A 57,671-nucleotide genomic window follows, 5' to 3' on the forward strand; every position below is an offset into this window, starting at 1 on the left:
GGTGACAGAACGCTGCACTGATCAGCTACGACGACGAGGGGTTGTTTCGGTTGGAGGGTGTCCACTGAAACGGGGGAGGTCTAGAGTAGCCCCAGCGGTGGTAACGGTCACTGGCTTGCTCCCAGTCGAGGGGAAGGTCCACGAAGATCCGCAGCGTGACCGCCTTGCTGGCCGCGACGATCGCACACGGAACAGGCTGTTGCCCTCGTCGAGGACACTTGGGCGCGTGCTCATAGAGGTCCCGCCCTTCCTTGGCCGGCTTCTTGCGACCCTTGTCCTTCTTCTTCGTAGCGCTCGGCTCGGGCCAAGTCAGGGAGTGGCCGCAGTCGGCGCACAGATAGAAGCCACGTGCACCGTCATGGAGGTACGGGGCGCCGGTATCCTTCTGGATCTTGGTCGGCGGTTGCCACTCGTTCAGCCATCGCACCGTCTCGTTGTTCCGGAGCTCGGCAAACCACCCGGTGGGGAGCTGGAACCGCAGCATCGGCTGGCCATCGTGCTGGGGATGGGCTCGTACCCGAGCCGCCATGCTGTAGCGATCCTCCTCCTCCAGCACGGGGGTATCGTCCCGCCGCGCAACGAAGCCGCACCGTAGCGCTCCACGCGACGCCGGTAGTCCGAGAGCGTCTTGAGCCGCTGCTTGCGGGCCTCCTCTTGCTCCTGCCCCTTCTCCACGAGCTCGCCGTAGCGCTCAGCGATGACTCCCAGCGTCTTCTGACACGCGCGCACCGTGGACACCGAGCGCTTGAGCAGCGACACGAACGCCAGCACCTCACCGAATTGCCGACGACGGATTGCCTGTTTGAGGCGCGGCGCCACCAGGGCCAGGATCGATGCCTGGAGCGCGGAGAACACGGGATGGCTATCGGCGCTGAACTCCACCGGGTGCGGCACGACGTCGCGGTCCCTGAACATCGGCTCGTCGGTGCCGGGCTTCTTGATGTGGTGCTTGAGCCGCCGCACCACGTGTCGGCGATACCCATCCCCACGGATCCCCCGGCGACCGTCCACCAGGCTCGGGTCGAGCAGCTCGAGCAGCGAGGCAAAGTGCTCGTCGTAGCCGTCGTGCGGCGTGGCCGTGAGCAGCAATAGTCCGTCGCTCTGGCGGGCGAGCAGCTCGGCCAAGCGCCGGCGCCGAGAGTCCTCCCGATCGCCCGCACCGCCCAGACTGACGCAGTGGTGCGCCTCGTCGATGATCACGAGGTCCCAGCTCGCGCGCTCGAGGTCGAGCATGATCTTGTCCTGCTTGGCAAAGTCGATCGACAGCAGGCACAGGCTCATGTGGTCGAACGGGTTGGCGCCCAGCACGAGCTGACGCCGCTTCTCTTGCAGCGTGCTCCAGTCGCCGATCGCTTCGAAGCGAAGCCCGAAGCGCTGGCGCATCTCCGACTGCCACTGCACCAACAGCGGCCCGGCCGGCGATACGATCAGCACGCGATGCGCCCGGCGACGCGCGATGAGCTCGGCGATGATGAGCCCGGCCTCGACCGTCTTGCCGAGGCCCACGCCGTCGGCGAGCAGCAGGCGGGGCCGGCTCAGGGAAAGGACCCGCATCACTGGGACGATCTGGTAGGGCGCGATGTCGAGTCGCCCCGGCTGCACCGCTTGGAGCGCCGATGGACCGAGCGCCTGCTCGAGCAGGAATGCCCGGTGGTAGAGCAGCCACTCTTGCAGTGGCCCGGCGCGCTTGGGGTCGAGCGCCGTCACGATGGCGTCGACCTGCTCGAACGGCGAGAGCAAGTCGATCTCGCGGCCGCGGAGATCGCCCTGAGTGCACCGCAAGCGGTAGCGGAGCTGCTCGCCCGCCTGCTCGGCGTGGACGATCTCCCAAGTGAGCCCGCGGGCGCGAACTGGCGTGCCAGGTAGGAGGACGTCGCGAACGGGGACGCGGGTGGAGACGGCGGGGATGCTCATGAGCGGGGGCGGTGGTGCGAGGCTGGCCGAACGATCCCTGTGGCCCGCGGGAAGGCAGCTTCAGTGGAAGGCCAGGAAAGCAAATGGTGTGCGCCGTGTCCATGCCGCGAGGCTGGGTCTCCGTCGGGGGAGCTCCTCACGCAAGAAAGGGCGTTGAACGGGTGATCTCGGGGCCGTGCTGCCGTTGACTTGGAGGGGGTGGCGTGCTCCCGAAACGCGTGCCGCACCGTGCTGGACCCCGCTCCACTTCGAGGCGCACCGCCATTACCGCCGGAGCATGCTCCCTGCTGCCACTCGCGCGGCGACGAAAGACCATGGCCCGAAAGGTCCTATTCTTGCGCTTGGAGGTGCCGACAGGGGTACAGCGCGTCGTGAGTGCGATACCGCGCTCTGCTCGAAACGAGGTCCGTGCAGCCTTCCCGGCTGAGCTGGTAACCTCATCCCCTTTCGAACCCGTCGAGGTGACCCCGTGCTCCTTGCTCCCGGCGCAGTGCAGCTCCCGCTCTCGCATCTCTCCGTGCGGATTCCTTGGCACGACACCGACTGGACCGGTCGAGTCTGCGCTTCGCCAGCAGTCAACCACGCCTGCACCGTGCTGGCGAACGTCCTCGAGTCCAAGGACGCCGACGACGAGGAGTCCCTCGCCGGTCTCGCTTGGACGGACATCGAGGATCGCAAGCGTCTGCCTCCCTGCATCGGCGAGCGCGGTGGTTTCATGCGGCCCTCGCCGTTCGAATACTATCGGGAGCATGCCTACGCGAAGGGCTGGAAGCCTCCACGCTCGCACCGACACTTCGCGTCAACGGTCACGCGCATGCCCGCCTACAGCCTCGAGGCGGTGCCCTACCGTTGGATGACTCGGGACGAGTGTCAGCGCTATGCCGACGCGTGGGGGATCGAGTGGGACCCCGCGCTCGAGGAGCACGCCGATCAACTGATGAGCTGGGATCGCCCGACCGGGTGGCTCCAAGACCACCGCAACCAGCTCGCGTTCCTCGACACCTTCTTCTCTGCCATCGAGGCTGACCGCTCGCTCGTCTTCCTGTACGTCAAGGATCTGCCCCTGCTCGAGGAACGCCTGCCCGGCACCCGTGTATTGGTTGGCGCCGCGCGAGTCCGCGAGGTCGGACCGTGGCAGGAGTGGTCCTACAAGACAAGCATGGAGCGACCCCTGCGCTCGGTGTTGTGGGAGCGGCCCGTGCACCACTCGATCCGTCCCGACTTCGCCGACGGGTTCCTGCTGCCCTACCAGGCGCTGCTGCGCAGCCCCAAGCTCCACGGGCAAGACCTCAGCCGTTTCGTCGCCTTTGCGTCGGGTGACTACTTCGAGGAGTTCTCCTACGTCACTGCCCACGTGAGCCACGACGGTGCGATCGCGGCTCTCCTCGATCTCGCTCGTGTGGTGGACCTGCTCCCGGGACTGGTCGACGGCCCCTGGAACGCTGTTGCCAAGTGGATCTCCGATCGTATGGCGGATGCCTGGAAGCTCCGCGGCCCGTATCCCGGGCTCGGCTCGGCCCTGACCGCAGCCGGCATCGAGCGAGGCGCGCTCGTTGCTCACCGAGTGATCGCCTCGCTGGACGACCCGGCCTCCAACCCTTGGCCCGCGCTGGACACCGCCATCGAGCGCCCGGAGCAGGGGCCTGCGGCCGGGCTCGTCAAGCGCGTGGGCAAGAAGTGCTGGACTCGGCTCCAGAAGGACCAGACGCGCATGAAGCTCCTGCGGCTCCTGGCTCGTTTCCCCCTGACGGTGGAGCAGGCCACGCGGCTCTTTGACCGTGAGCAGCGGGCCGAGGCCGGCATCGAGGTCACCGACGACGCGCTGCTCGACAATCCCTACCTGCTCTACGAGCTCGATCGCGGGCGCTTCAGCTCGATCTCGCTGGGTACGATCGACCGAGGGCTGTTCCCACGGGATGCCGTCGTGGCCAAGTCACTCGCGGACGACCCGCTGCCCGAGCCCATCGACGAGGCCGCCGATGACCGTCGGGTCCGTGCGGCGGCGGTGCACGTGCTCGAGCAGGCCACGGACGAGGGACACACGCTACTCGACACGCGGACCCTCCGCGAGCACATCGGCAAGCTCTCGCTCGAGCCTCGCATCGAGCCCTCGGGGCCCTCCTGGGAGAACGCCGTGGATGAATTCGACCCCGTGCTCGTCGAGGCAGAGCTCGCTCTCGATGACGACGAAGGGCCTCGGTCGGGCTGGCAGCTCGCTCGGTTGAAGGCCGCGGGAGACATCATCCGAAGCGAGGTCGACGCTCGGCTCTCCGGCGACGAACTCGCGTTGGAGTGGGACTGGCGGGCGCGGATCGATCAGATCCTGGAGCGGGCCGATGATGATCCCGCCGAGCAGCAAGCGCGTGCCGAGAAGGCCGACGCACTGCGCGTGTTGGCGCGGTCACGCATCTCGGTGCTCGTAGGCCCGGCCGGCACCGGCAAGACCACCATGCTCGAGGCGCTGTGCAAGCACGAAGACGTCCAGGGGGGCGGCGTGCTCCTCTTGGCGCCCACGGGCAAGGCCAGGGTCCAACTCGCGAGCCGAGTCGGCGCGCAGGCGCAGACCCTGGCGCAGTTCCTCCGCCGTTCCAAGCGCTGGGACGCGGAACTCGGGTATCGGCTCGTTCCCAACGGTCGCCGGGAGACCGGGATTCGCACGGTGGTCGTGGACGAGGCGTCCATGCTCACGGAGATGATGCTCGCGTCGCTACTGGAGGCCCTCGGTGGGGTGGAACGCCTGATCTTCTGCGGCGACCATCGCCAGCTGCCTCCCATCGGCGAGGGACGTCCGTTCGCTGATCTCGTCCGGCACCTCCAGGAGCGCCGCGTTGGTTTCGCCGAGCTTCGCGTACGACGTCGGCAGCGATCGAAGGATGGCAAGCCGCGTGACGACTTGGCCGTGGCCCAGTGGTTCGTCACCGACGGTGTCCATGCTGCCAGCGACGAGGCGCTCGCTCGAGTCCTGGTGGGGAAGTCCGACGGCACGATCGTCTTCGAGTCATGGAAGGACGAGGACGAGCTGCACCAGAAGGTGGTCGAGCACGTCGATGCCCTCGGGGTTCCCGTTGGCGACGCCGATGCGCTCAAGCGCTCGCTCGGAGCGACCGGGACCTACAACGGCCACGTCGCCTTCGAGTTCGGTTCGGGGGGGAAGGGAGCTGAGGCTTGGCAGATGCTGTCGCCAGTTCGCAACCGCGAGGGCGGGATCGTGATGCTCAATGATCTCGTGCGAAGGACTTGGCGGCACGGCGACGCCATGCGCGCGCGTCGCTCGAAGAACCTACCCCCACCGATGGGGACCGACGAGATCCTGTTCCACGACAAGGTGATGTGCATCCAGAACCATGGGCGCACGGGCTGGCGGGTCGATGAGCGCGAGACCGTCAAGTTGGACGTGGCCAACGGCGAGATCGGCATGGTCACCCACTGGCAGGGCCGGAAGGGGTTGAAGGTCGAGTTCTCCACCCAGCCGGGATTGCAGTACACGTTCTGGGCCTCGGACCTCGACGGGACCGGTGAGCGGGGCCAAGAGCTGCTCGAGCTTGCCTACGCGGTCACGATCCACAAGGCCCAGGGCTCGCAGTTCGGCGTTACCTTCGTGGTCGTCCCGAACCCGTGCTTGCTCTTGAGTCCGGAGCTGCTCTACACGGCCCTCACCCGGCAGCAGCACCGCACCGTGGTGCTCGTGCAGGGGGACCCCTCGGAGCTGCGCAAGTATACGGGTCCCACGCGCTCGGCCACGGCTCGGCGACTGACGAACCTGTTCCGGGCCCCGGCTCCGCTCACCCTGGATGGTATCTTGCTCGACGCGGCCCACCTGCATCGAACCGGGAACGGCGAGATGGTCCGCTCGAAGTCCGAGGTGATCGTCGCCGACGTCTTCAAGCGTCTCGAGGTCCGCTACGAGTACGAGAAGGAGCTGGTCATGGCGGACGGCTCATGGCGGATCCCGGACTTCACGATCCCTCTTCCCGGGGGCCGGGTGGTGTACTGGGAGCACCTCGGGATGCTCCACGACGTCACCTACCGCGAGGACTGGGACCGCAAGCTCGCCTGGTACGCCAAGCACGGGATCCGGCCGTGGAAGGAGGGCGGGGGACCCCGTGGTGTGCTGGTGTGGTCTACCGAGGGGCAGGAGTCGAAGGGGATCGACTCGGAGGCGATCGAGGCGCTTGCACGGAGCGCGTTGGGGCTCGCTGGCTGAGGAGCCTACACGGCCGCGGTGAGCTCCCCACGAAGGCATGCTCCATCCCGATCGCTGCGCGTATCTCCGGAACATCGAGTACCACTGCGCCGCATGAGCTGCCATCGACGTTGTGGAGCGCGAGCGTCCGGGAAGCATACGCGGGGAAGGGACGCATGCCCGAGCATCGCGATAGTGGCGGCCCCGTGGATCCGTCCGCGTATTGGATGGTCTTCGTCCTCCCTCACGCTGATGTTCGGCACCCGGCCACTGCAAGCACCCCCATCCCGAGCTATCCTCCTTTCCGCCAACACCGCGTTACCCGGAAAGCACTCAGGTAACGCCATGACCGTCCGACGAAGCCATCGAGGCCGCTGGATGATCGACATCCAAATCACCATGCCCGACGGGTCCATCACCCGCATCCGCAAGGTCAGCCCCGTGCCGACCCGCCGCGGTGCGGAGAACTACGAGCGAGAGGTCCGCGCGGCCCTGCTCGAAGGGGCCCGCAGCAGCAAGGAGGACAACCAGCCCGTGGTGCCGACGCTCGCGTCGTTCGCCACGTTCTTCATCGACACCTACGCCACCACCAACAACCGACCCAGCACCGTCCGCGAGAAGCGGCGCACGCTCGGCCGGGGCATGCTCGCCCAGCTCGGGCGGCTACGCCTCGACCAGATCGGCCCCCGTCAGCTCGAAGCCTTCAAGGCCCGGCGCAAGAAGGACGGGGTCTCGAACAAGACGATCAACGAGGAGCTCGCCATTCTTTCGAAAATCCTCGGGTACGCCGAGGAGATCGGGGAGCTGACGACGCCACCTCCGAAGATCCGCCGCCTCAAGGTCCAAAAGCCGTCGTTCGACTTCCTCGATTTCGACGAAGCGATCCGGCTCGAGGACGCGGCGCAGCACGCCCCCGCCCCCTGGCGGGCGATGATCCCGTTCGCCCTTTGGAGCGGACTACGGATCGGCGAGCTGCGGGCCCTTCGTTGGGATGACCTCGACTTCGTCACGGGCGTGCTGCACGTCCGTCGCGCGGTCGATGACGTGGGCGACCTGCAGCCGCCCAAGAGCGGCCAGCCTCGGGTCGTCGACCTGCCCCAGAAGGCGGTCGACCTGCTCCGCGACCACCGGCACGGGCACGGCCTGTACGTGTTCTGCCGCCCAGACGGCTCGATGCTCGCGCGTTGGGACTGCGAGCCCCACTCGAGCGACCCCGAGGACGACAGCGCCCTCAACGAGGTCGCCCGCAAGGCCGGCCTTCGACGGATCGGCTGGCACACGCTGCGGCACACCTACGCGTCGCACTTGATGATGCGGGGCGCGAAGCCGGTCGAGGTCCAGGAGCTCCTCGGCCACGCGTCGCTGACGATGACGATGAGGTACACGCACCTCTCGCCAGGCGCCCGCCGGGCCGCAGCCAAGCTGCTCGACGCGGCACCACCACGGCACCATAGCGGCACCGGAAATCCGGACGACGAGTTTAATCCAATAAATTCATAAAGTTATCAGCGGAGGCGCACAGGAATCGAACCTGACCTCAGGGGGGTGGCGTGACTCGACGGGACGAGCACTTGGCCGCCACCACCCTGGATTCCTTCGGTTTTTGGCGCGGGCGGGGGAGGGCCGGGAGCGGCCCGGATCCTCGCTCGCGCGACAGATTGCCGGCAATGGTTGGGGGTCGTGGAAGGGGCCCGGAGGGCATGTAGGAGGGGGGCAGCGGGGGCCCGGAGGACCGTGCCGGAGCTCATTGCAGAGTCGTCGACGCGAGGGATGGGTCGGGAGCCTGCCGGTAAGGCGGATCTCCGACCCCTGGGCACCCAAGAGGCCACACAGAGCCGTTTCCGGCCCGCGGCGTCGACCCGAATCTACACGGGCATCGAGAAATTTCGCGAGACCGAGATCATTTTGGTCGGCGCTCCACATATCGGGAGCGATGCCAGAACTGAGGCTCGAGATCACGGGACCCGAGGCGGAGGAGATCGCCGCAGAGCTCGCGGCGCTACTCGCGGGGGCGTTGGGTCGGGCCGTCGTGCCCGAGCGGGCCGAGCCCGACTATGGGGCGCTGCTCCGCGAGCATGATGATCGCGGCTCCGACCCCGTCGCGGTCGCGACGTTGGTGCTCACGGTGCCGCCGGCCGTGGTGGCGATGATGGATGTCGTCACGCGCCTACGGGCGTGGGCGCGGACGCTGAAGGTCTCGCGAGCGCGCGTGACCTTGGCCGGCAAGTCGCTCGTGGAGGCGCTCGACGACGCGCTCAAGGAGGCCGAGGCGCGCGGCCTGCCGACGGTGGCCGGGGTGCACGGAACGAGCGAGTCCGACGCGGGCGGAGAGGGCGGTGAGCGATGCTGACGTACGAGCTGGCAGTGGAGACCGATCCGCAGACGAACGTGGTGCGGCTGCGTCTGGTGGATGGCGACGCAGCCCATCGCGGGAGCAAGCAGATCCGCCTCGAGGCGCACGAGGCGGCGAAGTGGGAGGGGCTGTTCGACACGCGGCAGTACGTCACGCGGTACCAGGGCTCGTTGCGTGACGAGCATGGCCACGTGTGGACGGCCGACGACCTGCTCGACGAGTTGGGGGCGTTCCTCGGGGAGATGGTGCTCGGGTCCGAGATCATGGCGGAGCTCTGCAAGGGAGGGATTCAACAGCGGACGCTCGTCGTGCGGGTTCCGGCCGCGGCCAACGACGTGCTGGCGGCTGCGTTCGCACGGGTCCCATGGGAGATAGCCAAGCCCAGCAAGGGCGAGCGGCCGCTGATGCAGCGCGGCGTTGTGGTGCGGGTGGCGACCGAGATGCCCGCGGAGCAGCCAAAGCCGACACAGGGCGTGGTGCGGGTATTGATCGTGCTCGCGGAAGCCCCGGGCTCGCGGCCGCTGGCAACGCGGCTCGAGCGGGAGGTGCTGCGACAGCTCTTCGAGGAGGAGATCCTCCCGCACCGTAACGTGGAGGTCGACGTGCTGTGCCACGGAGTCACGCGCGATGTGCTGCGTGAGCGCATCGCGTCGCGCAACGGGTACCACGTGGTGCACTGGAGCGGGCACGGGCACCACAACCTGCTCGAAATCATGGGTGACGACGGTGGCCGAACGACCATCAGCGGTGAGGCGCTGGTACAGCTGTTCGCGGATGCTGGTGGCTTCATCCCGCGGCTCTTCTTCTTGTCGGCATGCTTGTCGGGCACGCTGGTGGAGAAGGCCGACTGGGAAGCGCTCCGCCGGGCGCTGCGGGGCGAGGAGCCCGAGGCCAAGGCCGGAGAGAAGGGCGAGCGATCGCTCGGCGAGGCGCTCTCGCTGGACAACGCGCCGGGCTACACCGGCACGGCGCTCGCGCTCTTGCGTAGCGGCGTGCCGCAAGTCGTGGCCATGCGCTACAGCGTGGGCGACGACTATGCGCGCGAGCTCGCATGGTGGTTCTACAAGCGGCTCCTGGCCGACCCAGGCAAGCCGACCACGGAGCTCGCGCTGGCGCTCGCGCGGCGTGACGTCCTGGATCGGGGCTCGGCGCGGGCGAAGCGGACGCCGGTCGATCATGCCAACCCGCTGGTGTTCGGGCAGGCGGGCCGCTGGCTCGAGCCGAGTGAGCGGCGCAGCAAGCAGATGCAGCGGCTACGTCCCAAGCCGCAGCCGCTCTTGCCCAGCGGCGCACGGGAGCTCGAGCGTCCGCGATTCTTCGTGGGGCGCGGCAAGGTGCTCGGGCAGGTGAGCCGGGCGTGGCAGAAGGGTGGCGCCGGTGTGACGGTGGTGCATGGCATGGCGGGGCTCGGAAAGACCTCGATCGCGGGTGAAGCGGTGCACCTGTGGCACGAGCGGTTCAAGTGGGTGTTGGCGTTTCAGGCCAAGGGGATGGCGCTGACGGTGGAGGAATTCCTGCGGCAGGTGGATCTGCGGCTGTCGCTGGCGAGCGAGGCGTATCGCGAGAAGTGCGAGCAGTCGCCCTACGAGCGGGTGTACCTCGAGGTAGGGAGGCTCGTGGGCGAGGCGCGGTACGAGAAGATGGCAGAGAACCTGGTGGAGGCGCTGCGCGACGAGGCGGTGCTGCTGGTGCTCGACAACTTCGAGACCAACCTCGAGGACGTGCCGAGCGAGGGTGGGTATGCATGCAAGGATCCTCACTGGGATGCAATGCTGAGGGTGCTGGCGCGAGAGCTGCCGGGAACCGCGTCGCGGATCCTGGTGACCTCGCGACACCGGCTCGCGACGCTCGCCGAGGGTGGCCCGCACGAGACGGAGTGGATTTCGCTGGGGGCGCTGTCGGGGGAGGAGGCGGTGCTCTACGTGCGTAGCCACGAGCGGCTCTCGCCGCTCTTGGGCGACGAGGAAGGCTGTCGGTTGATCGAGCAATTGCTGCGGGTGAGCCGTGGGCACCCGTTGATCCTCGACCGACTCGCGGCGTTGGTCGGGGATCGCGAAGCGCTGAGCAAGGAGCTCGGGCGGCTCGAGCAGGAAGGGCTCGGCAAGCTGCCCGACCTGAGCGCGAGACTCACGAAGGAGGAGGCGGAGGCCGAGCGCGCGTACCTGGAGGACGTGGCGAAGGGGTCGGTGGACTTCTTGCTCGAGCGCGTGAGCGCGGGGGCGCGGCGGCTGTTGTGGGTGGTGACGCTGGCGTTCGAGGCGGTGAGCGAGGCGATGCTGGCGGAGGTGTGGGCCGGGCGGTCGGTGGAGCAAGCGGAGGTGCAGCCGTTGCTGCGCGAGCTGCACCAGGCCGGCTTGGTCACCCGCGAGGAGTCGATGCCTGCCAAGGGGGCCGACGGGGTAGCAAGCGCCAACGTCGTCTTCCACGAGCTCGTGCGCGAGCGCGTGGCCGCGTGGATGGTGCAACACCCTCACGAGCGAGGCCCGCGGACGGCCGAGCAGGTCTGGGTCGGCTACGGCCAGCGCTACGCGGCCGTGTTCGAGGGCCTGCTCGCGTCGGGCAAGCGCGAGGCGGCGGCCGAGGCCGGGCGCCGGGCGCTGGTGTACCTGGTGCGGGCCGGTGACTTCGAGGGCCTGGGGTCGTTTGCCAGCACGCTGGTCACGAGCACGCGGGACCCGACGCTGTTGGGGGCCGTCGTGGCCGAGCTTCGGGCCGTGGCCGAGCAGGTGCCCGCAGGACGGGCTCGCTGGAGCGTGCGCACCTACCTGGCCGACGCGTTGGACATGTCGGGGCGAGCCGACGAGGCGTTGCCGCTGTACGAGCAGGCGGCGGCCGAGGCCGAGCAGGCCGAGCACTGGAGCGACGTGGCCTGGGTCTGCGGCAACTGGGCCGGTGCGCTGGGGAACGTGGGCCAGCTCGACGCCTCGAAGGCCACCCACCTGCGCAGCGCGGAGGCCGAGCGCAAGGCCGGCCACCCGCTCGTGAACGTCGTCGCAAGCGAGCTGGAGGCGCTGCGCATCGACGTGAAGCAAGGCCACGCCGCGCAGGTGCTGGGGGACATCGAGGCCCGACTGGAGCAGGTGCGCGGCTGGTGGAAGGCCCATGCCGAGGGCAAGCCCGTCCCCGAGGCGCCCGACCGGGACTTCTTGGGTCGAGCGTTGGTGGGCGGCCTGGACATCGCTGAAGACGCCAACCGGGCCCTCGAACGGTGGCAGGGCTGCCTCGACCTGCTCGAGGAGACGGAGCGGACCAAGAGGGAACGGGGGGAGAGTCAGCACGAGCTGGCGTGCACGCGTTTCAACACGTACGGCCCGCTGCTGTCGTTGGGGCGGCTGGAGGAGGCCCAGCGCGTGCTGGAGGGCTGCCTGGTCGAGTTTCGCAAGGCCGGGGACGCGACGGGCGAGAGCACCGCCCTGTCCGCGCTCGCCGACCTCTGGAGTCACCGCGGAGACCTTCGGCAGGCGGCGGACCTGGAGCGCAACGCCCTCGCCGTCAGAAATCGCCTCCCCGACCCGGCAGGCCGAGCCATCTCGCACAACAACCTGGCCAACTACCTCGACCGCATGGGCCAAGCCGACGCGCCAGCCCATCGCCTCGCCGACCTCGTGTACGTGCTGGTATCTGGCCAGCACGAGGGCATTCCCACGACGTTGAACAACCTCGCCGTCGTCAAGCGCGAGGCCACCGCCGCCGGCCGCACCTACGACCTGCCCCGGCTCGCCGACACCCTCGCCCGCCCGGCGTTCGAGGCCCTGCACCGCTTCCTCACCACCCGCGAGGTCGACCTGCCCGCGCTCCAAGCCGCCATCGACCAGCTCGAAGCCCAGGCCACCCAAGCCGCCGCCGCACCTCCCGTCCCCAACTTCTCCGCCCTCCCCCCCGAGCTCCGCAGCCTCCTCGCCCCCATCTACCAAGCCGCCGTCGAAGGCCGCGACGTCGCCCCTCTCCTCGCGGAGCTCCGCAACGCCCTCGTCGAGGCCTCCCCCGAGCGAGCAGCGAAAATCGACGCCTTGCTCACCGCCGTCCGCGGCATGCTGCCCACCCCATCCACCCCCGCCAGCTGATCATGCTTTCCACCTCCCAGCCACGCCCGCGCGCCTTCTCCCCGCGGTATGCTCGCCTCGATGGTCGAGGCCTCCCCGCCGCCTACGCCTCGGGCCCAAGCTGCTGCGCTCTACGTACAGTACAGCGAAGAGCTGCTGGCGTTCTTCCGCGCTGCCTTGCCGATCGCCAAGGTCGACGCCAAGGACCTCCTCCAGCAGACCTTCGTCGAGCTGCTCGAGTGGCTCGCAGGCGATCCCGCCCGCACGATCACCTCCCCCCGCGGGCTGCTCTACAAGATCGCCCGCTGCCGCCTCTACGCCCATCGCGTCGCAGCCCAGCGCACGCTCTCGAGCGCCGACGTCGAGCCCACGACACCGGACGCTCATCGAGCCGCGTCGAGCACGATCGACGACGACCTCGAGTACCTCGCCTCGCTCCAAGAAGACCGCCGCGGCCTGCTCCGCGCGATGCGTCGGCTCGGCTCGCCGTCGTCCGACGATCATGCGGTCAGCGACCTCCAGCTCGCAGTCTACCTGCGCTTTTGGGCCGGGATGACCGAGACCGAGGTCGGCGAGGTGCTAGAGCACCCGCGCGCCACGATCGCGGGGCAGCTCCGCCGCGCCAAGGCCGAGCTGTCCTCGGTGCTCGCCGAGCTCGAGCGCCGCTCGCCGGGCTCCGCCGCCACCTCCACCACGCTGCTCGAGCGCTGGTGGCAGCAGATCGAGGCCCGCGCCGACGAGGTTGCGCTCACCGATCCCGATCCCGACGCCGCACCTCCCGACCCCGACTCCAACCCCTCGCGCTCGCCCGCCGATCCACACCCGTCCGCGTTACCGCGTACCTGACCCCGATCGCGAGCCCACGCCCATCACAGGAGACCACTGCTCATGCCCGACCGTGAGCTCCCCTCGCTGGGTCTGCCGCCCGAGGACCTCGAGTCGCGCCGCCTGCGGGCCGAGTGTGCGCGCGAGCTGTTCGGCGACGATGCGCCCGATCTCATGCGGCTCGGTCGCTTCACCCTCGTGTCCGAGCTCGGCACCGGCGGGCAAGGGGCCGTGTACGTGGCCGACGACCCCACGCTCGACCGCCGCGTGGCGCTCAAGCGGCTCACCGCGACCGGCCCGAAGCAAGCCGAGCAGCTCCGCCGCGAGGCGCAGGCGCTCGCCAAGATCACCCACCCCAACGTGGTCACCGTGTACGAGGTGGGCGAGGACGAGACCGGGCGCCCGTTCCTGGTGATGGAGCTCGTCGACGGCCAGCCGCTCCAGACGTGGCTGCGCCAGGCCCCCCGCTCCTGGACCGAGATCGTCGACGTGCTCGTTCCCATCGCCGAGGGCCTCGTCGCCATCCATGCGGCGGGCCTCGTGCACCGCGACGTCAAGCCGCACAACATCGTCATCACCCACGACGGCAAGGCCAAGCTCGTCGACCTCGGAATCGCGGCCAAGGACGCCGAGCCCCCCGCGGCCGTTCGCGAGCCGACCACCGCGCCCACGCCCACGCCCGGTACGGTGGGCTACATGGCGCCCGAGTGCTTCAGCGGGCGCGCCACGCCGCAGAGCGATCAGCTCTCGTTCTGCGTCACGCTCTACGAGGCCCTCCACGGCGTGCGACCGTCGTGGAGGCTCACCCGACCCGATGGATGGAAGCACGAGCGGCTCGACGCCCACGCGGCCACGCCCGCGAGCGACGGGCGCTCCGACACGGGGCCCGACGAGCCGCCCGATCCCAAGGCCGCGCTCGCTCGCCGCACGCCCCCTCCCAAGGCGCTCGTCCGCGTGCTCGGCCGCGGCCTGCAGCACGACCCCGCGCAGCGCCACGCCGACATGGACGCGCTGGTGAAGGCGCTGCTGCGGGTGCGTCGGCGCCGTGGCACGTGGCCCTTGCTCGCGCTCGCGGGCCTCGTGGCCGTGGGCACGGCGCTCGTGGTGCACGGGGCCTCGACCGACCCTTGCGACGATCCCCGGCCTGCCCAGCACCTGTGGGACCACGACGCGCGCGAGGCGATGCGAGCCGCGTTCGTGGCCACCGGATCGCCGCAGGCCGAGCCCACCTTCGTCGCCGTCGAGCACATGCTCGACGACGCCACCCTCGCGCTCGACCGGCGCTTCGCCGATGTGTGTGCCACGGGCGTGGAGCCAACCGCACGGCAGCTCGCGCTCGCCGAGCTGCACACCCACCACGCCACGCTCCGCACGGTGATGGGCTCGCTCGCCCACGTCGACGCGCCGGCGCTGCCCGAGGTGCCGATTCGCCTCGCACCGCTGCTCGACCGCATGCACGATCCCGGCCCACGTGACGCCTGCGAGGCGACCGACGCTGCGCTCGCACCCACGGCCGAGCTCGAGGCGATCGAAGCCTCAATGCAAGAGGCCGTGGCCCGCGGCATCGCAGGGGACTACGACGCCGCGCTCGCAGGCGCCGAATCAGCGCTGTCGCTCGCCCAGGGCGAAGCGCTCGCCCCCTTGCGCGCGCGCCTTCACCTGCAGCGCGGGCGGCTGGCCCTCGATGCGCAGCGACTCGACGAAGCCGTACGAGAGCTCGACACGGCGCGCTCGCAGGCCGAGACACTCGGCTGCGACGGTCTCGGATCGGAGGCGCTGTCGCTGTGGGCCAAGGCTCGGATCCTCGACTCCACGGGAGCGCTCGACGAGGCCACGCAGGCCGTTCGCGTGGCGCTCGAAAAGCTCGACCGGCTCGGCATCGACGGCTCGCGCCGCGCCGAGGCACTCAACAGCCAGGGCCTGGTGCTGCACCGCAAGCACGACGACGAGGCCGCGGTGGCGAGCTATCGCGAGGCGCTGGCGATCCGCGAGGCGCTCGATCCACCCGCGATGCTCGACATGGCTCTCACCACGCTCAACCTCGGGGCCGCGCTCTCGGACTTGGGGCAGACACGGGCTGCCATCGCCACTCTCGAACGCGCGCGCACGCTGTTGGAGTCGGCGCTTTGGCCCGACCATCCAAGCCTCTACAAGGCGCACGCCAACCTGAGCCACGCCTACCTCGCAGCCGGGGACCTTCCCGCGGCCCAGCGCTCGCTCGAGCGGGCGCTCGTGCTGGCGGAGGCCGGGTTCGGCCCCGACAGCCCCAAGCTCGCCAACCTGCACGTGGCGATGGCGCGCGTGCTCGACTACCAACACGAATTCGAGGCCGCCATCGATCACGCGACCCAGGCCGACGCGATCATGGTCCGCGCCGGTGGTCCCGACGACGCCCGACGCGTGGTCACGCTCGAGGCAATTGGACAGGCTCTCACCGACGCCGGACAGCCCGGGCAGGCCGTGCCTCCGTTCGAGCAAGCGCTCGCCCTCCAGGCCAAGTCCGGCCAAGCGAGCGCGGTCGATCTCGCGATCGGTCGAGGCAAGCTCGCCCAGGCCCACGCCGGGGCCGGGCAGCACGACCGAGCACGGCTGCTATTCGAAGAGGCGCAGCGGCCGTTCGACGTCGATCCTTCGCTGCGCGAGGACTCCTACTACCCCGAGCTCCTGCTGGGCTGGGGCGAGACGCTCGTGGCCCTCGGGCGCCGCGACGACGCAGTGGTCCCACTTCGCGAAGCCATCGCGCGCTGGAGCGAGCGCGACGACAACCCCGAACGGCTCGCCCACGCACGCTGGGCGCTCGCACGGGCTTCATGTGCCACCGACCGCGAGCATGCGCTCGCCGAGGCTCGCACTGCGCTCGACCACTTCACCGCCGGTGAAGTCGAAGGCGCCTCGCGGATGCGAGAAGAGATTTCGAGTTGGATCGATCGAGGCTGCGCGTCGGGCTGACGGCAGCGAAGCAAACGAAGAACGATGACCCGCCGTGAACGACGGCGAGGTTGGAGAGGACGTGTGAGACGATGAAGACGGTAGAGATCAAGGTAGTGGTCGAGAACGGCAAGGCGGAGATCGATTCGGTCACGGGGGCGACCTCGGACGAATTCGGGTGGCACGTGCTCGTGAAGAAATCGGAGAGCGAGACGGCCGTGTTTCGCGTGCTGGGGGCCGATTCGGCGAGCCATGCGGCGCTCGTGGAGGTGTGGTCGTATTCCCCGCCCAATGATCCCCATGCGACCCCCGTGGCCTTCAAGCGAGATCCAGAGACGGGCACGCTGGTCTGCTTCTACACGGAGCCGCTGCTCTACGGCGCGGACTTTCGCATCGAGGTCGAGACCTCGGCCAATGCCAACCCGGTGCCGCGCGGGGGCGGACACTTCCGCGTGCTCGACGAGGGTGGAGGTCTACCGTGAGCGAGGCGATCGACCCTCCGGGCGCAACGGTGCTGCGCCTGCGCACCAAGGAAGGGGCGCCCTCGCGCGGCCACGCCTTGCTCATCGGGTGCCCGTTCGCGGGCCTGGGCGGTGTGGCCGAGTGCCTCGTGCTCGTGGAGGGCTGGCTCCGCGAGCACGGCTACGAGGCCGCAGGACCGTCCGTTCGCTCGACCAAGCAGGGCATCCTGAGCGAGCTCGAGCGGCTGCGTGCCGACGTTCGGCGAGGCGATCAGGCGCTCGTGTACTACGCGGGCCATGGTCATCAAGAGCTGCCCGACGTCGACGATCACGATGCTCCCGTGGCGATGCTCTTGCCGATGGACGCCGATGAGCCCGCTCCGCAGGGCGGGCCGATCCCCGCGGATCTGCTCGTGGAGCAGCTACGGGGGATCGCCCGCGCCTGCGGGGCGGATCTGCGAGAGCCGTTCGCGGGGTCCGGTGCGGGCGAGCGCTCGCCGAGCATGACGATCGTCCTCGAGTGCTGTCACGCGGCTGGGATGATGGACGCGTGGCCGATCGACGAGGCCAAGCGAGCGAAGCTCCTCCAAAGTGCGAGGCGGAGGATCACCGGGGTCGATCGGGGTGGGTTCGATCCCGAAGCCGGCGTGCTGTGGGTGCTTGCCACCGGGCGCGGTGAGATCGCCCGAGGCTCGCGCAGCCGCACCGTGGGGCTCATGACCCGAGCCGTGACGACGGAACTCGCGAAACACCCGGGCGAGCCGTGGTGGGCGGTGATGGATCGCGTGCGGGCGACATGGACCGACAGCACGCAATCACCCGGGCTCGTCGGCGCGGAGGCGCTGGTGCCCCTGACGAGCGAGCGGATCGAGCGGCCCGAGGATTGGCTGCCGTGCGTGCGAGATCAAGACGCAGCCCCTTGGCTGGTCGAGCTGGCCCATGTACTGGGGTGGGGCGAGGGAGAGTCGGTGATGCTGACGCCGTTGCTCGCGGCCCCCGCCGTGGTCCATGGAACGCTCGAGAGCGGAGCGGCCGGGCTCGAGGTGAGGATGGACGACGGCAGTGCGCTCGCGGGCGGGCGCTTCGCGTGGGCCAGCCGAAGCGCCGCCGCGAGCACGGCGCTCGTGGAGCTGTGGGGCAGCAACGCGCTCTTGCGTGGTGACGTGGCCAGCGCGATCGAGGGTTCGGTGGCCGAGGCGCGCGACCTCGGCTCGGGCATGCGTACAACCCCGAAGGAAGGCTGCGTGGGGCTGGAGGTGAGCACGAGAGGGGTGATCGTTCGCGACCGCCTTGGGGATGCGGTGGCCTGCACGTCGCTGACGGATGCCTCGACGTGGCTGCGGTGGATAGGCCGGCTCGCAGCGCTCGAACGCTGGCTCGCCGTGGGCACCACGACCAAGGGCTGGCCTGCGAATGCGTTCGCGCTGTGCTGGGGCACGTGGAGCTCGAGCGGAGCACGCGAGGCGTGGACCGACAGCGTGCCCGACCTCCGCGCGGGGGTGCCGGTGTGGATCGATCTCGAGGCCGGCACGACCTGTGTCCCGGCCTACGTGGGAGTGTTCCGCATCAAGGCGAATCGCGATGTAGAGCTGCTCACGCCCCACGTGCCCGGAGGCTTGCCTGCGACCGGCCGGTATCCCCTGACCAAGCTCGGACGAGACGAAGCGCTGCGCTTCGAGTGGCTGGGCTGCGCCGGAAACGAGCGCACCGAGCAACTCGTGGTGATGGTGAGCGACCGCCCACTGCCGTTCACCACCATGGCTCGAACTGACTCCGTGGGGGGAACGGGCTGGGACGCGGACCGCGTCGAGCAACGAAGGCCGGCGAGGGTATGGATGCGAGCGATGACCTATCTCCTGCGTCGGTAGGCGAGCGCCGTGCGGCGTCATGATGAGAGCCAGGCCCACGCGGCGGCGACCAGTGCGAGCACGAGCGCGATGGCGTAGCCGCGATGGGTCTTGGCGAGTGCGGAAGATGGTTGCGCGAGCGCGTGAGCGGCTCGTCGGGTGGCCTGGGCTTCGAGCTGGTCGATGGCGGCTTGGAGCGCGGGCAGGTCGACCTCGCGGGTGGTGAGGAAGCGGTGCAGGGCCTCGAACGCCGGGCGGGCGAGGGTGTCGGCGAGCCGGGGCAGGTCGTAGGTGCGGCCGGCGGTGGTGGCCCGGCGCTTGGCGACGGCGAGGTTGTGCAACGTCGTGGGAATGCGCTCGTGCTGGCCAGACACGAGCCGGTATGCGAGGGCGGCGAGGCGATGGGCTGGCGCGTCGGCTTGGCCCATGCCGTCGAGGTAGTTGGCCAGGTTTTCGTGCGAGATGGCTCGGTCTGCCGGGTCGGGGAGGCGATTGCAGACGGCGAGGGCGTGGCGCTCCAGGTCCGCCGCCTGCCGAAGGTCTCCGCGTTCTTTCCAGAGGTTGGCGAGCGCGGACAGGGCCTTGTTCTCGTTCGTCGCGTCCCCGGCCTTGCGAAACTCGGCCAGGCAGCCCTCCAGCACGCGCTGGGCCTCCTCCAGCCGCCCCAACGACAGCAGCGGGCCGTACGTGTTGAAACGCGTGCACGCCAGCTCGTGCTGACTCTCCCCCCGTTCCCTCTTGGTCCGCTCCGTCTCCTCGAGCAGGTCGAGGCAGCCCTGCCACCGTTCGAGGGCCCGGTTGGCGTCTTCAGCGATGTCCAGGCCGCCCACCAACGCTCGACCCAAGAAGTCCCGGTCGGGCGCCTCGGGGACGGGCTTGCCCTCGGCATGGGCCTTCCACCAGCCGCGCACCTGCTCCAGTCGGGCCTCGATGTCCCCCAGCACCTGCGCGGCGTGGCCCTGCATCACGTCGATGCGCAGCGCCTCCAGCTCGCTTGCGACGACGTTCACGAGCGGGTGGCCGGCCTTGCGCTCGGCCTCGGCGCTGCGCAACCGGGTGGCCTTCGAGGCGTCGAGCTGGCCCACTTCGCAGAGCGCACCGGCCCAGTTGCCGTAGATCACACACACGTCGCCCCAGTGCTCGGCCTGCTCGGCCTCGGCCGCCGCCTGCTCGTACAGCGGCAACGCCTCGTCGGCTCGCCCCGACATGTCCAACGCGTCGGCCAGGTAGGTGCGCACGCTCCAGCGAGCCCGTCCTGCGGGCACCTGCTCGGCCACGGCCCGAAGCTCGGCCACGACGGCCCCCAACAGCGTCGGGTCCCGCGTACCCGTGACCAGCGTGCTGGCAAACGACCCCAGGCCCTCGAAGTCACCGGCCCGCACCAGGTACACCAGCGCCCAGCGCCCGGCCTCGGCCGCCGCCTCGCGCTTGCCCGACGCGAGCAGGCCCTGGAACACGGCCGCGTAGCGCTGGCCGTAGCCGACCCAGACCTGCTCGGCCGTCCGCGGGCCTCGCTCGTGGGGGTGCTGCACCATCCACGCGGCCACGCGCTCGCGCACGAGCTCGTGGAAGACGACGTTGGCGCTCGCTGCCTCGGCGGCGCCCTTGGCAGCGCCCTTGGCAGGCATCGACTCCTCGCGGGTGACCAAGCCGGCCTGGTACAGCTCGCGTAGCAACGGCTGCACCTGCGCCTGCTCGACGGGGCTCGGTGCCGGGGCACGGAGCTGCTCGAGAAGCTCGTCCGGCATCGCATCGAGCAGCCCACGCAGCTCGTCCGGCAGCTGCTCGCGCATGGCCAGCATCATGCGACGCTGCTCGGCCATCTCGTCCTCCGGCGAGCGCCCGGCCCACACCTCTGCCAGCATCGCCTCGTTCACCGCCTCGAACGCCAGCGTCACCACCCACAACAGCCGCCGCGCCCCCGTGCTCACGCGCTCGAGCAACAGGTCCACCGACCGCTCCGCCACGTCCTCCAAGTACCTCCGCTCGGCCTCCGCCTCGGCGTCGCTCGGCCTCGCGCTCAGCTCGGGCAGCGTGCCGAGCCCCTCGCGCTCGAGCCGACCAAGCGCCTCGTCGAGCGCCCTGCGATCGCTCGAGAGCGCCGCGAGCCGGTCGAGGATCAGCGGATGCCCGTGGCCGACCCGCAGCATCCGCTCCACCAGCCCCCGCCCGGCTGCGTCGTCGAGCATCAACGACAGACGCTCATGGCTGTGCACGTAGAGCACAGCCTCGCCCCGCGGCAACGGCCCGAGTGGCAGCCACTCCGTCCCGCGGCCCACGAGCGCCTTGGGCCGATGCCGCGAGGTCACGATCACCCGCGATTGCGTCTCGCCGAGCCGTTCCGCCAGTAGCTCGAGCAGCGCCTCCCAGTGAAGATCCTTGCACGCATACCCACCCTCGCTCGCCACCTCCTCGAGGTTGCTTTCGAAGTTGTCGAGCACCAGCAGCACCGCCTCGTCGCGCAGCGCCTCCACGAGGTTCACCCGCATCTGCTCGTACCGGGCCTCGCCGTGCAGCAGCCCCTCGCGCGGCTCGAGCCATACCCGCTCGTACGGCGCATGCTCTTGCTTCTCGCGATACGTCGTGCTCGCCTTCGCCAGCCGCAGATCCACCTGCCGCAGGAATTCCTCCACCGACAGCGCCACGGCCTTGGCCTGGAACGCCAGCACCCACCTGAACCGATCGTGCCACAAGCCCACCGCTTCCGCGGCGGTCGAGGTCTTGCCGAGCCCTGCCATCCCGTGCACCACCGTCACGGCCGCGCCGCCCTTCTGCCACGCCCGGCTCACCCTCGTGAGCATCGACCCTCGCCCCACGAAGAACCCAGGCGGGTCGAGCTCGTGGCTGCCCCCCGGCAACAGCGGCTGCGGACTGGGTCGGCTCGGCTGCCACGGCTCGCTCCTTCGAGGTGGCGGGTCGAGCCACCGTCCCCCTTGCCCCATCATCAACGGGTTCGCGTGATCGACAGGCATCCGCTTCGCCGCCAGCGGGCTCTTGTCGCGCACGTCGGCTCGCGCCACCGCCAGCGCCTCCTCCGTGCGGGGCTTGCTCGGGTCGGCCAGGAGCCGCTTGTAGAACCACCGCGCCAGCTCGCGCGCATAGTCGTCCCCCACGCTGTAGCGCATCGCCACCACCTGTGGAACCCCCGCACGGAGCAGCGCCAGCGCAGTGCCCGTGTAGCCTGGCATCTGCCTCGGGTCGCTCTCGGGCACGATCGCCGACGGGCTCTGCTTGTCGCCCTCGTCCCCGTGCTCGCCCGCGGCTCCCCGCGCCGCGAATGCGCCCGACATGCACGCCGACAGGAAGAACACCCGGGGCACCGACCTCCGTTGCTCCACGAAGATCGAGACCAGCTCCTCTCCCTTGATCTCCGACCGCTCACCCCCTTCACCCGTGATCTCGAGCGCGTTGTGGCTGCCGTGGCCGCTCCAGTGCACCACGTGATACCCGCCCCGGCTGGTGATCCGCTCCTCGAGCTCCGCCCGCGTGACGCCGTGACACAGCACGTCGAGCGTCACGCGATGACCGGGCATGATCTCCTCCTCGAAGACCCGTCGCAACGCCTCTCGCTCGCGCCGCATCGCCAACGGTCGCGATCCGGGCGCCTCGGCGAACACCAGCAGCACCCGCACCGCCGGGTCCTTCGCGTCGTCCTCCTCCATGGCCGCCCGCACCAGCGAGTCTCCCGCCGCGGTGCTCACGGTGATCGCCCGCACCACCACGCCGCGATCCATCAGCGGCGCCTGCCCCAGGCCGGGGCGCGCGAGCTCCCAGGGCACCCGCACGAACGCCGCCGCCAGCCCATCGTCGTCGACCGTGGGCAGCCTCAACAGCAGCGTGCGTTGCTGCTTGCTCCTGCACAGCTCCGCCATGATCTCGGGCCCGAGCACCTCTCGCCCGAGGAATTCCCCCAGCTCCTCGAGCAGGTCGTCCGCCGTCCGCATCCGCCCGTCCACGCCGCGCAGCGAGCCCGCGAAGCGTTCCACGTAGCTGCGCGTGTCGAACAGCCCCTGCCAGCGAGCATCGCCGCGCGGCCTCACCTCGCGGCGATGCAGCTCGTTCCCCTTGGGCCCCACGAGCCGCAGGATCGCCGCGTGCTCCTCCTGCGCCGTTTGCACCACCAGCTCGTACGTCGGCATCGACTTGGTCTCCCGCGTTTGGGACGCACGCGCCCACCGACCGCGCTCGAGGTCCGTGGCGTGCGTACCCCCGACATGCGCCGCCGCGCCCGAATTGATCTCGCTCTCTGCGTTTTTTCCTCCCGCTCGCGATCATTTCTCCTCGCCCGACGCATTTCCCCATCGACCCCGCCCATGCCCATCGCCACCCTCCGTCCCGCCAGCGCCAGCGCCATCGCCCGCGCCCTCTACACTGCCCACAGCCACGCGCTGCTCGCGTTCTTCCGGGCAGCCCACCCCATCGCCAAGCCCGAGGCGATCGATCTCCTCCAGCAGACCTTCACCGAGCTGCTCATCACCCTCCACCGCCAGCCCGGCCTCGAGATCCACCACCCACGCGCCTTCCTCTTCACCATCGCCCACCGCCTACTCCGCATCTCGCGCGATCGCCAGCGCCATCGTCCCGTCGTCGATCCCGAGCGCTCACCTTCCGAGCTCGCCTCGCGAGCTCAGGCCGACGACCTCGAGTACCAGGCCACGCTCCACGCCGATCAGCGCCTCCTGCTCCGCGCCATGCGGCGCCTCACCGACCGCCACTGTCCCGCGCGCGCCGAGCCCTATGGCATCAGTCGGACGCAGATCCTGCTCTACCTGCGCTTCTGGGCCGGCCTCACCCTCATCGAGGTCGCCGAGATCCTCGAGTCGAGCCCTAACTCGATCGCCAGTCGCCAGCGCCGAGCACTCCGCCAGCTCCGGCGCCACGTCGATGAGCTCACCGCCACCGACCCCGGCGCCTACCACACGTCCACCAGCATGCTCCACGCCTGGCGCGACTCCCTCGACCGGCTCGCCCGTATCTCTGCGCGCTGACGCATCAGCCGCGTTCCCCGCCACGCTCGACCTCCACACGAGATCCATGGTGGGCTGCTCATGACGTCAGCATACGGACGTGTGTCTCGTGGTCGCCCACCTCCCTCGACGCGCTCAGGCCGTGCCCAGGTGCGTCGGAACGGGCACCCAGGTGCGTCGGAATGAGCGCCCAGATCCTTCCGGAATTCGCAGGTGGAGGGTTGCGGCCGCAGGTACGGCCGGGGCTGTCTCAAAGGTGATCGATGGTGAGCGCGTGCCGAGGGCATGGGCGAGGCCTACGGATGCGAGCCTTTGCGGCCAGACATCGAGGGGTCGGGGCCTCAGAGGCACATGCACGCGCGGTCTTCACCGGCCGTGTAGCTTTGCCCGCAGACGCCCGCGATCGCGATGCCATGGTAGGTGCAGCCGATCGCAATGCCGCTTTGGCCGGCGCTCGCGATGACGTCGGGGTAGGTGGTGATCGCCACGCCACCGCGGCCCGCTTGCGTGGGTCCAGCGGCCGAGATGGCGACGCCGAGGTCACCGACGACGACCGATGCGTTGTCCTTGGTCGAGCAGATCGTGGCGCCGAAGATCGCGGCCGAGGCGTGCATTGGGGTCCGCACCAGGTAGTCGACGGCCTCGCTCGGAGAGCCAGCGAACTCCACGTTGACGCGGTAGGTCTCGATCTGGCCGGTCGAGTAGCAGAGCATGGGGGGCCAAACCTCGCTAGCGAGCGGCTCGACGACCCACCAGACCTTGGCGCCAACGTCCATCACGGGCGAGCCACCGTCCCCGCCGTCGAGGCCAATGATGGGACGCTCGTGGGTGCCGACCCGCAGGCCCAGGGCCAGCGGATCGGGCGCATCAGGGGGAGGACACACGAGCGAGAGGCGAGCCCCGCGGGGCTTGCGGAAGACATCCGGCTCGTCCTCGAGCATGGCGATCAGGGAATCGCTCTTGAACGTCACCATCGGGAGAGCAGGGTGACATGAAGGTGGGGAGCCGGCGAGGTCGGGCGCGGCCACGGCGGCGTGGTGCTCGCGGTTGGCTTCGGCCTGGTCGCGGCGGCCGTGGTCGTCGTTCGAGAGGCTTGGTCGTGACCAGTTCCAGTGGGCGAGATCACGGGCCGCTGCTCGATCTGCGGGGTTCGTCGATGTCTGGACGGCGGATCTCGTCGATGGCGCGGGCGCCGGGGGGTAGCTCGAGCACGCCGTGCTCGTTGCGGAAGCACACGTCCACGACACCCGTGCTCGCGGACGGCGGCCGAGCACATGGGGCGCCCCATCGAGGAAGTCGCGGATGAGCGCGTCGTTGGTCGTTGGTCAGGCTGCCGAATGCCGTGCCGCCTTGCGAGCGCTGCTCCTGCTGTCGCGCCCTTCAGCCGCGAGGCCCCTCCTCCTCCGCGTCGTCCGTGCGCCGCTTCGGCGGTTCCTCGTCGAGCAGCTCGGCCGCGGCCCTACGAGCGTTCGGCGACAGGTGGGCGTACCGCATCGTCATCGACAGCGACCCGTGACCGAGCAGCGCCTGCACCTCGGCCAGGCTCGCGCCCTTCATCATCAAGTGCGAGGCATAACTGTGCCGGAGGCCATGCCAGCCGAACCTCCGCAGTCCGGCCTTGCGGCAGACCTTGACCAGGGGGCCGTCGTGTTTCTCCGCCGTGGACTTCGACTCGCAGTCCCGATTGCGGAGCCTCGACCCATCCTCGTGGCAGAACACGAAGTTTCCCCGCAGATGCCTATGCTCCTTCAACACCGCGACCGCCTTGCGCGGTAGCTCGATGATCCGCGGCTTGCCGCTCTTGGGTGGGTGCAGCTCGTTCTTGTCATCGGCCGCACGCCGCACGTGGAGGCGCCGGGCTTCCAAGTCTACATCGTCCCACTTCAATGCTCGCAGCTCGCCGAGCCGCAGCCCGGTCCACAGGGCGGTGGGGATCATCGCACACCATGGCTGCGGGGCAAGAGCGGCCGCCTTCTCGAGGCGCTCGGCCTCGTCGAAGTCGAGGAAGTCGAAGTCCGGTTTGGGCACCTTGAGCCGCCGGATCTTCGGCGGCCGCGTGGTCAGGTCGCCGGTCTCTTCGGCGTACCCGAGGATCTTCGACAGGATCGCCAGCTCCTCGTTGATCGTCTTGGGCCCCACCCCGTCGTTCTTGCGCCGAGCCTTGAATGCCTCGACCTCGCGGATGCCGATCCGATCGAGCCGCAGGTGCCCGAGCTCGTCGAGTAGCCCGCGGCCCAGCGCTCGCCGCTTCTCTCGTACGGTGCTGGGCCGGTTGTTGTTGGTCGCGTAGGTGTCGAGAAACTCCGTGGAGAAGCTCGCGAGCGTCGGCACCGGGCGCGCCCCCTTCTTCCCCCGCGTTCCGTTGAGTACCTCCGTACGAACCTGTTGCTCGTACTTCGCCGCCCCCCGCTTGCTTTGCACGGGGCTGACCTCGCGCACGCGCACGACGGACCCGTCGGGCATCGGGATGCACGCATCGATCATCCAACGCCCTCGCTGGTTCTTGCGAACGGTCATGGGGTTACCTGCTTTCGGCACCGAGGTCGGCGGTGAGGGTCATGCGAACGACTTGGTCGGACGGCAGGGCCGTGGACCATGGTGAGCGGCGCTCGATCGAATGGGGAAGGAATGGTTGAGGTCGAGGCAGAGGACGCAGCTCGCCGTCCTCGCCGCCTGGCGGGTTGTTCTTGGCCATGAGTGTCAGCTCCAACGGTGCGGGTGGGTGTCACCCGGGTTTGGGATCGGTCCGTGTGTGGCCACGCGGCTCGAGCACGTCGACGCGTGGTGTTCCTCGACGGCTCGACCTCGGGACCGAGCCGGCGATCATTGCCGCGAATGTGGCGGTGGGCCGCGGTTCCGCGGGCCCATCCGCGAGGGCCCGCGCGGGGTCGGAGGAGATCGACCCCGTTGTGCTTGGCCGTCGTGCTGGCGCGTGAGAGACGGGGCCTGTGCTTGGCGGGCGAGCCCGTGGCTCCGGGGACATGCTTGGTGATACCGCCCGGGGTTCGTTGTGCGGGTGATGGGCACTCGTCGAGTTGGCCGTGGCTGGCGAGAGGTGGTGCCCTGCGGCGACACCTGGCCCGCGGCGGTCGGCGGTGCTGCATCCTCGGCGGAGCTCGGCGGAGCCTCGCTCGACGCCCGGGTGAGCAGGGGGGCGCACGTGGCTGGCGGGGGGCGCCTCGACCCGTGCTCGGCAAGCTCGAGCGCCGCAGGGTCGGACTCGGACACGTCGAGCAACGATGGGTGCTCCGTGGGCACGTGCACGCCCGTGCTCTCGCCAGAGCCGGCGTCCAGAGTGAGGTCCTCCTGCTCGACCGCCTCTGGCCCCGCCGAGCCGTCCTCGGTGTCCACCGGCTCCTCGTCGAGCCCGTCGACGCCTTCCTGAGCCTCGGCGCCAGGGGTGGCGGCGGTGGCCCCGTGCTTCCGCCCTCCGAAGAGCCTTCTCGTGAGCTCCTCGATCGCTTGCATCATATCGACGACCGTCTCGGGCTCAGCGGTGCCCGGCGTCGTCGCGTGGGCGCCGGGCTCCTGGTCGAGCGCATCCACGTCGACGTTGGGATCCTGCGTGTCCTCCGGGGCAGGGTCGATCGCCTGGGCCCTGGGCTGGCCCACGCTCCTTGGGATCGCCGCCTCGATCCGGTACAGCAATGCCGCGATGACAGCTCGTTCTTCGGCTCTCGCGGACCGGGAGATGCTGAACTCCGTGCCATTGGGGCCGCGTACCGTCGCGACGATCCGGCGAGCCTCGTAGGTGAGGACGAGCGCTCGCTGGCGGTGTTCCTCGCCGGTGAGCATGGGGTAGAGCTGTCGGTAGGCGGCGTTGAACCGCCCCGGGGTGACCGGGCCGAGTGATGCGGCCACACGGCGCACCTCCGTCAACGCGCGCGCATCATCCCGGCGGAAGACCAGCTCTTGCTTCCGCCTCGCCCGCTCCCTCGCGGCGCGCTGGCCCAGATACTCGGGTTCGGGGACATGGAGCCCCGCATCCCGAAGGGCACGAGCGTAGGGATCCTCGTCCTCCTGCCCCTCGTCGACCTCGAGTCCGCGGCCCACACGGACGTCGTGCACGAGAGCCATGGCGTTGCGATGGGACCGCGGAAACCAGCGAACGAAGTCGCCGGCCGTCAGAGGTTTCCTCCAGCCGAGCCACGCGCTGGGTCCGTCGAGTTGCTCGGTGCTGTCGACGGCTTGCTCCCCGAGCGTCTCGACCTCTTCGAGGTCGAGCTCGTCCACAGTCTGGGGCTCCTCGTAGTCGACCCGCACGTTGGGCACGCCGGCTACCCGCAGCCCCTGGGCGTACTCCTCCACCTGGTCGCTCGACAGCACCCGCCCCCGCGTTCGAGGCACGCCCCACCGGCGCAGCTTGGAGAACCACCGCCACCGCGGTTGGGCCTTCTTCACCTCGCGGTGTGGCTGGGCCTTGCCCACGAGCAGAACGCCGTCGGCGTAGCGGTACCGCACCACGACATCGGCGGGCTTGGTCCCACCAGCGGCGTGGTTCGTGGGCTCGACCGTGGAGTTGGTTGTGGTGGCGTCCTGCATCGCTCACCTCGTCAACGTCCACGCTGCGGCCAACGTGGGCCCAGCCGCGGTGGAGGGTTCGTTGTTCGATGAGGTCCGCCGACTTGCCCGGGCTCGTCGGTACTTCCTCTGTACGAGGTCGCCCTGACCCGTCTTGCAGGCGCGCCGGACCTCTGGTGCACCGCACGTCCGGGTCTGAGCGTCGAGCGTGCGGTGGTCGGACACCGGACGTGCGGTGCACCAGAGGTCCGGCGCGCCTGCAAGACGGGTCAGGGCGACCTCGTACGATACGGATGTAGGGTCGTCGGTTCTTACATGCTCGAGAGTCATGAGGCGCTCCTGTCGGAGCCCCTCTGTATCGCCCAGTCAGTGAACACCAAAAAGTGGTCGGACGCAAACGGGCTGTGACGCAGAAGTTGGAGTGGTGCGATAAGGCGCCCCGAAATGACCCCTCACCGAGATCCGGTGTCGGGGTGATGCCCATGTCCAGCGATGTTCACGGGCCCAAGGGAATGCCCGATCTCGTGCCAGTCGCGGGCGTGGTGGGACCTACACATTTCCGCCCTGCGCCGCTCCGAGAATCGATAACCGCCGCGGTTCCGAATCGATTCGGAAACCATTCCGAATCGATTCCAAATAGGTTTCGCAATCGAAATTCGCGAGATCAGCGTGTTCCTCGCGCTTTTGTGGACCCTCCCCGCTTGCATGCTCGGCGTTGCATGACTCGTTGCCGCCATTTGGCAGCGGCCGCTCGAGGAGGTCGCTTGGAATTCAGCGAGCGATCGGGGACCGGGATCGGGTCCCAAGGTCAAAGTCGCGCTCGGTGCTTGGGACCGATCCCGTCGTCGCTCGCATGGTCGCCTGCTCGGTCGCGCGCGTCGACGAGACCGCGTGCGGGGGGAGCGTCGGCGTTGACGGCCCCAGGCCCCAAGGAGCATCTACGGGAACTGCTGACATCAAGCGTAGCAGCGGACCGCGGTAGGTTCGCACGCCTGACCCGCCCGGTGCGGAGTGCGGAGGCCGGACTCGAAGGGATGATGCCGTTCGAGGTTCGAGGTTCGAGGCTGGGCCGCTTTACGTCAAGGGGAACGGCGATGTCGGCTTCGAGGTGGGCTCGTCGACCGGCTCTCTACGTGGCGGCGGGCGTGCTGTTGGACATGGGCGATCGGTGACGACGGCGTGCCCGCCTCGACGAATCGTCCAGGAATCGGATCTGCAACGTTGCCGGGCCAATGTGCTCCGCGATACTGCCCTCGACATGGCGATCCACCACGCACGACCGGCCGAGATCATCGACATCCGTCCCCTTGGCCCACAGTTCCCCATCACGGGGACCACCACGCTGTTCAAGACCCAGGCGGTCGAGGCCATTCGGATGGTCCTGCCCGCTGGCAAGGAGGTGCCGTCGCACGACCTGCCACGAGAGGTGATCCTCCAGTGCCTGGAGGGCTGCGTGGAGATCCTCGTCGACGACCAGCGCTGCACGCTCGAGCCGGGGCACATGCTGTACGTGACGGGTGACCAACGACATGGCCTCCACGCCAAGGAAGACTCCTCCGTGCTCGTGACGATCCTGCTCGAGCAGTAGGGATGGAGGCGAGCAACGCCGGATGACCACCTCCAAACTGGGCAGAAGCATGGAGTGCCGCGTGGAGGAGCGCATGGTTCCGGGCCCGGCCGCGATCAGCTCACGTGGCGAGCCTCGACGTCGCGGTCCGTGCCCGACAGATCGCCGCGTTCGACCGCCCCGCCCAAGCCCGGCACGCTGTCGCTTCCGAGCGCGGCCCCAGCCCCGGACGTGCGCACGGACCCGCGCCCGCTCCCCCCGAGGGCTGCCCCCAACCATCCGGCCATCCCCGAGGGCCAGGAGACGGTCACACTCATCATCGACGGCAAGAAGGTCACCGTGGCCAAGGGCTCTCGGCTCTGTGTTCGACCGTCGACGAGTGCCGGGAAGCCAGCCTTCCTGTCGTACCGGATCCCGTCGAGGAGCCCTATCCCAATCCCGCCCACTGCTTCGTGGACTTTCGGGGACTCTCTCGCTCGCAACAACGCTCGCGGGCGCAGTTGTTGGCTCGCACGGCTACCGAGCGCGGCTGTCAATACGCGGGCACCACGTAGCAGAGGCGCAGCGCAGCCTGCATGAAGCAGGGTGCCTACCTGGGCCATTCAATCGCAACCCGAGCTCAACCGTCACGTCCCCGCCGACGGTCCAGCCGCACGCGCAGCGCCTCGTCGTCGAGCCGCTCGGCGATCGCCTTGGCTCGCTGTCGCGCCGCCTCGGCGCTGAGCTCACCCGTCGGTGATCGGCCAGAACACCGCGGTCTGCCACTGCTCGGCGTCGGGCACCTCGGCCGGATCGGTGAGGTACTGCTCCCACGGTGCGCCGGCCGACTGCACGCCGTGCTCCTCCATCCATTGCTCGAGCTCCCGGTAGGTCTCCGACAGCCGGTCGTAGGGACCCACGTGGACCGTGGTCGCGACGCGCTGGCCACCGAGCTCACCGGGAACGATGTCGTCGCGGCCGGGGCACTCGCTGGCGAGCGGCACGCCGGCCTCGAGGGTGCAGAAGCCCGGGCCCATCTGCAGGTAGCGGGTGAACGGCGGACCAGCCATCGGAGCGCCGATCTCCTGGGCGTAGGCGAACACGCGCGGCAGGATCTCGGCCAGCGCGCTGGCGATCTCGGCAAGGTTGATCTTTCGTCGCATGAGCAGCACGTGCTGCTCGGGGACGAGCTGGGTCGTGATCTCTCGGTTCTGGCTCATGGGGCTCTCTTCGGCGGGTACGACGGTGGACGTCGGGTGACTGGGACTGGAACTGGCGGGCGCTCGGTAGAGGCCCACGCACGGGGCGACCTCGGCGACGACGGCATCGTTGCGATCGGCCAACGCGGGGGCTGCGTCCGGCGAGACCCCGAGCAGACCACGTCGTCGGTACGCGCGAGGGCTGGTGCCGAAGCGCTTGCGGAAGGCGCGGGTGAAGGTCTCGTGGTTGGCAAAGCCGTGCTCGAGCGCGATCTCGAGGATGGTGGCCCGCGATCGCAGGAGCGCCGCGGCGGCACGGGCCAGCCGCACGCGCAGGCCGTACTGCTTGCTCGTCTCGCCGAGCGCCCGTGAGAACATCCGGTGGAAGTGGAAGCTCGACAGCCTCACGCTACGCGCGAGCGAGGCGAGCGACGTGGCCTCGGCCTGCGCCGTCCGATCGAGCATCCGCGCCAGCGCCGGCCGGACGCGCTCGAGCGCTTCGAGCACGGCGCCGAGCATAGCGGGGCGGCCCGGTGGGTTCTTGACGTTTCTTGCGGAAGCGCGCGAAACACCGCCCCGACCGCGGTTGGAGAGCGCGGGCGGCGGGGCCGAGCTCAGCCATTTGCACCGAGCTGACCTCGATCACCCAGGAGCAGGTGCGCCTCCGTCTCATGCCCCGGCGCGTGACCACTGGCCACGACCCGACTCACTGGACCAAGCGGGTGCTTCGCACGGGCTCGCCGCGGCTGATGAAGATCCTCAGCGAGCAGGTCGTGCTCTTCGGGGGGCTGGGCGACCGCCGGGTCGAGCATGGGCGGCCGAGAGAGAACGACGGTTTTCCCGACCATCTCCTCGTTTGGGCTTCGAAGGCTGCACCGCCAGGGCACCAGCGAACGCCCGAGCCGAGCACTTCTTGCTACGGGTCGGTCGCTGCCCGCCTCGCGAGATTCCTGATGAGCTGTCGAGCCGGGGCAGGGGCAGGACTATTCCCCCGGCAGCAGCCCCAATTCCTGCAACCGGTTCACCAACGTCTTGCGGTTGACCTTGAGCCGCCGCGCTGCCTCGCTCACGTTGCCCCCGCACTCCTTGAGCACGCGCGCGAGGAACCACCGATCGAACATCGCGTGGACCTCCTTGAGCGTCCCGGTCCTAACGAATTCGTCGAGCTGGGTGCTCCGTGGGCGGTAGTCGCTCAGCGCGAGGTGATGAGGCTCGACCTCGATCCCGTCGCAAAGCGCGGGCAGCCGGCCAACGACGCTCCGTAGCTCGCGAACGTTGCCGGGCCAGCCGTACTCGCGCAGGGTGGCAAGCGCATCGGCGGTGAACACCAAGGACGTGCCCGCCTTCCGGTTGGCTTCGGCGAGGAACTGTCCCGCTAGATGCTCGACCTCCTCGGGCCCTCGGGCCCTCAGGCTCGGAACCTCGAAGGGGATGCCTGCCAGGCGGAAGTAGAGATCCTCGCGGAACTTCCCCTGCTCGACCATCGCGGGCAGGTCGCGATGCGTGGTCGCCATCACGCGCACGTCGACGGCGCGGATCTTCGAATCCCCCATTCGCACGATCTCCTTGGATTCGAGCACGCGCAGCAGCTTGGCTTGCAGCTTCATCGAAAGCTCGCCCACCTCGCCGATGAGCAGCGTGCTCCCGCTGGCCTGCTCGAACACTCCCGCCCGATCGTGCTCGGCATCGGTGTACGCCCCGCGTCGTTGCCCGAACAGGATCGAATCGGCCAGCCCTTCCGCCAGCGCCGCGCAGTCGAGCACCACGAGCGGCCGTTGTCCTCGCGGGGAGTGGCGGTGCAGGGCTTGGACGAACAGATCCTTTCCCGCCCCGGTCTCGCCGGTCACCAGCACGGACATGTCCATCTTGGCGACCTTCTCCACTCGGGCGAACGCTTCGAGGATCGGCTCGCTGATCCCCAGGAGCCCGTCGTCTCGCAGCTCCGACCGGTGCTCGACGTCGACCTCGCTTGTCTCGACCAACACGATCCGGCAATCGCCCGCAAGGATCTCGTCTCCGGGATGGAGCTCCATGTGGTAGACGCGGCGTCCCAGCACGAACGTCCCGTTCTTGCTCTTGAGATCGAACAGCTCGACGCCAGTGCGACCAAGCCGTAGCTCGAAGTGCAGGCCGCTCAGTGAGCCGTGCTCGATCTGCAGGTCCGCCGACTTGCTCCGCCCGACGCGGAGGCGCGTGCTCTCGATGACCTTCTCGAACGACTTGGGGCCTCCGTCGAGCACGCGGAGCTTGACGCGACCCGGCCGCCGCGCGTGCTGGTACTGCCCTCGCCGCCGCACGGTTCGGGTGTTCTGCGTGATGCTCTGGGTCGTTGGCGTCGGGGCAGTCATGGCACCGCATGGGGTACCATGCCGGCTCGGCGTCCGTCTTGGCAGTGGGCGGCTTGCTCGACGCGTGCGCATGATACGGAGCATGGAGATCGCGACGATGGCGGCCGGATCTTCGTCGATGCCCATGGCCTCGATCGGCCTCGTCCATGTGAGGTTGTCTCTCCGAAAATTGGACAACCTGGAGCGTCAAGGATTTGAAAGTCCCTGATATTCCACGGGCCGCGGTGAGCGCAGCACCTCGCGAAAGAGGGCTTTGGCAGTCTGATTGCCTGCATGCCGCTGTTGGTGGCCCGGTCGACCACCTACCGGCTCCCGGAGCCGTGTGATAGAGGGTGGAGCCGAAGGCTCGGAGGTATGAGCTCCGAGGATGGGTGATGCGCCAGGACTTGCAGGTTCCGCGTCAACTGGGTGAGTTCCGGTTGATACGTCTTCTCGGCAGAGGTGGGATGGGCGAGGTTTGGCTCGCCCGCAAGGAGGGGCTCGACACGCCATGCGTGGTGAAGGTGTTGCTGCCGCAGTTCGCGAGCGATCCAGAGCGCGTCCGCTTCTTCCATCGAGAGGCCGAGGTGCTCAGCAAGCTCGGGCACGGCCGCATCATTTCGATCATCGGCTCCGGTGAGCAGGATGGCTGGCTCTACATCGCGATGAGCTTCGTCGATGGCGTCGACCTCGGCACGTTCTGCCGCGCGCTGGCCAAGAATGGGGAGCTGATGCCGGTCATCATGGCCGCCTACATCATCGGTGAGGTGCTCGAAGGGCTCCGCCATGCCCACGAGCGTGCCCCGGGAGGCAATCGGCTGGTCATCATCCACCGCGACGTCACTCCGGGCAACGTGATGATCTCGTCGGAAGGCGAGGTGTTCCTGACCGACTTCGGGCTCGCGCGTGGTGCAGAGGGGGTGTCCGTCGACGTGTTCGGAACGCTCGAGTACATGGCGCCCGAGCAGGCCAAAGGTCGCGCCTGCCCACAGAGCGACCTGTATTCGGTTGGTTGTCTGCTGTTCTTCATGCTGACGGGACGGCCCCCTCGGAGGCCACGCGACATCTCCGACCTCCAGAAGCCGCTGACCGAGGCGGAACTCGACCTCGGGCGCACGGACGTCCCGGAGCCGCTGGTGCGGCTGATCCATCTGTGTCTGGCCTTCGATCCGGCCGAGCGCATCGAGACGGCACTCGATGCGCTCCGGTTGCTCGCGGAGCACGGGTTGAATCTTAGGGAGACCATCCTCACCGCGACGCTCTACCAGGAGAACGTCGGACCCAAGCACACCGGGCTGACCGGAGTGCATGCCGCGGCGGACGAGCCCTCCGACGCGGACGAGGCAAAGGGACCGACGGGAACGGTGCGAGCCGATGCTCCCGCCGTCGCGGCATCGAGCGCAGAGCCTTTGGAGAGCCGGCCCCCGAAGGCTCCTACTGGGACCGTCGTCCTGACCCCACCGGCTGCGGTTGTCGACGAGTCCGAGCCTACCCCACCACCGATGCTGGCCGAGCCCGCGACCGAGGCCGAGGTGATTTCGCCTCCCGGCGTTGAGCCGTCCCCGGCAGAGGAGGCCGAGCATGCCGGTGAATCGAGCGAGCTGGACTGGAAGCCCTGGTGGGAGGAAGAAGCGGACGACGGAACCGAGGAGGCGGCCACACGGCAGTGGGTCGAGCCCGATGCTCCGCGCCTCTTTCGACGGCCGCGCAAGCAGACATCTCCGCCCGCTGGGATCGAGCGAGCACCAACGCCGGACCGGCCCGAGCAGGTGCCCGTACGCGGGCTCACCGAGCGGATGACTCCGCCGTCCACTGGACGTACGCCGTACCGGTCCACGCCGCCCGAGTCGTACTTCGAGCACGAGCCTTTGCCGCCGCGCGTCGAGCCCGACAGCGCCGAGAGCCAGGCAGGCGAGAGCCCCAAGGTCGTGGTCGGCGAGGCCCCGGGGGCCGTGACCACACCTGCCGGTCCGCAGGCCGCTTGGATGCAGACCGCCCGTCCCGTGGCCGAGGTGGTCGTAAAGGCGTGGCTCGCGGCGGCTCTGCTCGTGGGCCTGGGGTTCGCGGCGGGCGTGGTATTGAGCGGGCGCCAGTTCGATGCCCGCTCGAAGCCCGAGGCCCAGCCTGCACGAGAGGCCGCAGCAGCATTCCTCGAGGAGGCTCCGCCGTCCCCGCCCGATCCCGAGGTCAGCGCCAGCGTGAGGGCACAGCCGTGAGCGTCACCATGGCCGAAGACACGGCAGCCGCAGAAGCGACGCTCCCGCCCGTCGGTGCGGTGCTCGACGAGCGCTTCGAGCTGCGCGCGTCGCTGGGCGAAGGAGGCATGGGGCACGTCTATCGTGCCTTCGATCGCCAGCGCGGCCGCGAGGTGGCGCTCAAGCTAATCGTGCCGCGCTACCGCGGGCGTCAGGAGCGAGAGCAGCGGTTCCTGAGGGAGCTCGAGCTTGGACAGCGCGCCGAGTCCCATCCGCATCTGGTCGTGATGCTCGATGGCGGTCGGTTGGGCGAGACCGGCTGGCCGTTCCTGGTCATGGAGCTGGTGGAGGGCAAGTCGCTCGACCGCCAGCTCGCACGCGGCCCGCTGCGGCCCCACGTTGCGGCACGCACGGCGCGGATGATCGCGGGGGCCGTGCGGGCCCTGCACCGCAAGGGCGTGGTCCATCGCGACATCACGCCCGCCAACGTGCTCGCCCGTGGCGAGTCGATCGTGCTGATCGATCTCAGCCACGCGGGCGATGCCCATGCGCCGCGGCTTCCGGTGGGGCACCCGCGCCGGCTGACGCGGGAGAACGAGATCCCGGGCACGCATCACTACATGCCGCCCGAGCAGGCGCGCTCCGAGCCGGCCCATCCAGCGATGGACGTCTATGCGTTCGGGGTGACGCTGGCGCAGATGCTGGTCGGGCTCACGCTCCACCAGTACAGCCGCGAGACCTACCTCCAGCTCCAACTCGAGGGGAAGATCCGTCCGCCTCGCGTCGACATCCGCATCCACACCGCGGTGCCGCGCCGGCTGGCGGAGCTCGTGGACGCCTGCACGGCGCTCGACCCCGCCGAGCGGCCGACGATGGACGAGGTGGCGCAGTGGCTCGACGAGGTGATGGCGGCGATGGTGATGCCTGCCGCGGGGTCGGGGCCGTTGCTCGCGGTGGTCCAAGGCGGCGAGAGGGGTGCGAGCCCGTCGGATCGGTTGCCCAGGACGGAGCGGGTCGTGCCGCGTCCGGCATTCGAGCGGGGGCCCACGCCGATCAGCCCGCCGCCACCGCTGGATACCGATGAGATCCTCGCCGGTACCGTGCCGGCCGTGCTCGAGCCGGAGCCCGCGGCCACGCGGATGCCCTGGGGAAAGGCGGTCGCGACGGCGTTGGTGGTGATGGCGGTGGTCGTCGCTGGCTTCGCGTTGTGGTGGAGCTTGCAGCCCGAGCCGGAAGCGGACGGGTCGAGCGAGCGGTCGGAGCACGGCAGCGTTGCTCCCGAGAGTGTGCTCCCGCGCAGCGAGCAGCCCGACCCCGGCCCTGGGCCGCAGCCCTCGGGCGCGAGCGCGTCGAGTGAAAGGTCGAGCATCGGGGTACCCGGGTCCGAGCCGAGGCCCGCCGTCGAGCCCAAGACGGCCGAACCCAAGCTGGCCGAGCCCTCCGACGTAGTAACCCCCGACGAGCCCGCCACCGCGGAGCCCCCGGCCAGGGCCGAGCCCTCGACGTCGCGCAAGCCCAAGGCTCCGACGACCAAGCCCAAGCAGCCCGCACCAAGTCCCGCAAAGACTCCTCGGCCTGCCGATGGTGAGGAGTGCGTGGCGCTGCGGGCCGAGACCGAGCAGGCGGCCGCGAGCGCCGCTTGGACCAAGGTCGCCAAGCTGACCAAGCGCCGCGAGTGCTGGAGCAGCCAAGGCGATCGCAAGCGCCTGCGCGTGCGGGCGCTGTTCGAGACTCAGGCATGGAGCGCCTGCGTCGACGAGGGCCAAGGGCTCGACGAACCCCAGGTCAAGCAATGGGTCGATCTATGTCAGCGACACGTGGACTGATGGCGATGGTGATGCTCGTGGCCTCGAGCCGCGCGGCATGGGCGGCTCTGCCCGAGGGGGAGGCGCGACCACTACGGGTGAAGATCGACGTCTCGACGATCGCGGAGGCCGACGCGCCGCACATCGAGCGCTTTACGAACGAGCGCATCGAGCCGCTGCTGCGGGATCGCTCGTTCGCGAAGGCCGATGACGCCGGGGACGCGGTGGAGATCCGCATCGAGTACATCGACCCCAAGGATCTCGAATACGCGATCTACCTCGACGTGTTCGACGACGGGACGCGCATCGATCCCGGGGTGCCGTGGTTCGTGTGCAAGTTCTGCCCCCAGGGCATGGTGGCCGACAAGGTGGCGGAGAACCTGCCGGCGGCGCTCGATTTGCTCGAGCGTACGGAGGCGACGGCCGAGGACCAGGGCAAGGGGGAGCCCGCGAGCCCGATAGGCGAGCCGCCCACGGTGACCGACGAGCCGGCAAAGCCGGTGCGCCCGATCGGATGGATGGGGATCACGGGCGCAATCGTGGCCGGTGGAGGGCTGGCGACGACGATCGCTGGTGCGGTGCGGCTCGCCCAAGGGGAGGTCGCCGAGCCCTCGCAGGCGTCGCAGCAACGCGTGGAAGACTATCGCCCCCAGGGGCGCGTGCTGCTGGGCGTTGGGGTGAGCGCGCTGGCGATGGGCACCGCTGCGCTGGTCGTCGACGTGGTGCTGCGGAAGAAGAAGCGCGATGCGGTCGCGGTGACACCCACGTGGTCGCCCCACGGGGCTGGCCTTGCGCTCTCGGGTAGGTTCTAGGTCGCACGCAGGAGATACGAGATGTACAAGCACCCCGCCGTCCTCTCCTCGCTCGTGATCGTGACCGCGTTCGCCGGTTGTGTGGAGGTGAGGTACCAACCGAACCCGCAGTTCTGCACCAATGCTCGCGGCGACGAGACCTGCGCCGAGCGCTTCCCCGATGGCAGCCGACCCTATTGCGTGGTCTCGGAGTGCCTCGATGACTTCTACGGGTGCTTTCCCGACGTGCCCGGGGAGAACTGCGCTTCGCCATGCGGGCTGGAGAATCCCGAGTGCGAGGCTGGGGGCACCACTGAAGGCTCGAGCAGCGGGAGCGGAAGCAGCTCCGAGGACTCGGGCAGTGGGAGCGAGAGCAGCAGCACAACGGGGCCGCAGCCATGCACGGAGAACGGCGATTGCACGGACGCGGGGGCACCATTCTGCGAGCCGGGCAGTGGCGAGTGTGTGGGGTGCGACGGCATGGACGATCCCGACGGGGCGTGCGCGGGGCTCGATCCGGGCATGCCGCTGTGCGTGGGCGGGGCTTGCGTGCAGTGCACGGCGGCAGCCCCCGAGGCGTGCGCCGGGGCGACGCCGGTTTGCGATGACGCCTCGAACACGTGTGTGCCCTGCACCGCGCACGAGCAGTGTGGGGAGGCGGCGTGCAACCTCTTCACGGGGGAGTGCCTACCGGGAGACGCGGTCGTGCACGTGGGGCCCGGGCAGGAATTCGGGACGCTCACGGCCGCGGTGGGGAGCTTCGTGGCGGGGACTCAGGGAACGATCGTCGTGCACCAGCCCGTAGCGGACTATAACGAGAGCGTCACGGTGGACGGTGGCGGTGTGCTGGCGTTCCTGCGCGCGGACGATGCGACGATGCCCCCGGGTTGGATCCGCTCCGCGGGTGGAGCTCCACAGCTCGAGGTGGCCGATGGAACGGTGCTGCTCGATGGGCTCCGGCTGTCGGGCAACGCGGACGACCACGGGCTCGTCGTGGCGGGAGGCCGGGTGTGGGTGGACCGCGGTCGGATCATCACCAACGGAGGGGGTGGAATCCTGGCGCAGACGGGCGCCGAACTCGTGCTACGCAACTGCTTCGTGGGCGGTGCAGTGAGCGATGTGGATGCCGTCGCGGTCAACGCATCGACGTTGTCGGCTCTCTATACGACCTTTGGCGGTGGCCCGATCCTCGGAGGTCGAGCGCGGGCGCTGTACTGTGAAGGGGCATCAATCGCGGACGTTCGAAACAGCATTCTCGTGTCGGCCGATGCCATGCCCGAAGTCGAATGTGCTGGCGCGGTGCTCACCAACAGCGCCACCGAAGACGACGTCGGAATGCTCAACATCATGTGGTTCATGAGCTACGCGACCGGCAACTTCTCGTTGTCGGGCTCGGGTGCGACGACCTTTGCCGACATCGCCCAGTGGTCCACCGGCGATCCCCCCACCGACATCGAGGGCGATCCGCGCCCCGCGGTCGACGGCACCCCCGACTACGCGGGGGCCGACGTCCCCTGACGCTCACCGCCGCAGGCCACCATGCCCACCGTCTCGGTCAACCCCCCGCGCACCCCAGTCACCAAGGGCAGCAAGGGCGTGGCCCCGGCCACGCTCCCGAACGTCTGCAAGATGCCGGGCCCGCCCGCCCCGTTCGTCCCGACGCCCCTGCCGAATGTGGGTGAGTCGGGCAACCAGCTCCGGGGCGCGACCAAGACGGTGAAGATGGACGGCCAGCCCGTCGCGGTCAAGGGCGCGACTTTCGGGAGCCGGGGCGACATCGCGAGCAAGCCCACGGGTGGCGGGCTCGTCTCCGCCAACACCCACGGGGAGACCAAGTTCGTCGCGACCGGCTCGATCAACGTCAAGTGCGAGGGCAAGAACGTGCACTTGCTCGGCGACGCGATGACGAACAACAACGGCAACCCGCCCAACAGCGCGACGTTGCCGGGGGTGGTGCAGTGGACGTCGCTGATGGTGCGAGGGCTCGACAAGGGCGTCGCCGACGCCCTGTGCGACGCGGCGTGCAAGGCCATCGACGACCGTGGGACCTCGCGGACGACGCAGGACGCGATGGCCAAGCGGTTCGCGGAGAGCAAGCCGCCGCTCTACCGACCGACCAACCCGAACATCCTGCCCGAGGTCAGCCAGCGGATCCCACCGGCCCGTCACGGTGGCATGACCACGTTGCTTTCGGGCACGGGCGCCACCGTGGGCAAGGGCGGGCCCACCGCCCCGATGTCGATGATGAAGGCGATGCATCTAAGCCCCCCGCGGACCATGACGCGGTGGGACTTCGTGGTCCCCGAAAACCCTGCGTTGCCAGCGACCAACGGCAACATCAAGCACTATGTCGAGGTGAAGTTTCGCGGCGACAAGCTCACGAAGAACCAGGAGATCGCCCGCTCACGTATGACGCTCGAGGAGAAGGACAAGATCATCGAGCTGGATCCTGCTGGGGATTGCATCTGCATCAAGAAGGGCGGAGAGGTGATCGGCAAGGCCCGCCAGCGAGCCGCGAGGACGTAGCGCCCCATGAGCAACGACCTCGAAAAGCTCCCGTTGGTGGTCAACGGCAAGACAGTGATCTTCCCGTGCGTCGAGGTCATGGCGCTCTCGACGACCCCCAAGGCCGATGGGGCGGCCGGCTACGTCCGTTTCTACGAGGCGTTCGCAAAGCGCTACGGGGACCGGCTGCGGTACTACCAGCTCAGCGATTCCACCCGGTGGAAGAAGTTCTCGCCCAAGGATCTGCGCAAGGTGCCTGGATGGTTCGAGGATGCCCGCACGCTCAGGGAGCCCTTGCTCGGCATCGTCATGCACACCCACGAGGTTGCCAACGAGCCACGTCCGCCGTTGTTCGACATGATGTTCGATCACATCTACGCCGAGTATCCGCGTGGGATGTTTCGGATCGTGCTTCCGCTCGAGGTGGTGGGCGAGGACGGCGCGGAGCTACTCGAGCTGGTCGACGAGGCCATGACGGAGTTTCCCGTGCACTGGGGCTCGGCCGGCTATGCGTTCTACTGGGAGAGCACCGACACCAAGATCGATGGATTCGCCAGGCAGTGGCTCGGGCGTCACCTTGCCAGGCACCCGGGGCTCTCGAACGGTGACTTCGTTACCTGGGGCTCGGGCGTCGAGCAAGGCCTCGCGACCATCAACTGGTTGACCTTCGTGGGCGACGAACTCATTGCGCAACTCGGTGGCCGCACAGCCCTCGAGGCCGCGGTCGAAACCGCCGGCATTGGCTTGCGTTCCTATGCGAAGGGGGCCGCACTACAGGCTGGCCCCTTGCCCGAATTGGGGAGCGTCAATCGCAGGAACAAGCTCGAGAGCTACCGCGAGGTCGGCCGGATTCTCGCACCAGTGTTTGCCCCCGAGGACGTCCTCACGCAGATCGACGTCAAGGGCTTCGACGACCCCGACAAGCGTCTGGCATGGCTGCGGAGGTTCTTGCCATGAGCACCAGTCACGCTTGCTACCGCTGGACCGTTGTCCAATTTATGGACAATCGAGGGAGTACGAAGAAGGCAACGTGGTGATATCGCTGAAATCCGCAATTGGCATCGAATCGCGCTGAAGATTGCGACCAAGTTTTCTATTGCAACACCTTGGCGCACGTAGTGGCTGGTGCATTCTGTGGCGAAGCTTTCGATGGTGCACGCAGGTACGGGCGGGATCGATGTTGGCACAAGACAGAGAGTCAGGCGAGGCGCTCGTGGGATGCGTTGCCGCTCTTGGCAGTTTCCGAGGGATGGGGTGTTGTCCGGCGCATGGGATGAGCTGACCGCCTTCGTGCTGCGCGTGGGCCTGCCCAGGGCGTTTCGGCCGAGGGCAGCGCGACGACGGGGACAGCCGCACGTCGTGGAGTGGCTCGACGAGGCACAGGTCGAGCCGCTATGGGTGGTGCTCGAGCCGGTCGTGTCGGATGCGCTCGAACGGCATGGTGGGCACGCGAAGGCCGGCGCTGCGCGCGACGTCCCCGAGATGGGCGAACGGGCGACGTTCGAGCGGCTGGGGGACTACGCCGAGCACCCCGAGCAGCTGCTCGAGGTCGACGTCGATGATGCGGTGTGGAGCTTCGATGCGGACGACGGGCGCTTCGAGCAGTGGGGCAAGATCGTGCTCGTACCCGCGGCCGGGTTCGCGGCGAGGGTGGGGGACGTCCTGCTCCACGGAGAGCCGATCGCCCCCGGGCCTGGCAGCCCCAACGTGCTCATCGGTGGACGGCCGGCCCTACGGACCTGCGATAGCCACGTGAGCACCCGGACCGAGCCCACCTCCCACGCCGGGGGCGGATTCGTGACGACGTACACCAAGGTCGAGATCAACGGCTTCCCAGCCCTGCGGGTGGGCGACTCCACGGACGGCGGCCCGCACGGGCTCGATGCGATCGCGGTCGGGTGCGCGACGGTGGTGATCGGCCCAAGGCCGCAACCGGTCACATGCTGGCGAGCGCGGGAGGTCGAGGCCGGGGGTCGACCGGGGGCGTACCCGTTTCGTTGGCGGCGGGAGCAGTCGAGGCAGGCCGAGCGCAAGCAAGTGCTCGGGGTCGAGCTCGACGGCCCGCGAACCTGGACGGAGGGCACGGCCAGGGCGGTGCGCCTGTGGGCCGAGGCGAGGCCGGAGGACGAGCGACGATGACCAAGCTCAGCGAGCCTCCCTTCCGCGACGCCTCGCACGTGCTCGAGCACCTGGCGCTCACGCATCGGCGGCAGGGCATCCTGCCGACCAGCGATCCGACCCTGGCCTACTCACTGCCGATCCCCCACGGCTGGGGCCGCGTGCAGGGCCTCGGGGCCCAGCCGGACGCGGGCCGACCGGAGATCCTCGGCATCTTCGCTCCCGACCCCGACATCGAGGGACCGCGGATCATCGTGTCGGCGACGAGGCTTCGATGGGACGTGGACCCCGCCGAGTGGGTCCGTCATGGCTGGGAGCTGGCGAAGTGGGACATCGCGATGGCACGGTCGCTCGAGGCTCGCTGGCATCCGCGTTTCGAGGTCGGCGGCCTACGGGCGATCGACGGCCGGATCGAGACGCGGCGCGCCACCGGGTTCGTCGACAACGGCCGGCTCTTCCGGGTCGACGTGGCCGGGCCCGCCTCGACGTGGAACAAGCATCACGATCTCTTGTGGCCGTGCGGCGTGCTCATGTCGCTGGACAAGCCGACGTTTCGCCGCGAGGTGGAGCCGCTCATCCACCGCGGTGGACCTCACATGGAGTTCCATCTGCCGGAGTCCTGGAGCGCGAAACCCGAGCCGCCGCCATGGCGGGGCACGACGCGCTGGGTGGCGTTGCCGGCCGAGGGGGCGCAGGGCTCGGTGGTGCTCCGGATCGAGGCCACGCGCTGGCAGTACGACCAGCCCGAGCCCGTCGAGACTCGCCAGCACCGACTGCACCGCGAACTGTGGGACGCCGGGATCTCGCTCGGCCGTCAGCCCAAGCGGATCGCCCCGGGCTCGGCCCTGGGCACGCCAGGGCTCGTTGGGGTCTACGTCGCGACGGCCCGTGATCGCGAGCAGCCCTTCGAGCTTCGCTTCGCCCACCGCGACGTGGAGGGCTGGAGCTTCGACTACACGGCGGTGATCGCCTCGCCCGAGCGCTGCCCGCTCGATCGCATGCGGGCGATCCGGGCGCTGGAGATCGCCATCACCACCACCACACCCCGACCCAAGGAACACACCCCTCATGCCGCATGACGTAATCGCTCGCAACGGACTCGTGGGCTGGATCGACGATCTACCGCCCGTTCGGTTCTCTCTGTACCTCGACCTTCGGGGAGGCGGGTGCGAGGGCCAGTGGGAGGTGCGGTCGTTCGCGCTCGACGAGGGGCTGCATGCTCCCTACGGGCTGTCGGTGCTGGCCGTTGCTCCGCGGGCCAAGCTCGATCTCGAAGCGCTGCTCGGGGCGCGGGCGGTCTTCGAGATCGCCCGCGGGGACCAGGCCCGGGCCGTGCACGGCGTGGTGATCGATGCGGAGCGCGTCGAGGGCATCGAGGGGCTCGCCAACGAGGCGGGCGTCGAGTTCCACGTGGTGCCCGCGTTCGCGCTGCTGGGGCTCTCGCGACGTAGCCGGGTGTTCCAGGGGCTCTCCGTGGTGGCGATCGCGTTGGCGGTGATGGGCCCGGTGCTGGCCGAGCACGGCGGAGCGGTCTGCGTGGATCGGCTCGAGCGGCGCTACGGGCCCCGCGACTACTGTGTGCAATACCGCGAGACCGACCTCGACTTCGTGCTGCGGATCCTGGCCAGCGAGGGGATCACGGTGATGTTCGATCACGGCACGGGGGTCGAGACGGTGGTGCTGATCGACGGCAACCAGGCGCTCCCCACCGCCGGGCGGGAGGCGCTCGAGGACCACGACGAGCCACCGCCGCGGTTGCCCTTCGTGCCGGAGCCCGCGGATGGGCTGCCGATCGAGAGCGTCGCGGCGGTCGGGCGGCAGTGCCGGATCCGGCGGCGGCAGTGGTCGGCTACGGCATGGGACTGGACGACGGCGCCCGGGTTCCTCCAGCGGTCCGACACGAACGCGGAGCACCGCGCGACGGAGGGCGGATGGTGGGAGGCCGACGAGGCCCGACCCGACGAGGGCCAGGGCGTCGAGCCCTTCCCGGATGGCACGCAGCGACGCACGGACCTTCGACGGCAAGCGGAGCTGGCATCGGCGACCCGACTCCGCGCGAGCTCCAACGCCACGATCCTTCGCGCGGGCTCGGTGTTCGAGCTGCTCGGTGCGCCCAGCGACGAGCTGGGCGAGACCTGGGTGGTCACGGCCATCCGCCACCACGGGCAGGCCCCACCGTCGAGCGCCACGGCGACGGCGAGCGAGTCCGCGGAAGCGCGGTACGGCAACGACGTCGAGTGCCAGCCGCTACGAGCCCCCGTGGCACCGCCCCGCATGCCACGGCCGCAGGTGCAGGGCGTGTGCTCGGCGATCGTGACCGGCCCGCCCGGCGAGACGATCCACACCGATCGGTTCGGCCGGGTGCGCGTGCGCATGCTGTGGGACGAGCAGTCGCACGAGGACGAGCCCACGTCGTGCTGGCTTCGCGTGGCCACCCCGTGGGCCGGCAACGGCTTCGGCGGCGTGTTCGTCCCTCGGGTGGGGACCGAGGTGATCGTGACGTTCATCGACGGCGACCCCGACCGCCCATTGTGCATCGCCTGCGTTCACGGTGGCGGCTCGATGCCACCGTACGCGCTGCCCGAGCACGCCACCCGCACGGTGCTGCGCACCCAAACCGTCGGGGCCGCGGGCTTCAACGAGCTTTCGTTCGAGGACGCGCGGGGCAAGGAGGAGGTGTTCCTGCACGCGCAGGGCAACCTGCGGGAGCAGGTGCTCGCCCACCACTCCACCGAGGTGGGTCGCAACCAGACGCTGTCCGTGGACGGCTCGCGGTACGCGAGGATCGGCAAGGGCGACACCACGGTGACCGCGGGCGAGCACCGCCACACCGTGAGCGGCCAGGTCACCGAGCACTACCTCGGCGGCTACGACCTGCACGTTGGCAAGGTCAGCCCGGACGGCAAGGGCCCCACGGGGATGACGATCGACGTGGCCAGCGGCGGCTACGAGCTGCGGTCGAGCGAGCCGATCGTGCTGCGCTGCGGGGATAGCCGGCTGGAGCTGCGCCCCGATGGGATCGTGCTCCAAGCCCCGAGGATCTCGGCCGGGTGTCCGAGCACGGCGCTGGTGCTCGAGCAGGACGCGGCCACGTTGCGGGCCGCCAAGAAGATCGAGCTGGGCACCGACATGCTCGTCGCGGTGACCGCGAGCATGGCCGTGCTCAAGGGCCCGGCCACCGAGATCGAGACCACCAAGCTCGCGATCAAGGGCGACGAGATCGAGGTCGAGTCGGCGAGCCGTATCGGCGTTCGAGGTCGACGCGTCGGCATCGAGGCGGACGAGAGCATCGAGATCGCGGCGACGAGCCGCATCGGCGTTCGGGGTCGACACGTTGGCATCGAGGCGGACAAGCGGATCGGCATCGAGACCGCGGGCGAGGTCGTCATCCGTGGCACGGACAAGATCAAGCTCAACTGAGGCATGAGGGAGGCAAGGACATGAGAGCGCAGGAGTACGGAGGGAGGAGTCCATGAGCGAGCCAACGCGCGCAGCGATCGAGGCCGAAGGGCCCGTCGAAGTGGAAGCCGAGGAGGGCTGGCTGGTGGAGATCGAGCGCCAGTTGACGGCACTCGGTCGAGACGTCCTGGGGCGCGAGCCGAGCGGGCGCACGCTGGCGAAGTTGCGCGAGGAGCTGGAGATCCTCGCCTGCGTCGTGGCCTGGTACCACGAGCAAGGGAGCATCACGGGAGCCGCCGCACGCCGTGGCACGAACCGCAGGATCCTGCGCGCCCGGGTCAAGGTCTGGGCGCAGCGGCACCCGCAGCACGTCCCGGACCAGTCGCAGCGACCGCAGCGGCTCCCCTTGTCGGAGGAGGAGGAGGCGAAGCGAGCGCAGGCTCGGGAGAAGAACAACGCCAGGCGGCGAGCCAGACGGGCCAAGCTGCGCGCGGAGGAGTCCGCGCATGCGGCCCGGGGCGGGGTCGAAGCAACGGCAGCCAAGGCCGCAGGACGGTCATGAGCGCGATGGCGGGGACGAGCACGGGCCCTTGGACCGACTGGCACGGTGCCGGGCGAGGAGCCAAGGCATGAGCACGAGATCGAGCAGGCCGAGCATTTGGCCACGTCGACGGCAAACGAGAAGGGAACACCACGATGAGCGCCACACGAACACCACCCACGATGAGCGGCACCATCCGGCTCTACGTCAAGCCCGCCAACCCCCTCGGCCCTGACGAGGCGGCCGAGCTGCGCGCTGTCGTCGAGCAGTTCTTCGAGGCGCTGCGCCTGCGTGCTCTCCCCGGCACCATGGGCACGGTCCACGCGCTCGACCAGAAGCCCGAGGGAGCCCTCGATGCGCGCTTCGACGTGATCGAGGTCGAGCGTGGTGCCTTTCGCGTGCTGCACGGGATGCTCGAGGGCTTCTCGTGCATGGTCGCCCCGCTCGGTGGGGCGCTGGCTTGGCGTGAGCCACCCTCGGACGAGGGGACGGTCGACCTGCTCGCGGCCACGGCTCCGCTGGTGTCGTCGGCCGCCAGCCCCGAGCCTCCCCCGCTCGCCGACAACCTCCTCACCACCGACGCACCGCTGCCCGTGCTCGGGCCCCGCGTGCCGTTCGAGGTGAGCTTCTCCTTCCAAGGCGGGGCGGCCCCGCCGCTGGCGATCGAGGTCGCCTTCGCCAGCCCGCTGACCGACGACGACAAGGATCGTCTCGACCGGGAGATCCGCGTGTGGGCAGCCCTCGTGCAGGGCGGCTACCCGCTCCCCGGCGACCCACCCGGCGCGTCGGCCCTGGGTCCGTTCACCGTGCGCTTCGACGATGCCCAGACCCTGCGCCTGAGCGCCGAGTCGTTCCTCGCGGGGGACGAGTGCTTCGAGTCGCTGCGGGCCCTGCTGCTGCAATGGAACGCGACGACGCCGGTGGTGAGCATGGAGACCGAGTGAATGTGGGCGCTCGACAACCGCACCCCCTACGAGGCCGAGCGCGGGTGGGTGCTCGACGTGAGCGGGGCCAAGCACTGGGTGGTCGTGGTCAAGGCCACGTTCGACATCCGCCCCGACGGCTCGCTCGTGCTCTCGGAGGAGCCCGTGCCGCCGCTGCTCGCCCCGCGCTACTTCGGCGAGGACGGCTCGTCGAGCCTCCAGTACGACGCCGACCTCGTGGGGCCCAAGGCCGCGACGGACGTGCTGGCCCAGGGCTCGGCGCACGCGCCTGGGAGCAAGCCCACCGCACGGGTGAACGTGGCGCTCCAGCTCGGCAAGCTGCGCAAGATCATCGAGGTCCAGGGCGACCGCGAGCACGTTCGCGACGTCTACGGCCAGGCCGTGCCCAGCCCGGCCATGCCGTTTCTCACCATGCCCATCATCTACGAGCGGGCCTTCGGCGGCTTCGATCAGACCCGGCCGCAGCCCGCCGCGCAGCGCATGGACCCCAGGAACCCCGTGGGCAAGGGCGTCGCGGCCAAGGCCAAGCACCTGCTCGGCACTCCGGTCGCCAACCTCTCGTTCCCGGGCCAGAACCCCAAGCGGAGCGGCCCCGCCGGCTTCGGTCCGATCGCCTGTCACTGGAGCCCCCGCCGCGAGCTCGCGGGCACCTATGACGCGCGCTGGGTCCGGGAGCGCAGGCCGCTGCTGCCCGAGGACTTCGACCCGCGCTTCCATCAATGCGCCCCGCTCGACCAGCAGCTCGCCCCACATCTACGTGGCGGCGAGTTGCTCGAGCTGGTGAACATGACCCCGGGGGGCGTGCTGCGGGTGGAGCTGCCCAAGATCTACCTCGCGCTCACCACCCACTTCGGGTTCCAGACCAAGGAGCACCGCACCAAGCTGGTCACGGTGCTCGTCGAGCCCGACGTGCCGCGGGTGATCATGGTGTGGCAGTCGGTGCTGCCGTGCCATCACCTGGTCGACGTGCTCGACAAGACGGTGGTGCGGCAGAAGCCCTACGTCTGACGGAGGCTCCATGACCCTCGACGCATGCATCGTGAATTGCGGAGCAAGGACCGTGGTGGGCTTGCGGGCGTGGACGACCGCGGCTGCGGTCCGGGCCGGGATCTCGCGGCTCGGGTTCCATCCGTACATGCTGGACAAGTACGGCGACGAGATGCGCGTGGCGATGGATTGCAAGCTCGACGAGCATGTCGAGGGCGAGGACCGCATGCGCCGGCTCGCCCGGTGGGCGCTCGAAGAGGTATGCGAGCCGCTCGCGCCGTTCCTCTCGCGTGCCGCGGTGTTCATGGGCTTGCCCGAGTCCCGGCCTGGGTGGTCGGCCGACGCCGGGCTACCGCTCGCGCGCGAGGTCGTGGGCGAGGTGGCGCCCGCGATTCCCCTCGAACGCGTGGTGGCCCTGCCCCACGGGAACGCGTCCGCGATCTTCGGGATGGCGCGGGCCATCGAGGCCCTACGGGCCGGCGAGTGCGAGGTGGCGCTCGTGGGCGGGGTCGAGAGCTACATCCACGTCGACACCCTCGAGTGGCTCGACGACAACGGCCAACTCCTCAACGACCACGACAGCCGCTCGTCGTTCGTGCCCGGCGAGGGGGCAGGCTTTCTCGCCCTGGCCTCGCGCAGCTGGTGCCGCTCGCAACGGGTGCCGGTGTTGGCCCGCGTGGTGGGAATCGGGCTGGCCGAGGAACCCAACCGGATCAAGACCGACGCGGTGTGCACGGGCGAGGGATTGACGCGAGCGATCCGGGACGCCGTGCAGGGGTTGGATCTGCCCGAGGACAAGATCGGCGACACGCTCTGCGACCTCAACGGGGAGCGGTACCGCAGCGAGGAATTCGCATTCGCGGCTCTACGCAACCCGCACCCATTCGTGGACGCCAACTGCTTCGCCGCGCCCGCCGACAGCTGGGGGGACGTCGGGGCAGCCTCGGGAGCGTTGCTCGCGATCTGCGGGGTGGCCTCGTTCATGAGGAGCTACGCCAAGACCGATCACGTGATGGCCTTCGCAGGCTCGGAAAGCGGGTTGCGTGGGGCGGTCGTACTCGGAGCGGCTCGTGCCCAACTGGACAAAGGCATCCCATGAAACCCACTCCAAACGTCATCGGGCTGGTCACGGCAACGGCGATGCTCATTGGCTGCGACAGCAAGGGTGGATGCTTCCAGGTCGACCACCCTCCCGTGACCGAAGAAGACACGCCGCTCGTCATCGGAGTCACCTTCGGCGAGATGGTGGCCACAGTCGTGGGCGAGCGCTTCGGTCCGCTGCGGTGGGAGTCGAGCGAGCCGTACATCCGTGGATTGCCTCCGCCCGGGCAGACGCGGATCTCCGTGACGGTGCACGAGCCGACCATGGCTCAGGAGATCGACCTCGAGCGGGTGGTCGACTCGAGGTTCCCTTGGAGGAACGATCGCGTCGTCTGCTCCGACTGGGTCGAGGCCGACCTGGAGATCACCCTGCGGACCGACGACGGAGCCCTCGACACGACCATCGTGGTCGGAGCGCTCTTCGACGAATTCGGCTCGGCCACGATGACCGGCGAGCTGGACGACCTCGACGCCCTGGGCGTGGAGCCGGTCGACCCGAACGCCACGCTCTACATCCGGCTTTCTCATGAATTCGATCGCCCGGCCGAGGGCGCGCTGGTGTTGCGCTCGGGCTCCTCGGACGGCAACGGCGGCGGGATGTCTGTCGAGCTGGCCACCTGGACGCTGGAATAGCCCCGGCGAAACCGCCAGCCACATCGACATCGTGGCGGCAGGCGAAGTGAGCATTCGTGGCACGGAGAAGATCGAGCTCGACCGACGAGCAGGAAGGGGATGACAGCGTGGCTACTGCGATCTCGATGGTGAGGAAACTACTCGGCGATGACGCCAAGACGACGGATCCGGTGCTGGGCCACGACTGGCATGCCGAGCTGACGGGACGCTGGGAGGCGCTTGGTGAGCGGGTGTTCGTTCACGAGCCCCGATGCCGTGCCGCGCTCGCGGAGGTCATACGCGAGTCTACGGTGCTGACCGTCGTCTGGGGTGTGGTTGAGTGCAAGGGGAACCTGGCGGCCGCCGCGATCCGGCTCGGGTGCTGCCGGCGGATCGTTCGCATTCGACTGCACCAGTGGCTGGAGTCGAACCCTACGTTGATCCCGATGCCCGCGGTGGTCTTCCTGCGTTGGTCGAAGGACGAGGGAGGTAAGGCATGAACGCAGAGTCACCCGAGGATCCGAACGCAGCGACGGAATCCGACCCTTCGCTGCAATTCGAGCCGCTGATGGGCACTGTGGTCGAAGTCTCGCAGGACCTCGAAGCCGTGGTTAAACTGGTCGCGCCCAACGGTGAATGTTTGCAAGCCAGGGCGCTTGCGACCATTCCCATCGAGCCCGCCATGGTCGGGCATCCGGTGGAGCTGACGTTCATCGAGGGCCACCTGGACCGGCCGGTGATCACGAGGCTGGTCGACTTGCGGGCGGAGCTTCGGGCGCAGTGGGATGCGCTCGGCCGCAAGGTGCTGGCGATCGACGCGGACCCGCGCAAGCTCGCCGAGCTGCTCCGCGAGACCCGATCGCTCATCTGTATGGCTGCGATACTCGATGCAGCAGGGAACATCACGTACGGCGCCAAGAACGTTGGGATGAGTCGCAAGTCGGTCCGGGAGTACGTCGATCGATGGAAGCGGAACAACCCCCGTCTCGCCCCCGTGCTCGAGGCGTTGGACGGCAGGCGGCGCGAGTCGAGGACCAAGATGCGACCAACGCGGGCAAAAGGGCCGTGTACCCGAAACCAGCGGCGAGCGGGAGGCGAAGTCGGAGCACGTTCGGTGCACGAGGCCGATTGCGCCGCCGACCGGAGCCGTCCGGGTTTGCATGGGGAGGGGACGCCGTGATGACTGCACGACGCCGACCCAGCTCGCCCAACGTGCAGGGCGAGCTCGTCATCGACCTCCGCAAGATGGTGCGCTTGGTCGAGGGCATGAAGGTATGGGAGCTGGCGCAGTTCGCCGGGACCACGGTGGAGGCGGTGGTGTCGCGGGTCGTGATCGCCGCGAAGCTCCCTGGGTTCCCCGGGCTTCACGGACATCGCAACTTCGCCCCACGACGAAAGGGTCCCGAAGTGAAGGCGGCGGCCACGGTCGAGGTCTCCGAAGCGTGCGAGCCCGAGGTCGAGGTCGCACGAGAGCCCGAGCCCGAGCTCGGCCGGTTCCTCGGACGAGTGACGCGGCGAGAACTCAAGGTCATCGTCGACCGGTGGGTGCTCGGGCGAGTCCTCATCGCATGCGAGTGGAACATCACCCACGCCGCCAACCGGCTCGAGATCAGTCGCAGGAGGCTTCGCCAGCGGTGGGCAGCGGTGCGTAGTCCGGCGGTCGGAGCATTGATCGCGAAGGTGGCGAGATCCAAGGAAGTGGACGTGCCCGTGGGGCCATCGCTGGCCGAGCTGGTCGAGCGACGGGTGACACACCGCGAGATCGAGCGCGTGGTCGATCGATGGGTCGTCGAGCAGATGCTCGCAGACGAGTGGGGCAACGTGACCCGCTCGGCCAAGAGACTCAGGGTCTCGCGCAGGTTGGTTCGTGGGATCCGAAACTCGAAGGCGGAGGGCTCGTGAGCATGGGCGGGGCGGGGATGATGGAGCCGTATCGCGAGCACCTGCGAATGGTGGGCGAGCTGTACGACCTGCGGCAGCGGTGGCTGTGCGACTGGGAGGCCACGCTCGACGACCTGGCCGAGGTCGAGGCGCGGATCGACGGGCACCTGCAGGCGCTCGGGCGCGGTGGGGAGGCGGCGCTGGCGGTGGCGTTGATCGAGGCGGCCCCACAGGGACCGTGGACCTTCTACGCGCTGGTGGCGTTGGCGTGTCGGCTCCACCGGTTCGCGATCGTGCGGGTCCCCTTGCTCGAGTTGGAGGTGTACTGCGAGGAGCCGACCGACGAGCGGGCCGCGGCCTCGCTGCGGCAGGCGGTGGCGGATGCCCTGGTGCACCACCTGGCTGGCGATGCGGCGGAACTCGTGGCGGAGGCGCTGCGGGACGCCGGGCCGCACGTGGCGTCGGTGCTGGCGACCTGCGTGGGAGCGCGAGGGTGGGTTGTGGCGGCCGACGACCTGCGGGATGCAGCGGCGCGGGAGTGCGCCGATCGAGCGGCGGTGCTGCGGGCGTTGGGGCAGCTACCCGGGACAGTGCCGGGCGCCGTGCTGGCCGAGGTGCGTTGTGGCGATCCTGTCGTGGCTCGAGCGGCGGCCGTGGCCGCGCTGCGGAGCGGGGAGGCGTCGGTGCTCGATCGGCTCGCCCATCGCAAGCGCGCGCCGTGGGCCATACTGCCAGTGGCGATGGGCGGCGGGCCGGCGATGGGGACGTGGCTGATGGAGGCCGCGCAGGGCGAAGAGCCGGCGCAGGCGTTGCTGGCGCTGGGAGTGTTCGGGGATCCGCGGGGGCTCGAGGTGCTGGTCGAGCAGCTTCGGACGGAGGCGCACGCCGAGGCGGCAGCTCTCGGGTTGTTCCTGATCACCGGGGCGCGGCTTGGGATGGAGGACGACGCGGAGAGCGAGGCGGTCGACGAGCGAGCGTGCGATCGGGCATGGACGGCATTGGAGGGCTCGGGGATCAGCACTGAACCGGTGGCATGGTCGCGGTGGCTGGCGGAGCACGGCGAGCGGCTGCGGCCTGGACAACGGCATCGACTCGGGAGGCTGGCAGGACCCCACACGGATCTCGACGTGCTGTCGATGGCGCTGCCGCTGTGGTTGCGGCGGTACCTCGCGGACGAGTTCGTGATCCGGTACGGGGTGCAGTGGAGCTACGAGCCCGATCTACCGGTGGTGCAACAGCGGGAGATCATCGAGCAGGTGCGGTCGCGGCTGGACGATCCCCGGATGCGGTTCATCGATGGGGAGTGGTACTTCCAAGGACGGCTCGCCCCGATCGAAGGGGCGGCAGCACCGAGGCGCTCGGGGCGTCCCAAGGCGTGATCGCGACCCGTTCTCCGCGTCGACCGGCCGAGCAGATCATCCTTCCCCGGGGCAACACTTCGAATTGCCACCGTCGAGCGGTCCACGCCCGAAGCTGCGCTATCGTAGCTCGGCATGCGCGACAGCGACGAGGTCATGTTCCCACCCGATCAACGCGACCCTCGCTGGTTCGCGGAGTCCCCGGTGATGGTGCGGTGGGACGCTCGGCGGGAGCTCGAGGTCGCGGTCGTGAGCGCCATCGGCACGATCATGGTGTGGCGCAACGAGCTTCCCGATGACTGCGAAGAGGGCGACGAGGAGGCGCACTACGTCAAGGTCGGGGAGATCCGCATCTCCAAGCCATTCCTCAGTGACCAAGTGGACGCGAACATGGAGATGGACGCGTTGACCGGGGACCACGACTACCTCGCGAGCGCGCTGCTCGACGGGAACGGCTACGACGAGGACTTCTACGACTGGTACGAGGCCGAGTTCGGCTTGATGGTCGGCGGGGATCCGGTGTTCGTGCTGGATCTGAGGATCAGCGAGGCGCATCGAGACCCCGAGGCCCTCGTGACCGCACATGCGGCCCTGGACGCACTGGCCACGTTCGGGAGCATGACGTCCCCACTGGTGACCTTCGACGTCGAGCAGACCAATCCCAACATCCCGCCGGGGCTGCGCGAGGAGGCTTCGTGGACGTGGGTGCACGCGCTTCGGGCCAAGCGCTGGAAGTACGTCTACGTGGTGGCCCGGCCTTGAGACGTGAAGCGAGAAGGCGAGTCCATAGCGGTCGTGCTCTGATCTGACGTTGGGGACCGTTGGTGCCATGTCCCCATGGGCTGCGCCGCGAGGCCAAGCAATGGTGATGCTGACGCCCGCGCGAGGAACCCGTAGGATCGGCGGGCCCCGGACCGATGCCCGAGCCGCAACCGAGCCAGACCACCGACAACGGCGGCGCCACGATGACGCAGCAGATCATCGTGCATGGGAGGTGGGCTCACCCGCTCGCGGTGAAGCGCGGCCCACCGGGCCGAGGGTCGACGACGACGGTGATGTATTGGTGGCGCCGCCGGTAGCTGAGTTCGTCGATGCCGATACGCCGCAGGCCGTCGCTGACGGCCGCGGACTGCTGCGACTGAGGAGACACCATGACACAGGAACAGTTGAGAGAGCTCCTGGATCGTCTCGTCGAAGCGACGTTCGCACGCGACCAGTTGAGTATGAGCATGCAGTTGATGGGATTACGCTGTTCCTCGAGCATCTTTCGCGATGAAGGGCCGAGGTTCCATCGCCGATCGTGATCACGGGAATGCCCAGCATTCCCGCCACCTTGCCGAACCGCAGGGCCGGATGCCGGGGTCAAGGCTCGCATCGCGACGGTCCCGCTTGGCCTTGACGCCGGCATCCGGCCCTGCGACTCCATCGATTGGCTTGCTCCGAGTCCCATCGATTACCACGCTCACTCTCATCTCCGGCGGTTCACGGGAGAGTCAGGAGTGATGGCGGACGACGGGGCGGTGTAGTGTACGAGCCCCACGCTACTCATCGGCCCGGAGCTTGGCGGCCGCATCCTTGAAGAGCTTGCGGACGGCCTCGCGCTGTTTGTAGCCGGTGATCTGGCCCTTGGCGTCCATGGCGTCGAGGCGCTCGTTGGTGGTGGTGACGACCTTGCGGAGGGCATCGAGGTCGCCTTCCTGCTCGGCGAGGGCGGCGAAGCGTAGGAGGGAGAGGACGACGTCGAAGGATGCCTGGGCGCTGTGCGGGTCCGCCTTCGCCAGCCCCTCGGCAATTTCGAGGTCGCGTTGGAAGAGGTCGCGGGCCGCCGCGAGGTTGCCCGCCTGCACTTCCACGTCCCCCAGTCTATCGAGGGAGACGGAGAGGTCGCGCTGGGCCTGGGCGCTGTGCGGGTCCGCCTTCGCCAGCCCCTCGGCAATGTCTCGGTAGCGTTGGAAGAGGTCGCGGGCCGCCGCGAGGTTGCCCGCCTGCACTTCCACGTCCCCCAGTCTATTGAGGGAGACGGAGAGGTCGCGCTGGGCCTGGGCGCTGTGCGGGTCCGCCTTCGCCAGCCCCTCGCGGGTTTGGAGCGAGCGTTGGAAGAGGTCGCGGGCCGCCGCGAGGTTGCCCGCCTGCACTTCCACGTCGCCGAGCTTGTTGAGGGAGACGGAGAGGTCGCGCTGGGCCTGGGCGCTGTGCGGGTCCGCCTTCGCCAGCCCCTCGGCTACTTGGAGCGAGCGTTGGAAGAGGTCGCGGGCCGCCGCGAGGTTGCCCGCCTGCACTTCCACGTCGCCGAGCTTGTTGAGGGAGACGGAGAGGTCGCGCTGGGCCTGGGCGCTGTGCGGGTCCGCCTTCGCCAGCCCCTCGGCTACTTGGAGCGAGCGTTGGAAGAGGTCGCGGGCCGCCGCGAGGTTGCCCGCCTGCACTTCCACGTCGCCGAGCTCGTTGAGGGAGACGGAGAGGTCGCGCTGGGCCTGGGCGCTGTGCGGGTCCGCCTTCGCCAGCCCCTCGAGGATGTTCGTGCAGCGTTGGAAGAGGTCGCGGGCCGCCGCGAGGTTGCCCGCCTGCACTTCCACCTCGCCGAGCTTGTTGAGGGAGACGGAGAGGTCGCGCTGGGCCTGGGCGCTGTGCGGGTCCGCCTTCGCCAGCCCCTCGAGGATGTTCGTGCAGCGTTGGAAGAGGTCGCGGGCCGCCGCGAGGTTGCCCGCCTGCACTTCCACCTCGCCGAGCTTGTCGAGGGAGACGGAGAGGTCGCGCTGGGCCTGGGCGCTGTGCGGGTCCGCCTTCGCCAGCCCCTCGGCAATGTCTCGGTAGCGTTGGAAGAGGTTGCGGGCCGCCGCGAGGTTGCCCGCCTGCACTTCCACGTTCCCCAGGTTCTCGAGGGAGATGGAGAGGTCGCGCTGGGCCTGGGCGCTGTGCGGGTCCGCCTTCGCCAGCCCCTCGAGGATGTTCGTGCAGCGTTGGAAGAGGTCGCGGGCCGCCGCGAGGTTGCCCGCCTGCACTTCCACCTCGCCGAGCTTGTTGAGGGAGACGGAGAGGTCGCGCTGGGCCTGGGCGCTGTGCGGGTCCGCCTTCGCCAGCCCCTCGGCTACTTGGAGCGAGCGTTCTCCTGCCAGTCGAGCGGCGGCGAGCATGCCCCGTCGCATCCGGTAGTCCGCGAGCCCGCTCAGCGCCCACGTCAGCGCGGGGCCGCTGGTCGCCACGCAGGCATCCTCCTCCCCCACCGCCATCAACTGCTCGCCGATGCCCTCGGGCACGTCCGCGATCCGCGTCACGTCGGGCTCGTAGGCAAACACACCCCGCACCCATCGCACCACCGCCGCCGCGAGCTCCCGTCGTCCCTCCTCGCCGAGCTTGTGGCGCGTGACCTCCTGCACCAGCCGGTGCACCCGCAGCGCATCCTCTGGCCGGTCCACGCGCTCGACCATGCTGTAGCGCAGGAGTGCCGCCATCGCTCGGTTGAGCTCCCGCGCCGAGCCCACGCACTCGGCCAGTGGCTCCGAGAGCGCCTGGCCATGCTCTCGCAACAATCGGAGCGGGACACCATCTGGGTCGAGGAACGCGAGCCAATCCAGCAATGCCTTGGCCGCGGGGCTCTCCCCGCGCATCGCCTTCAGGCTGATCGCCCACGTCACCGCGACCGTCGACTCGTAGTAGTCCCCCGTCGCCGCGTCGGATTCGTCGAACATCCCGATGCCGTGCTGCGCGAGGAGCTCGAGGTACTCGCCAAACGGGCAGCGATTGGCCTCCACGAAGGCCCCCGCCTGCACCAGCGCCAGCGGCAAGTACCCGAGCCGCTCGGCCACGGCGTCGGCGAAGCCGTCGTCGGGCCGACCGCTGCGTTCGAGCAGCACCGCCCGAGCCGCCTCGGGTGAGAGCGTGGTGATCTCGATCGACTTGGCCAGGCCTCGCCACGCCTTCGCCCGCGAGGTGATGAGCACGTGCCCCCGGCCGAGACGGCCAAGCCGACCCTTCAGGGCCTCGCGGAGCTCGTCGGGCCCCCTCACGTCGTCGAGCACGAGCAGCCAGCGCTCGTGCGTCGACAGCCACTCGAGCACCTCGTCGACCGCACGCTCGACGTTGCCGACCTCGCCGAACAACCCAAGCCGCTGACCAAGCCGCACCAGATCCTCGTGCACGGTCGCGCTCGCGCCAGCCCGGACCCACCAGCGCACGTCGTAGTCGCCCTCGAACGCATACTCGAACGCCAAGCGGGACTTGCCCACGCCGCCCAGGCCCACCACGGCCGAGAACACCGCCGCAGTGCCGCTGCTACCGAGCGCCTCGCGGATCCGCTCGAGCTCGTCGGCGCGGCCCTCGAAG

38 protein-coding genes (1 of these 38 running past the window's edge) are annotated in these 57,671 nt (G+C 69.3%); 29 read left to right on the forward strand and 9 right to left on the reverse strand.

Translation table 11 applies throughout. From position 1 onward, the window contains the following. Positions 1 to 25 precede the first annotated feature (25 nt). Positions 26 to 427, reverse strand: a complete 402-nt coding sequence (locus tag OEB96_RS03730) for a hypothetical protein (protein ID WP_266214037.1) — start codon at positions 425 to 427, stop codon at positions 26 to 28. After that, on the reverse strand, positions 415 to 1,914 hold the full coding sequence (locus OEB96_RS03735; RefSeq protein WP_266214038.1) for a DEAD/DEAH box helicase: 1,500 nt from the start codon (positions 1,912 to 1,914) through the stop codon (positions 415 to 417). The genes OEB96_RS03730 and OEB96_RS03735 overlap by 13 nt, the downstream gene beginning before the upstream one ends. Before the next feature lie 517 nt (positions 1,915 to 2,431). Between OEB96_RS03735 and OEB96_RS03740 the strand changes: the two genes are divergently transcribed. The 8 genes from OEB96_RS03740 (at position 2,432) to OEB96_RS03775 (ending at position 18,575) form a co-directional block, all read left to right on the forward strand. Beyond that, positions 2,432 to 6,118: an AAA family ATPase gene (locus OEB96_RS03740; RefSeq protein WP_266214039.1), complete on the forward strand. Its 3,687-nt coding sequence runs from the start codon at positions 2,432 to 2,434 to the stop codon at positions 6,116 to 6,118. 357 nt (positions 6,119 to 6,475) lie between these two features. Next, positions 6,476 to 7,597, forward strand: a complete 1,122-nt coding sequence (locus OEB96_RS03745; protein WP_266214040.1) for a tyrosine-type recombinase/integrase — start codon at positions 6,476 to 6,478, stop codon at positions 7,595 to 7,597. Positions 7,598 to 8,030: 433 nt separating this feature from the next. Continuing rightward, positions 8,031 to 8,447, forward strand: coding sequence for a hypothetical protein (locus tag OEB96_RS03750; protein ID WP_266214041.1), 417 nt, complete (start codon positions 8,031 to 8,033; stop codon positions 8,445 to 8,447). Beyond that, entirely contained in the window at positions 8,441 to 12,514 is a 4,074-nt protein-coding gene (locus tag OEB96_RS03755; RefSeq protein ID WP_266214042.1) for a CHAT domain-containing protein, read from the forward strand. Before OEB96_RS03750 ends, OEB96_RS03755 begins: the two co-directional genes overlap by 7 nt. A 60-nt stretch (positions 12,515 to 12,574) precedes the next feature. After that, positions 12,575 to 13,339: an RNA polymerase sigma factor gene (locus OEB96_RS03760; RefSeq protein ID WP_266214043.1), complete on the forward strand. Its 765-nt coding sequence runs from the start codon at positions 12,575 to 12,577 to the stop codon at positions 13,337 to 13,339. Positions 13,340 to 13,381: 42 nt separating this feature from the next. After that, positions 13,382 to 16,267, forward strand: coding sequence for a protein kinase domain-containing protein (locus tag OEB96_RS03765; RefSeq protein ID WP_266214044.1), 2,886 nt, complete (start codon positions 13,382 to 13,384; stop codon positions 16,265 to 16,267). Positions 16,268 to 16,338: 71 nt separating this feature from the next. After that, positions 16,339 to 16,728, forward strand: a complete 390-nt coding sequence (locus OEB96_RS03770) for a hypothetical protein (RefSeq protein ID WP_266214045.1) — start codon at positions 16,339 to 16,341, stop codon at positions 16,726 to 16,728. Beyond that, complete coding sequence (locus OEB96_RS03775) at positions 16,725 to 18,575, forward strand: caspase family protein (RefSeq protein ID WP_266214046.1); 1,851 nt, start codon at positions 16,725 to 16,727, stop codon at positions 18,573 to 18,575. The genes OEB96_RS03770 and OEB96_RS03775 overlap by 4 nt, the downstream gene beginning before the upstream one ends. A gap of 17 nt (positions 18,576 to 18,592) precedes the next feature. On the opposite strand, the gene OEB96_RS03780 is transcribed toward OEB96_RS03775, so the two are convergent. Then, a complete protein-coding gene (locus tag OEB96_RS03780) occupies positions 18,593 to 22,693 on the reverse strand; it encodes a CHAT domain-containing protein (protein WP_266214047.1) in 4,101 nt (1,366 codons plus the stop codon). A gap of 174 nt (positions 22,694 to 22,867) precedes the next feature. Here OEB96_RS03780 and OEB96_RS03785 point away from each other — a divergent pair, with 174 nt between their 5' ends. Beyond that, complete coding sequence (locus OEB96_RS03785) at positions 22,868 to 23,542, forward strand: sigma-70 family RNA polymerase sigma factor (RefSeq protein WP_266214048.1); 675 nt, start codon at positions 22,868 to 22,870, stop codon at positions 23,540 to 23,542. A 320-nt stretch (positions 23,543 to 23,862) separates the two neighbouring features. On the opposite strand, the gene OEB96_RS03790 is transcribed toward OEB96_RS03785, so the two are convergent. The 3 genes from OEB96_RS03790 to OEB96_RS03800 form a co-directional block, all read right to left on the reverse strand. Beyond that, the gene (locus tag OEB96_RS03790; protein ID WP_266214049.1) at positions 23,863 to 24,495 is read right to left on the reverse strand and encodes a hypothetical protein; all 633 of its coding nucleotides are present in this window, start codon (positions 24,493 to 24,495) and stop codon (positions 23,863 to 23,865) included. Between the two features lie 406 nt (positions 24,496 to 24,901). After that, positions 24,902 to 26,038 (reverse strand): tyrosine-type recombinase/integrase, encoded by a 1,137-nt coding sequence (locus OEB96_RS03795; RefSeq protein WP_266214050.1) that lies wholly within the window; start codon positions 26,036 to 26,038, stop codon positions 24,902 to 24,904. A 306-nt stretch (positions 26,039 to 26,344) separates the two neighbouring features. Further along, positions 26,345 to 28,063 carry a hypothetical protein gene (locus tag OEB96_RS03800; protein WP_266214051.1) on the reverse strand — a complete coding sequence of 573 codons (1,719 nt, stop codon included), beginning with the start codon at positions 28,061 to 28,063 and terminating at the stop codon, positions 26,345 to 26,347. A 1,237-nt stretch (positions 28,064 to 29,300) separates the two neighbouring features. On the opposite strand from OEB96_RS03800, the gene OEB96_RS03805 reads away from it, so the two are divergent. Beyond that, the gene (locus tag OEB96_RS03805; RefSeq protein ID WP_266214052.1) at positions 29,301 to 29,630 is read left to right on the forward strand and encodes a cupin domain-containing protein; all 330 of its coding nucleotides are present in this window, start codon (positions 29,301 to 29,303) and stop codon (positions 29,628 to 29,630) included. A 704-nt stretch (positions 29,631 to 30,334) separates the two neighbouring features. Here OEB96_RS03805 and OEB96_RS03810 read toward each other — a convergent pair. Together OEB96_RS03810 and OEB96_RS03815 are read right to left on the reverse strand one after the other, a co-directional pair. After that, a complete protein-coding gene (locus tag OEB96_RS03810) occupies positions 30,335 to 31,294 on the reverse strand; it encodes an AraC family transcriptional regulator (protein WP_266214053.1) in 960 nt (319 codons plus the stop codon). A 476-nt stretch (positions 31,295 to 31,770) separates the two neighbouring features. Then, positions 31,771 to 33,135 (reverse strand): sigma 54-interacting transcriptional regulator, encoded by a 1,365-nt coding sequence (locus tag OEB96_RS03815; RefSeq protein WP_266214054.1) that lies wholly within the window; start codon positions 33,133 to 33,135, stop codon positions 31,771 to 31,773. 374 nt (positions 33,136 to 33,509) lie between these two features. On the opposite strand from OEB96_RS03815, the gene OEB96_RS03820 reads away from it, so the two are divergent. The 19 genes from OEB96_RS03820 to OEB96_RS03910 all read left to right on the forward strand — a co-directional run bounded on the left by OEB96_RS03820 (position 33,510) and on the right by OEB96_RS03910 (position 54,113). Further along, complete coding sequence (locus OEB96_RS03820) at positions 33,510 to 35,330, forward strand: serine/threonine-protein kinase (RefSeq protein ID WP_266214055.1); 1,821 nt, start codon at positions 33,510 to 33,512, stop codon at positions 35,328 to 35,330. After that, positions 35,327 to 37,135, forward strand: a complete 1,809-nt coding sequence (locus OEB96_RS03825) for a serine/threonine protein kinase (RefSeq protein ID WP_266214056.1) — start codon at positions 35,327 to 35,329, stop codon at positions 37,133 to 37,135. Before OEB96_RS03820 ends, OEB96_RS03825 begins: the two co-directional genes overlap by 4 nt. Before the next feature lie 5 nt (positions 37,136 to 37,140). Continuing rightward, on the forward strand, positions 37,141 to 37,926 hold the full coding sequence (locus tag OEB96_RS03830; protein WP_266214057.1) for a hypothetical protein: 786 nt from the start codon (positions 37,141 to 37,143) through the stop codon (positions 37,924 to 37,926). A gap of 21 nt (positions 37,927 to 37,947) precedes the next feature. Then, a complete protein-coding gene (locus tag OEB96_RS03835) occupies positions 37,948 to 39,423 on the forward strand; it encodes a hypothetical protein (RefSeq protein ID WP_266214058.1) in 1,476 nt (491 codons plus the stop codon). A 21-nt stretch (positions 39,424 to 39,444) separates the two neighbouring features. Continuing rightward, a complete protein-coding gene (locus OEB96_RS03840) occupies positions 39,445 to 40,431 on the forward strand; it encodes a PAAR-like domain-containing protein (protein ID WP_266214059.1) in 987 nt (328 codons plus the stop codon). A gap of 6 nt (positions 40,432 to 40,437) precedes the next feature. After that, positions 40,438 to 41,367 (forward strand): type VI immunity family protein, encoded by a 930-nt coding sequence (locus tag OEB96_RS03845; RefSeq protein ID WP_266214060.1) that lies wholly within the window; start codon positions 40,438 to 40,440, stop codon positions 41,365 to 41,367. Between the two features lie 300 nt (positions 41,368 to 41,667). Continuing rightward, positions 41,668 to 42,549, forward strand: coding sequence for a PAAR domain-containing protein (locus tag OEB96_RS03850; RefSeq protein ID WP_266214061.1), 882 nt, complete (start codon positions 41,668 to 41,670; stop codon positions 42,547 to 42,549). After that, positions 42,546 to 43,607: a hypothetical protein gene (locus OEB96_RS03855; RefSeq protein ID WP_266214062.1), complete on the forward strand. Its 1,062-nt coding sequence runs from the start codon at positions 42,546 to 42,548 to the stop codon at positions 43,605 to 43,607. Before OEB96_RS03850 ends, OEB96_RS03855 begins: the two co-directional genes overlap by 4 nt. Next, entirely contained in the window at positions 43,597 to 45,948 is a 2,352-nt protein-coding gene (locus OEB96_RS03860; protein WP_266214063.1) for a type VI secretion system Vgr family protein, read from the forward strand. Before OEB96_RS03855 ends, OEB96_RS03860 begins: the two co-directional genes overlap by 11 nt. 52 nt (positions 45,949 to 46,000) lie before the next feature. Then, positions 46,001 to 46,489, forward strand: coding sequence for a hypothetical protein (locus OEB96_RS03865; protein ID WP_266214064.1), 489 nt, complete (start codon positions 46,001 to 46,003; stop codon positions 46,487 to 46,489). 134 nt (positions 46,490 to 46,623) lie between these two features. Beyond that, positions 46,624 to 47,412 carry a hypothetical protein gene (locus OEB96_RS03870; RefSeq protein WP_266214065.1) on the forward strand — a complete coding sequence of 263 codons (789 nt, stop codon included), beginning with the start codon at positions 46,624 to 46,626 and terminating at the stop codon, positions 47,410 to 47,412. Then, positions 47,413 to 48,420, forward strand: a complete 1,008-nt coding sequence (locus OEB96_RS03875; RefSeq protein ID WP_266214066.1) for a DUF2169 family type VI secretion system accessory protein — start codon at positions 47,413 to 47,415, stop codon at positions 48,418 to 48,420. A 10-nt stretch (positions 48,421 to 48,430) separates the two neighbouring features. After that, positions 48,431 to 49,498, forward strand: coding sequence for a beta-ketoacyl synthase N-terminal-like domain-containing protein (locus OEB96_RS03880; protein WP_266214067.1), 1,068 nt, complete (start codon positions 48,431 to 48,433; stop codon positions 49,496 to 49,498). Continuing rightward, positions 49,495 to 50,133 carry a hypothetical protein gene (locus OEB96_RS03885; protein ID WP_266214068.1) on the forward strand — a complete coding sequence of 213 codons (639 nt, stop codon included), beginning with the start codon at positions 49,495 to 49,497 and terminating at the stop codon, positions 50,131 to 50,133. Before OEB96_RS03880 ends, OEB96_RS03885 begins: the two co-directional genes overlap by 4 nt. Positions 50,134 to 50,240: 107 nt before the next feature. After that, positions 50,241 to 50,612: a hypothetical protein gene (locus OEB96_RS03890; protein ID WP_266214069.1), complete on the forward strand. Its 372-nt coding sequence runs from the start codon at positions 50,241 to 50,243 to the stop codon at positions 50,610 to 50,612. Continuing rightward, positions 50,609 to 51,292, forward strand: a complete 684-nt coding sequence (locus OEB96_RS03895; protein WP_266214070.1) for a DUF6484 domain-containing protein — start codon at positions 50,609 to 50,611, stop codon at positions 51,290 to 51,292. Before OEB96_RS03890 ends, OEB96_RS03895 begins: the two co-directional genes overlap by 4 nt. Next, entirely contained in the window at positions 51,292 to 52,014 is a 723-nt protein-coding gene (locus OEB96_RS03900; RefSeq protein WP_266214071.1) for a helix-turn-helix domain-containing protein, read from the forward strand. Before OEB96_RS03895 ends, OEB96_RS03900 begins: the two co-directional genes overlap by 1 nt. Continuing rightward, entirely contained in the window at positions 52,011 to 53,372 is a 1,362-nt protein-coding gene (locus OEB96_RS03905; protein ID WP_266214072.1) for a hypothetical protein, read from the forward strand. Before OEB96_RS03900 ends, OEB96_RS03905 begins: the two co-directional genes overlap by 4 nt. A 114-nt stretch (positions 53,373 to 53,486) precedes the next feature. After that, complete coding sequence (locus OEB96_RS03910) at positions 53,487 to 54,113, forward strand: hypothetical protein (RefSeq protein WP_266214073.1); 627 nt, start codon at positions 53,487 to 53,489, stop codon at positions 54,111 to 54,113. A gap of 779 nt (positions 54,114 to 54,892) precedes the next feature. On the opposite strand, the gene OEB96_RS03915 is transcribed toward OEB96_RS03910, so the two are convergent. Then, a protein-coding gene (locus tag OEB96_RS03915) for a tetratricopeptide repeat protein (protein ID WP_266214074.1) crosses the window boundary here: on the reverse strand, positions 54,893 to 57,671 show its 3' portion. 1,601 nt of this gene lie beyond the right edge of the window; the window shows 2,779 of its 4,380 coding nt (coding positions 1,602-4,380); the start codon falls outside the window, past its right edge — the gene reads right to left on this strand; the stop codon is at positions 54,893 to 54,895.

The organism is Paraliomyxa miuraensis, assembly GCF_026337845.1.
GTDB classification, from domain to species: Bacteria; Myxococcota_A; Polyangia; order Nannocystales; family Nannocystaceae; genus Paraliomyxa; species Paraliomyxa miuraensis.

Coding starts and splice junctions, on each gene's coding strand:
- OEB96_RS03735 (WP_266214038.1), bottom strand. CDS start 1,914: ATGAGCATCCCCGCCGTCTCCACCCGCGTCCCCGTTCGCGACGTCCTC.
- OEB96_RS03745 (WP_266214040.1), top strand. CDS start 6,476: ATGATCGACATCCAAATCACCATGCCCGACGGGTCCATCACCCGCATC.
- OEB96_RS03750 (WP_266214041.1), top strand. CDS start 8,031: ATGCCAGAACTGAGGCTCGAGATCACGGGACCCGAGGCGGAGGAGATC.
- OEB96_RS03755 (WP_266214042.1), top strand. CDS start 8,441: ATGCTGACGTACGAGCTGGCAGTGGAGACCGATCCGCAGACGAACGTG.
- OEB96_RS03760 (WP_266214043.1), top strand. CDS start 12,575: ATGGTCGAGGCCTCCCCGCCGCCTACGCCTCGGGCCCAAGCTGCTGCG.
- OEB96_RS03765 (WP_266214044.1), top strand. CDS start 13,382: ATGCCCGACCGTGAGCTCCCCTCGCTGGGTCTGCCGCCCGAGGACCTC.
- OEB96_RS03770 (WP_266214045.1), top strand. CDS start 16,339: ATGAAGACGGTAGAGATCAAGGTAGTGGTCGAGAACGGCAAGGCGGAG.
- OEB96_RS03780 (WP_266214047.1), bottom strand. CDS start 22,693: ATGCCGACGTACGAGCTGGTGGTGCAAACGGCGCAGGAGGAGCACGCG.
- OEB96_RS03785 (WP_266214048.1), top strand. CDS start 22,868: ATGCCCATCGCCACCCTCCGTCCCGCCAGCGCCAGCGCCATCGCCCGC.
- OEB96_RS03790 (WP_266214049.1), bottom strand. CDS start 24,495: ATGGTGACGTTCAAGAGCGATTCCCTGATCGCCATGCTCGAGGACGAG.
- OEB96_RS03795 (WP_266214050.1), bottom strand. CDS start 26,038: ATGACCGTTCGCAAGAACCAGCGAGGGCGTTGGATGATCGATGCGTGC.
- OEB96_RS03800 (WP_266214051.1), bottom strand. CDS start 28,063: ATGCAGGACGCCACCACAACCAACTCCACGGTCGAGCCCACGAACCAC.
- OEB96_RS03805 (WP_266214052.1), top strand. CDS start 29,301: ATGGCGATCCACCACGCACGACCGGCCGAGATCATCGACATCCGTCCC.
- OEB96_RS03815 (WP_266214054.1), bottom strand. CDS start 33,135: ATGACTGCCCCGACGCCAACGACCCAGAGCATCACGCAGAACACCCGA.
- OEB96_RS03820 (WP_266214055.1), top strand. CDS start 33,510: ATGCGCCAGGACTTGCAGGTTCCGCGTCAACTGGGTGAGTTCCGGTTG.
- OEB96_RS03830 (WP_266214057.1), top strand. CDS start 37,141: ATGGTGATGCTCGTGGCCTCGAGCCGCGCGGCATGGGCGGCTCTGCCC.
- OEB96_RS03835 (WP_266214058.1), top strand. CDS start 37,948: ATGTACAAGCACCCCGCCGTCCTCTCCTCGCTCGTGATCGTGACCGCG.
- OEB96_RS03840 (WP_266214059.1), top strand. CDS start 39,445: ATGCCCACCGTCTCGGTCAACCCCCCGCGCACCCCAGTCACCAAGGGC.
- OEB96_RS03845 (WP_266214060.1), top strand. CDS start 40,438: ATGAGCAACGACCTCGAAAAGCTCCCGTTGGTGGTCAACGGCAAGACA.
- OEB96_RS03855 (WP_266214062.1), top strand. CDS start 42,546: ATGACCAAGCTCAGCGAGCCTCCCTTCCGCGACGCCTCGCACGTGCTC.
- OEB96_RS03860 (WP_266214063.1), top strand. CDS start 43,597: ATGCCGCATGACGTAATCGCTCGCAACGGACTCGTGGGCTGGATCGAC.
- OEB96_RS03865 (WP_266214064.1), top strand. CDS start 46,001: ATGAGCGAGCCAACGCGCGCAGCGATCGAGGCCGAAGGGCCCGTCGAA.
- OEB96_RS03870 (WP_266214065.1), top strand. CDS start 46,624: ATGAGCGCCACACGAACACCACCCACGATGAGCGGCACCATCCGGCTC.
- OEB96_RS03875 (WP_266214066.1), top strand. CDS start 47,413: ATGTGGGCGCTCGACAACCGCACCCCCTACGAGGCCGAGCGCGGGTGG.
- OEB96_RS03880 (WP_266214067.1), top strand. CDS start 48,431: ATGACCCTCGACGCATGCATCGTGAATTGCGGAGCAAGGACCGTGGTG.
- OEB96_RS03885 (WP_266214068.1), top strand. CDS start 49,495: ATGAAACCCACTCCAAACGTCATCGGGCTGGTCACGGCAACGGCGATG.
- OEB96_RS03895 (WP_266214070.1), top strand. CDS start 50,609: ATGAACGCAGAGTCACCCGAGGATCCGAACGCAGCGACGGAATCCGAC.
- OEB96_RS03900 (WP_266214071.1), top strand. CDS start 51,292: ATGACTGCACGACGCCGACCCAGCTCGCCCAACGTGCAGGGCGAGCTC.
- OEB96_RS03910 (WP_266214073.1), top strand. CDS start 53,487: ATGCGCGACAGCGACGAGGTCATGTTCCCACCCGATCAACGCGACCCT.